We start from the raw sequence: 57671 nt of genomic DNA on the forward strand, positions 1-57671 counted from the left end.
CTTTCTATCAAACAATCTGTGTGAGCACGTGCAAGTCGGTCTTCGGTAAGGAGGTGATCCAACCGCAGGTTCCCCTACGGTTACCTTGTTACGACTTCACCCCAGTCATGAATCATACCGTGGTAAACGCCCCCGTTTCCGTTAAGCTATCTACTTCTGGTACAACCCACTCCCATGGTGTGACGGGCGGTGTGTACAAGGCCCGGGAACGTATTCACCGCAACATTCTGATTTGCGATTACTAGCGATTCCGACTTCATGGAGTCGAGTTGCAGACTCCAATCCGGACTTAGATGCACTTTCTGAGATTCGCTCCCCCTCGCAGGCTCGCTTCCCTCTGTATGCACCATTGTAGCACGTGTGTAGCCCTACTCGTAAGGGCCATGATGACTTGACGTCATCCCCACCTTCCTCCAGTTTATCACTGGCAGTCTCCTTTGAGTTCCCGACCATGTCGCTGGCAACAAAGGATAAGGGTTGCGCTCGTTGCGGGACTTAACCCAACATTTCACAACACGAGCTGACGACAGCCATGCAGCACCTGTCTCAAAGCTCCCGAAGGCACTCCCGTATCTCTACAGGATTCTTTGGATGTCAAGAGTAGGTAAGGTTCTTCGCGTTGCATCGAATTAAACCACATGCTCCACCGCTTGTGCGGGCCCCCGTCAATTCATTTGAGTTTTAACCTTGCGGCCGTACTCCCCAGGCGGTCGATTTATCACGTTAGCTTCGGGCACCAAGCTTATTGCCCAATCCCCAAATCGACATCGTTTACAGCGTGGACTACCAGGGTATCTAATCCTGTTTGCTCCCCACGCTTTCGCATATGAGCGTCAGTACATTCCCAAGGGGCTGCCTTCGCCTTCGGTATTCCTCCACATCTCTACGCATTTCACCGCTACACGTGGAATTCTACCCCTCCCTAAAGTACTCTAGCTGTCCAGTCTGAAATGCAATTCCCAGGTTAAGCCCGGGGCTTTCACACCTCACTTAAACAACCGCCTGCATGCCCTTTACGCCCAGTTATTCCGATTAACGCTCGCACCCTCCGTATTACCGCGGCTGCTGGCACGGAGTTAGCCGGTGCTTCTTCTGTGATTAACGTCAATCAAGTATTCTATTAAAATACTTGCCTTCCTCATCACCGAAAGAACTTTACAACCCGAAGGCCTTCTTCATTCACGCGGCATGGCTGCATCAGGGTTCCCCCCATTGTGCAATATTCCCCACTGCTGCCTCCCGTAGGAGTCTGGACCGTGTCTCAGTTCCAGTGTGGCTGGTCATCCTCTCAGACCAGCTAGAGATCGTCGGCTTGGTAGGCCTTTACCCCACCAACTACCTAATCCCACTTGGGCTCATCTCATGGCAGGTGGCCAAATAGTCCCACCCTTTAGTCCGTAGACATTACGCGGTATTAGCTACAGTTTCCCGTAGTTATCCCCCTCCATAAGCCAAATTCCCAAGCATTACTCACCCGTCCGCCACTCGTCACCCAGGGAGCAAGCTCCCCTGTGCTACCGTTCGACTTGCATGTGTTAAGCCTGCCGCCAGCGTTCAATCTGAGCCATGATCAAACTCTTCAATTTAAAAAGTTTAATCGCTCAAAATACTGACTTTAATCGCTAATTAAATTAACTTTGTTCAGCACCTTAAGACTTCATATTTTTTTCAAAACCAAATCTTACAAGTGCCCACACAGATTGTCTGATAAATTGTTAAAGAGCAAAAAATAACGACGCACAGTGTTTTCTTATCGTTTCACAACAGTGCGTCGTTGTGTGCTGCGTATTATAGGGATTTCAGAAACCTTTGCAAGCGCTTTTTTCAAAAATTTAAAATTTTTTTTGCTTTTGCATATTAATCAACCAATTTAGATTGTTTTGTGCACAGATTACCAGTAAAGTAATTCATTATTTACTTTATAATAGGTATAAGAAATGAAATATAGAAATATTATTGGCTTAGGTGTAGCTGGGAATTTTGCTGGCCATTTAGAGCAAGCAGGAGAAGCTGCGGACTTTGTTGCTGTAAAAACTGATGAAAAAATCCAACCTAAAGCAATCTTCCCTTTTTATGTGCCTTCTGAAAAAGCAGGTTTCTTATCCATTTATCCTTTAAGTTCAGATACGCTGTCCCACCCTGGTAGTGACTCAGATAATCTTCAAATTGAACCTGAATTGGCGATTCTATTTGATATCGTCTATGAAAATAATAAAGTGGTTAATTTAATACCCTGTGCATTTGGTGCTTATAATGACTGTTCTATTCGTCGTCCAAATGCAAATAAGATTTGTGAAAAGAAAAACTGGGGGGCAAATACTAAAGGTCTATCAAACACTTTATTCCCATTAACAAGTTTTAAAACAGGATGCGAAGTAGATCAATATCATATTGCCTGTTTTCACGAACGTAATGGTGAAACTAATGTATATGGCGTGGATAGCCCTGTGACTGGCTATAGTTATTTTCACGAAAAATTACTTAATTGGATGATAGATCGTATGAATATTCAGCCAGATCAGGGACCAATGAATAATATTGCTGAATTAATCGCTTTGGCTAACTATCCTAAACAAGCGATTATCAGCATAGGCGCAACTCGTTATACTAAATTTGGTGAAACATATTATTTACAAAAAGATGATACCAGCATTGTTGTGGTGTATAACGCTAATAGTTATACGGCACAACAAATTGAAGATATGGCTAAAACTCAAACTTTCCCGAGTGATGTTTCTGCATTGATCCAAAAAGTTATCTAATCTTCAATAAAAAGTGCGGTAAAATTTTTTAAAATTCCGCCGCACTTTTAATTCTCTATAATATAGTAGCTAACTACCTTTTCTCAACGACACTTCACCGCCATTAAATTTCATGATTTCGCCAGATTCTGTTTTAATAACAATGTAACCTCTCTCATCAATGCCTTGATTGACTCCAACAATAATCTGTTTATCCGTAATAACATTAACGAGTTCATTAATAGCAAAATCCATTTCACTCCATTTTTTACGAAAAGTTTCGTCAATTCCATCCCGTTCAAACTGGTCTAAATACTGATATAGTTTATTAACAACCTGAATAACTAATTGATTGCGATCTAAGTGCGGTAGAGATTCGCATAATTCTGCCCAAGGTTGATCAATCAGATGCTCTTGTTTAGGCAAAGACAAATTAATACCGATTCCAACAATTACATTTAATAAGCCATTTTTTCGATTAGCAATTTCAATTAGAATTCCCGCCAATTTACGCCCCGATAAATAAAGATCATTGGGCCATTTTAAATTTATTGCATTTGCCCCCGCACTTTTTAATGCATCCGCAATCGCCATACCAATCACAAGGCTTAACCCATCTAAAGATTTTCTAGGATCAAAGGTCCAATAAAAACTCATAATTAACTGACCGGCAAAAGGTGATAGCCATTGACGACCTCTTCGACCTCGCCCAGCGGTCTGGTGTTCAGATAAACATAAATCGCCTTTTTTTAATTCATCCAAATGTTCAATAATATATTGATTAGTCGAATCAATAATCGGTTTAATAATCACATTGCTTGGTTTTAATGCCTCAGATAAACGGTGTTGATCTAATAAATCTAATTGAGGAATTAATTGAACATCATTTAATGAACTATGAAAATGGAGACCTTGAAATTGTAATGTTTCAAGTTGATCGAGTAAGTCTATTTTTGAAAGGTTTAAAAGTGCGGTAAGTTCTTCAAAAGAATGTGGCTGCCCATCCGCTAAAACTTCTAATAAGGTAGACATAAATTCCCTCAGTAAAAATTTAATTTATCTTTGTATCATACTTTTAACAGAAACTGAATTTTTTTTAAATTTTATTTTCAAATGATTTTGAACCCTGTATAATACGTCCGCAATATTTTTTAACTTAACCTTATAACAAAGAGAGATATTGCAATGTTACGAATCAAACAAGAAGCCCTCACTTTTGATGACGTTCTTCTCGTCCCTGCACACTCAACTGTGCTTCCAAATACCGCGGACCTTTCTACTCAATTAACCAAAACCATTCGTTTAAACATTCCTATGTTATCAGCGGCAATGGATACAGTTACTGAAGCAAAACTAGCTATTTCTTTAGCACAAGAAGGTGGCATCGGTTTTATCCATAAAAATATGTCTATTGAACGCCAAGCAGACCGAGTGCGTAAAGTGAAAAAATTTGAAAGTGGTATTGTTTCTAGCCCTGTTACTGTTCGTCCGACTGCAACATTAGGCGAATTGGCAGAAATGGTGAAAGAAAATAAATTTGCAGGTTATCCTGTTACCACTGAAAATGGTGATTTAGTAGGAATCGTAACTGGCCGTGATACACGTTTTGTGAGCGACAAAGATACATTAGTTGCTGATGTTATGACACCTAAAGAACGCCTTGTTACCGTTAAAGAAGGTGCTGCTCGTGAAGAAATTTTTGAATTAATGCACCAACACCGTATTGAAAAAGTATTAGTTGTTGATGATGCATTCAAATTAAAAGGTATGATTACCCTAAAAGACTTCCAAAAAGCGGAACAAAAACCTAATGCTTGTAAAGATGAATTCGGTCGCTTACGTGTGGGCGCTGCTGTTGGCGCGGGCCCTGGTAATGAAGAGCGTATTGAGGCATTAGTTGCTGCGGGCGTAGACGTACTTTTAATTGACAGCTCACACGGTCACTCCGAAGGTGTGTTACAACGTGTGCGTGAAACTCGTGCTAAATATCCTAATTTACCAATTGTAGCGGGAAACATCGCTACTGCTGAAGGGGCAATTGCTCTTGCTGACGCTGGTGCAAGTGCGGTGAAAGTAGGTATTGGCCCTGGTTCAATCTGTACTACTCGTATCGTGACAGGCGTGGGCGTGCCACAAATTACGGCTATTGCAGAAGCTGCTGAAGCATTAAAAGATCGTGGTATTCCTGTGATTGCTGATGGCGGTATTCGCTACTCAGGCGATATTTCTAAAGCGATTGCGGCAGGTGCAAGCTGTGTAATGGTGGGCTCAATGTTCGCCGGCACGGAAGAAGCTCCGGGTGAAATCGAACTTTACCAAGGCAGAGCATTCAAATCTTACCGTGGAATGGGATCTTTAGGGGCAATGAGCAAAGGCTCGTCAGACCGTTATTTCCAGTCGGACAACGCCGCTGACAAATTAGTACCAGAAGGCATTGAAGGCCGCATTGCTTACAAAGGTTTCTTAAAAGAAATTATCCACCAACAAATGGGTGGCTTGCGTTCTTGTATGGGCTTAACAGGCTGTGCCACCATCGAAGAACTTCGCACCAAAGCCCAATTTGTGCGAATCAGCGGTGCAGGCATCAAAGAAAGCCATGTTCACGATGTAACCATTACTAAAGAAGCACCAAACTACCGTATGGGCTAAGCTATAATACAAACGGTTAGATTTTATAAAATTTTGAATAAATTTAAGCACTTGTATATTTAGTTAGGAGAATAAATCAAATGAAAAAATTAATTTTACTTTCAGTGGTATTTATGATTTCAGCTTGTGCAAATGATTGGTCATCCAGTGGCGTGCCTGATATGTATGAAGGCCAGTCCCAAGAAAGCGTACTGAAAGCCTTACAAAAAAATAATTGGGTCATCAAAAAACAAATGACAGATGAACGTGGCGATCTATATTTAATTGCTGAAGGAAAGCCAACTAAGCAGTTTCAAAATATTTTTGGTGCTAGTTGCCGACAAGGCAAATTTGCAATCTATAAAAAAGAAGGATTACAAGTTCTTGATACCTCTGGATGTGAAAATTCAGAGAAATGATTTACTTAAAGAGAAAACCAATGAACAACATTCACAATCATAAAATTTTAATTTTAGACTTTGGCTCACAATATACGCAGCTGATAGCACGCCGTGTGCGTGAAATTGGGGTTTATTGCGAGCTTTGGGCGTGGGATGTCACGGAAGAGCAAATCCGTGAATTTAACCCAACGGGGATTATTCTTTCGGGTGGTCCAGAAAGCACCACTGAAGACAATAGCCCACGAGCCCCTGAATATGTGTTTAACGCTGGCGTACCTGTGCTTGGCGTGTGCTACGGTATGCAAACCATGGCAATGCAGTTGGGCGGTTTAACTGAAACGTCCGATCATCGTGAGTTTGGTTATGCATCGGTTCAACTACAAAGTGCGGACAAATTATTTGAAAAATTAAATGATGATGTGACCGCTTGCGATCCAAAATTAGATGTTTGGATGAGCCATGGTGATAAAGTGACTCGCTTACCTACTGGCTTCCAAGTTACAGGTGTTACGCCAACTTGTCCGATTGCAGCAATGTCAGATGAAAGCCGCCATTTCTATGGTGTGCAGTTCCACCCAGAAGTGACTCATACCAAAAGTGGCTTAGCATTGTTAACTAATTTCGTAGTGAATATCTGTGGCTGTGAGCGTAACTGGACACCTGAAAACATTATTGAAGATGCAGTAGCTCGCATTAAAGAACAAGTAGGCAATGATGAAGTGATTTTAGGCTTGTCAGGCGGCGTAGATTCCTCCGTAACTGCACTGTTATTACACCGTGCTATCGGCAAAAACTTGCACTGCGTGTTCGTGGATAACGGCTTACTCCGCTTAAACGAAGGCGATCAAGTAATGGAAATGTTTGGCGACAAATTCGGCTTGAACATCATTCGTGTGAATGCAGAAGAGCGTTTCTTAGACGCTTTAAAAGGCATTGATGAGCCTGAAGCAAAACGCAAAACTATCGGCAAAGTGTTTGTTGATGTATTTGATGACGAAAGCAAAAAACTCACCAGCGTGAAATGGCTGGCTCAAGGCACAATTTACCCTGATGTGATTGAATCTGCCGCAAGTAAAACGGGCAAAGCCCACGTAATCAAATCACACCACAACGTTGGTGGCTTACCAGATTATATGAAACTCGGCTTAGTTGAGCCATTACGTGAATTGTTCAAAGACGAAGTTCGCAAAATCGGCTTGGCGTTAGGCTTGCCAGCAGAAATGCTAAACCGCCACCCATTCCCAGGCCCAGGCTTAGGTGTGCGTGTGCTAGGCGAAATCAAAAAAGAATACTGTGATTTATTACGTAAAGCAGATGCGATTTTCATCGAGGAACTCTACAATTCAGGCTGGTACTACAAAGTGAGCCAAGCCTTTACTGTATTCCTACCAGTAAAATCCGTCGGCGTAATGGGCGATGGTCGTAAATATGACTGGGTTGTCAGCCTACGTGCAGTAGAAACCATCGACTTTATGACCGCACATTGGGCACACTTGCCGTATGATTTATTAGGCAAAATCTCCAACCGAATCATCAACGAAGTCAGCGGCATTTCCCGCGTAGTGTATGATGTCAGCGGAAAACCACCAGCAACGATTGAGTGGGAATAAACTTTATTAAAATAAGCCCTTTTTAGGGCTTATTTTTGTTATATTGAAAATAATTTTTCTCGAATATTTAAATAAAACCTATATCAAGTAATTTACTTTTTAATAATAAGTCAAAAAATTACGTTTAATAATACAAGTGTTATATTTCGCAGTACTATAATCACATCATAAGGTAAGATCATTAAACCCTCGTTGTAGCTCCCTTTTTCATTTCGCAGTGCTATAATAATATCAGGGCTGCTAATAAATCCATACTTGTTGTAGCTCCCTTTTTCATTTCGCAGTGCTATAATCGATGGCACTACATTAGCATACAGTTCCATGTTGTAGCTCCCTTTTTCATTTCGCAGTGCTATAATAGGTCTGGAAAACATAAACGGGCTACATTGGTTGTAGCTCCCTTTTTCATTTCGCAGTGCTATAATAGGGATGTTAAAAAGCCTTGAGATACAGCGTTTCAAGGCTTTTTTCTTACATAAAAAATAACACTAAAACAGCAAAAGTTGGTTGGAATTAACCTTTTTTTCTTGCAGTTTTTTCTCACCAACTAGAATTTCCATATTGGCAAATTGCTTTTCTGTGATGGAGATACAGCGAATTGCTCCTTCTTCAGGCAAATGTTCGACTAATCGTTTATGATGTTTTTCCATTGAATCACGACCTCGCACAAGACGTGTGTAAATGGAAAGTTGCAACATTTGGTAGCCATCTTTCAGTAAAAATTGACGAAACTGGTTGGCGGCACGCATTTTTGCCTTGGTTGTGACAGGCAAATCAAATAACACAATCATACGCATAAAAACATTCTCACTCATATTGATGCTCCGCAAGTGGTAAAATTCCAGGTAATTTTAGCAAATCACTATTTCTACTTATCAGAGCAGCTTGTAAAGAACTTACCGTTCGATCTATTGCCGTTAAAGCATTAACTTTTTCTTGTTTAAACAGTAGCTGATAATTCAGCACCTTAATTAAACACTGTTTTAACGTAGGTGATAAATGAAAGGAGAGTTTATCTTCATTGGCGAGCTTAACCACAAGCAAGTCTACCAATGGACGAAATGGTTCGATAAAATCGTCGGATAAATTAAAGGCATTGAGTTCACTGCGATGAAATAAGCCAATTTGCGGTAACCAGCCATACAGTACTAACGCCCTAGCCACAGCCGAACGCATAACCGTATAGCCATAATTTAAGGCACTGTTTACTGCATTTTCATCTTCCGTACGTTTAAATCCTTTACCAAATAAAGTTTGAAAATAAATGACCGCACTTTGAGCCTCTAAATTCTCCTTATCGCCAGATTTCACTTGTTCAGCCATTTTCAATAAGCGGTCAGATTCTATCTGAAATTTGCAAATTTTCAGCACACTGGCTTGATTACGGATTTTCTGCTGTACAATCGCCTGCCATAGTTGTTTTTTCTGTGGCAAACTCGCATCTAGCTGTAATTTTAGCGTTTTTAATTGCCGATGATATTGATTAAACGGCAACCATTGCCCACAAGGCAAAAATTGCTCATCACAAGTTAAAAGCGTAATGCCATACAATCCAAAAGCAGACAATAACGGAATGGTAATCACGGTTTCCCGACTTTCCACCACCACAATCGCAATATCTTCCAACGGCACAGTAAACTCATTGCCCTCTTGCTGAATTAACATTTGATTTTGTTGCAAAGATAATTTTCCACCTTTGCTAATTAAAATACTACGCCAAGTCATAGATTATTCCTTAAATACAAAAATCCCCACACTCGTAAAAGTGTGGGGATTGAATTAACGTACATTTTGTCGTTTAGTTGGACGACAAGGGCGGATATTTTTACCAAGTTCATCGACTTGGTATTTACGAATAAATTTTTGCCCTTGAATACTTAAACGAATAGAAGTTTCATCTTTTTTTCCATATATGTTCGGAATTTTAGCGTTATCATGAAATTTTAAAATCCATCTTCTTTCATCATCTGGACGAATAAAATAAACAAAAACGCTTTTATTTTCATCTTCAGGGTGAGAAATCTCTAATACATCATTCTTAAACAAGCTAAATTGGAATATATAAGAATCGTCCAATAAATCTCCTGTTGTTGTCTCTCTTGGCAAAATATCTTCTGCAACCTGCCAAGCATAGATATTAACAAAATAGTATTTTTTCCCTTTTAAAAATAGATCCGTGCGAACAATATCTCCATTATCGGCAATAGTTTTATTACCTAAATCTACAAATTTATTTTGGGTTTTACAGATTCGAATTGACTTAACTTCTGTACCACCTTTCTTAAAAAATTTTTCTTTAGGCTTATCTCCATATTTCTTAAAATGTTCAACCAGTGATTGATAAAGTTCTGGCTCACGCTCTTTATTCATCATATTATCAAGATTCTTAAGCGTTAGATCAGTTAAAAACTCTTTTTTAATACTCTTTCCTGTAGTATCAAGCTTTCTTGCTGAACGTAATTTCACTTCATGCCCTTGTCCCGTCATTTTGCGAGTAGGCATTCTCGACACAAACAATGGTTGCACAAATTCGTGATTATATTGCGGGTAATCAGGCAAACGATTTTCAAGTTCTAATTTAGGATTCTCACTAAAAATACGAATCTCCACATTTTCTTTGAAAAACTTCCAAGGTGTAGGAAAATGCAGAGGAATAATTTCACCTGTTTCACGATCAATACGTTCACCACTAAATACATTACCCTCTTCATATTTCACAAAGCGAGTAATTTTTTGCTGCATTGCCACCGTTGAACAAGCAATCACCACTGCATCTAAGGCATGATGGCGATCGTTATCATCTCGCACTTTCTGTAACCCCCAACGTCCACGCAATAACGCCGTAATTTGCCCATTTGAAGCAAACACTTTGCGTTTACCTTTACCCGTCAACAACATATTATCAGCAATAAAATTACACAAAAAACGAGCCACATAACGAGTGTCGTTTAAATTCCGTTCAATAAAGCTTTTTTCATCTAATTTATGACTTAAAATATGTTGTTTTTTCCAATGAGAGAAACAGCAAGTTTGTACTCGAGCCACAAAATCTTGCCAACGTTTACTATTATTTTTGCCATCTAACCATTCATAAGGTGTTAAATTACCTTTGTTCTGGTTTTCATTGGCAAGCACTAATACTTTGTTGTTAAAGCTGTCATCCCACGTACGAGAAAAAGGCAGGGCGTGATCCACTTCCACATAGCCTTTTTCCAACAAGCGATTAGGATCAAATGATTTGCCTGAATATAAACATTTCGATTGTTGCAACTCATACAGACGCATTTTCAAAATGTCTTTACCTTTTGGCTCGCCGACAAAATTCGGGAAATATTCTTTGAATTTTTTCACCGCACTTTCACGCTGTTTGCGGTTTTCTTCCTGCTGTTTTTCCAGTTTTTTACGATCTTGATAGGATTTGCCCACTTCACGCCCTGTTTCAATATGAATACGAGCAGGCGAGCCGTATAAACGCACCACCGCATTGATCACTTTGCGGGCTTGGGTCAGTGTGCGTAACACTACAGGATTGCGGATTTCATTAGCTGGAATGGCAGGCAACAAACGGCAAGATTCTGCTGATTTTTTACCATAATGATCGCCATAAACTGTTGAAACCGCTTCATCATAACGTTGCCCCTGTAACATCAATGGCAAAATTTGCTGCAAGGCTTTGAGTGAAAGCTGAATAAATTTATCGAAATTCAGATTTTCCAATAACACGTTCAATACCTTTTCAGACAATTTACCGCCTAAATAATGGCTAATATCATCATCGGTTTTATATAGCGAAAATGCCATACCGATTTCATCAAGCAACGCAGAATCATTTTTAAGCCTATTCCATTCGTCTTTTAAATCTGCCCCATCCAATGCCTTACGAATTTGGTGGTAGGCTTTCATTTCCATTAACGTGGTTTTATTTTCCACCGTTTTTTTATCTTCGCCTTGATAACGCACACCTTTAAAAATTGCTTCATCAGACAATTTCAACAGTGTTCTAACTTGAGCATAAGTGAGTTTCGCTTTTTTATAAGGCTGATCGAGCAAAGCAAAACGCTCGCTATCAGTTAAAGCTCGCTCCGCTCCTTGTTCTAAAATGCGTAAATTGTTCAGTTTCGTCAGCCACACAAAACGCTCGGCAGAGTAGCTATTTTTCGCTGCTTTACATTCGGTTGGCTCAAAAGTACATTTCCCCAACATTTTTAAAATGGCTTCACCTGTCAATGCTGGCTTTTGCCACATTAAAAGTGCGGTCAAATTTTCCAATAATTTTGAAGAAGTGTATTGATTGCCCAATTCGGTTTGACGTTGAAATAGCAATTCCATTTCCGCCAATAAATCCAAACGGCTAAAGGTGTGCGTATAATCCCCACGTTGATTGCGAATATGCCCATCTTCCGCTTGGAACTTATGCACTGCAATTTCCGCTGGCGTGCGATATTCAGCAGATTGTAAAATTTGATGATTGGTCGATACACCTGACAGCAACGCCCCCAGTTCCTTATTTTCACGTTTGCTTTCATTTTTGCGTTGCGACAAATAGCCACGACGTTTCAATAAATGTAACAATACTGCTGCCCATTCTTGGCGTTCTAATTTATGATCTAAGCCTTTTACACGAAATTGCCAAACATCGTTTGGTAAAATCTCATCAACTGAAAGCAGAATATTTTCAGCTTTAAGCAAGCGTTTCGCCTTTTTAATCCGCACTGCACGGCGTTTCACTGAACGGCGAGAAGAACGAGCCAAACGACGAGCTAACGCCAAACTTTCACCTGTTTTTGCTACTTCAGCTCGCTCAAAAGTACGCACGCCCACATCAATTAAGCGAAGCGGATTTCCCTGCTCATCAATCTCCACTACAGCCCAACCCACAGATGCTATTCCTAAATCTAGACCTAAAATATAGTTTAATGGTTTAAACATATTCGTTATTCTCACACTCATTAGAATTGAATATTATAGACTCTACTTTTACCATAATATCAATAGAAAATATATTGACTTTCAGCTAGTGCCTAGATATTATTTTCCCGTTGTAATAGCACTGCGAAATGAAAAACGTTGTTACAATAAGAGAAAAATTTCTCGCAACGCTCTGCCCCTTGGACTTCGGTTCAAGGGGCATCGTTTATAAAAAAAGCGAACATATTTGTTCGCTTTTGTTTAGTTTTTATTTTTAGCAATCTTGTTTACCATATTGCTCTTGTCTAAGCATTGCTCTCACTGATGCATCAAAGTTTGCTAATACTTGGTCTGCATCTGCTGAATCTTTGCCTTTAGCGTCTAAGTAGAATTTGATTTTTGGTTCTGTTCCAGATGGACGTACAATTAAGCGACTTCCATTTTCTAACATAAATACCAAAATATTATTTTGGCGTTCAGTTTTTAAATGATCGAGTGCTTGTGTAACTTTAAACCCGCCAATTTCAGTTGGTGAATTGTTACGAAGTGCGGTCATTAATTTAGAAATTTCACTAAGATCACTAACACGAATTGAAATTTGTCCGCTCACATAAGCACCAAAGGTTTGGTTAAAATCTTCCATATAATCTAGAATAGTTTTACCTTGATGTTTTAAGTAACGAACTAAATCTAAGAACATAACGGCAGCTGAAATACCATCTTTATCACGGACTTTATCCGGATCCACTAAGTAACCTATTGCTTCTTCAAAGCCAAATAGTAACCCTTTTACTTTACCAATATATTTAAAGCCTGTTAGGGTTTCTTCAGAGTCTAAATTATATTTTTTAGCAATTTCTGCTAGTGCTGGTGAGGAAACTAATGAACAAGCTAGCACGCCCTTTTTATTTTGGGCATGATATTGTTGAGCTAAATACCAACCAAATAAGCAACCTAATACATTACCATGTAAACTTTTCCAATTGCCTTGAGCATCAGGGATAGCGACTGCCAAACGATCCGCATCTGGGTCATTAGCAATAATGAATTCTGCATTTTTCTCTTTTGCCACTTTAATCGCTAAATCCAATGCACCTTTTTCTTCTGGGTTTGGAAAATTCACAGTTGGGAATGTGCCATCAGGATAAATTTGTTCTGGCACTAATTGTGGCTGAGGTAAACCTGCTTTTTCAAGCGTTTTACTTAAAACTTCATAGCCTACGCCATGCATAGCCGTATAAACATAATTAATTTCAGATGATGGCTGTTTTGCTAAGGCGGCTGTTTTTTCAATATATGCATTCACTACTTCATCATCTAAAACAACAATATTTTGACTACGAGGTAAATCAGCAATACTTCCTTCCGCTACTTTATTAATTAATGCTGCAATCTCTTTATCTGCTGGAGAAACAATTTGTCCACCACCATTTTCTTTACCTAAATAAACTTTATACCCATTATCATCTGGAGGATTATGGCTTGCAGTAACCATAACACCTGCTGAAGTGTTTAAATGATTAATCGCATAAGCTAACACTGGTGTTGGTAATTTACGAGGTAATAAATAGGCTTTTACTCCTGCACCAGCCATAATTTCAGCCGTGTCACGAGCAAAAACATCCGAATTTTTACGTCCATCATAACCAATCACAATAGATGGTTGTTTATCGTAGCCTTTAATGTATTCAGCCAAACCGCCAGCAGCTTGTACAACTAAAACACGGTTCATCCCCATAGAACCTGCTTGTAAGCGTCCACGTAAACCCGCAGTACCGAATTCCAAACGTCCATCAAAACGGCTTTCTAGTTCAATTAAAGCTTGTTCATCACCTAGTTTTGTTTTTTCAATTAATTGAGATAATTCTGCACGAGTTTCACTATCGGGATCTTGTGCTAACCACTTCTCAGCAATATTTAAAATAGTTTTCATCGTTCTTCCTTTCGTTTTTGAACAAATATGAGTAAAAATGTTATTAGCCTATCGGAAAATAAAGAAAATTCAAATGTTTTATTATACTTTTCTTTTCTATTTGTGATCTATTTCGCAAGCAAACGGTTGCTGGTATTTATATGAAAAATAAAAGAAAATTTTGCGGAATAAGACCGCACTTTTATTTCATCTCATAATGAGTAAAATAATCCTAATTGAAGTCTAAAATTTTACCCTATTAGCTAGAGAATAAATATCATGCAAAATTTAATAAAAAAAGCAATCAATAGATTTTTACGTCAATCCATTAATCAAAAAGATCGTCAACATCTGACAAACCATGATATGACTGTAATTTCCAGTAATTGCAATGGTGCTTTTATCTTGCATGATTTAGGCGAAAAATTTAATTCACCTTTTGTGAATTTATATTTAGAGCCTGCTGATTTTATTAAATATTTGCAAAATATTGATCATTATATGCAAGCTAAATTAAATTTTGTGGCTTCCGATAAGCATTATCCTGTAGGGAAATTAGAAGATCTAACGATCCATTTTATGCACTACCATTCTGAAGATGAGGCAAGTCGTAAATGGGCAGAACGAACTAAACGGATGAATTTAGATAATCTTTTTATTTTAATGACAGATCGTGACGGTTGTACTTATGAGCACTTACAAGCCTTTGATGCACTGCCGTTCCCAAATAAAATAATATTTACTCACAAAAAATATCCAGAGTTTGCATCTTCACTTTATATTCCTGGTTTTGAGCATCAATCACAAGTAGGAGATTTGTTTGAATTTTCAGGTTGGAATGGTAAAAAATTTTATGACCAGCTAAATTATGTCAACTGGTTTAATACCGGCAAATATCAAAAATAACAATATTCTTAGCCATTTTCTTTGCTATAAAAGGCAATGAAATTTTATAAAATTATTTAATTTAATAGTGCGCTATAAAAAACCAAAATTTTCGGCTTTGCCACCGCACTTTACCAATCTTAAATTACTCTACAATTTTTTGATCCATATCTATATTTAATTGCCCAATTTTATTGAGATAGGAGTATCATAAAACAGTTGATTTTATATTGAGAGTTAAGCTATGCCAAAATTACCTAAAATTGTTGTATTAACTGGCGCGGGTATTTCAGCTGAATCAGGAATCCGCACCTTTCGTTCTGAAGATGGGTTATGGGAAGAACATCATATTGAAGATGTTGCAACACCTGAAGGTTATGCCAGAAATCCTCAGTTAGTGCGTGAATTTTATAATGGTTTACGTCATAAATTATTTGATCCTAAAATTCAACCTAATGCGGCACATCTTGCACTTGCAAAATTAGAAGAAAAATTCGGCAATAATCTGCTAATTGTTACACAAAATATTGATAATTTGCATGAACGTGCAGGCTCAAAAAACGTTATTCATATGCATGGTAGTTTATTGGAGCTTCGTTGTGAGCATTCAGGCAAAGTGTATGCGTGGGAAAAAGACTGGACTGCGCAAGATAAATGCACTTGTTGCCATACTCCTCAACCTTTGCGTCCTAATATTGTATGGTTCAATGAAATGCCTCTGGCAATGGATCGTATTAATGAAGAAATTCGCGATTGTTTATATTTTATTTCTATTGGAACCTCTGGAAATGTATATCCTGCCGCAGGTTTTGTACAAGAAGCTAATTTCAATGGTGCTAAAACCATTGAATTGAATCTAGAACCTAGTAAAGGTCGAGCAGCTTTCAGAATTGGTCATTACGGACCTGCAACTGAAGTTGTACCTAAATTCGTCGAAGAAATGCTTTTTTTATATTGCTAATTTGTTCATAGTCAAAGTGGATAAACCTCATAAAAAATCACAGATTTTTATACCAAAAGAGCGTAAAATAAGTCTCACATTTGCACCACTATAAAAATACTGGTAAAGTGCAATTATTATTTTGTGTTAAGGATATTGAGAACAAAAATGAGTCAACAAAACCAAACTGAATATTTAGATTTTGAACTACCGATTGCTGAACTTGAGGCAAAAATCGAATCATTACGTTCTGTGACAGATAAAGATAATAAAATCGATCTTAATGATGAAATCAAACGATTACAGAAAAAAAGTAAAGAATTAACAAAGAAAACTTTTGCTGATTTAGATGCATGGCAAGTTTCTCGTATGGCTCGCCATCCTAATCGCCCTTATACCTTAGACTATATTTCTCGTATTTTCACAGAATTTGAAGAATTGGCTGGTGATCGTGCTTTTTCTGATGATAAAGCTATTGTTGGCGGGCTAGCTCGTTTAGATGGACGCCCAGTAATGGTTATTGGTCACCAAAAAGGTCGTACAGTAAAAGACAAAGTGTTACGTAATTTTGGCATGCCCGCACCTGAGGGCTATCGTAAAGCATTACGTTTAATGCAAATGGCAGAACGTTTCCGCTTACCAATTATTACCTTTATTGATACTCCTGGAGCTTACCCTGGAGTAGGTGCTGAAGAACGTGGACAATCTGAAGCGATCGCTCGAAACTTACGTGAAATGTCAACGTTAACTGTACCAGTTATTTGTACTGTTATCGGTGAAGGTGGTTCTGGCGGTGCCTTAGCCATCGGTGTTGGTGATAAAGTTAATATGTTGCAATATAGTACTTACTCTGTGATTTCTCCTGAGGGCTGTGCTTCAATCCTTTGGAAAAGTGCAGAAAAAGCTTCAACCGCAGCAGAAGTCATGGGGCTAACTGCAAGTCGTCTAAAAGAATTAAATCTAATTGATAATATTGTTCAAGAGCCTTTAGGTGGTGCACATCGTCATTATGATGAAATGGCTAAAGCCTTAAAAGAGCGTATTTTAAATGATTTAGAAGAATTAGATACACTTGATAAAGAAAGTTTATTAGAACGTCGTTTTGAACGTTTAATGAATTATGGTTATGTATAAGCCAGCTATTTAAGATAACACAAAAAGAAAACGGTAAGATATTGTCTTACCGTTTTTTATTACGCGCTGATAATTATAAAATTGAGAGCAAAGTGCGGTAAAATTTACAAAAATTTTCTATTCCACTACCGCACTTTTTAAATTAATCCACCATAAAACAAGCAATACGAGTGCCATCTGGATAGGTTTTTAATACAGGCTGTTCTTGTCGGCATTTGTCTGTTGCTAAACGACAACGAGCATGAAAAGCACAACCTTTTGGCGGATTCAATGGGCTCGGTAGTTCCCCTTCCAATTTAATACGCTCTGTGCGTAACTCAGGCGATAATCTTGGTGTAGCGGAAAGCAAAGCTTGAGTATAAGGATGGCGTGGATTTTGGAAAATAGACTCCACTGTTCCTTGTTCTACACAACGCCCTAAATACATCACCATGACTTCATCAGCAATATGCTCTACTACAGAAAGATCGTGGGAAATAAACACATAAGATAATCCCATTTCATGTTGTAGATCCATCATTAAGTTTAATACTTGAGCACGTACTGAAACATCTAATGCAGAAACAGGTTCATCTGCAACGACGATATCAGGTTGTAGCATTAGTCCTCGAGCAATAGCAATACGTTGACGCTGACCACCAGAGAACATATGTGGATAACGATCATAAAATTCTGGGCGAAGCCCTACTTTAGCCATAATTTCTAGCACTCGTTTTTTCCGTTCTGTAGCGGAAAGATCAGTATTAATGACTAAAGGTTCTTCTAAAATTGTCCCAATTTTCTTGCGAGGATTCAGTGAACCATAAGGATTTTGGAAAACAATTTGAATTTTTTGACGACGTAATTTCTGTGTGGCTTTATCATTAACTAAAAAATTTTGCCCGTTATAAAATAATTCTCCTGCTGTTGGCGTTTCAATCATCGTTAAAAGGCGACCTAATGTCGATTTACCACAACCAGACTCTCCTACCACAGCTAAAGTTCTGCCACGCTCTAGACGGAAAGAAACACCATCTAAAGCCTTGACCATTTGAGGTTTAGCAAATAGCCCTTTCTTCACAGGATAATATTTTTTAAGTTTGACAGCATCAAGCAATGGTGCTGTTTGATTCGGTTGCTCAGTCATTACTTGGTTCTCCTTGTGCATTTAATGGTGTATGGCATTTCACACGACCTGAATCTAACTGTCTTAATTCAGGTTCTACTTGACGACAATGCTCTGTCGCATAAGGGCAACGTGGATTTAACAAGCAACCTTGCGGTCGATCATATTTGCCAGGAACTACACCAGGCAAAGAATCTAAATGAGATTTACCTTCTGCAAACTCGGGTAAGGATCTTAATAAAGCTTGAGTATAAGGATGCTTAGGTGCCTTGAAAATTTCATCTGCAATTCCTTCCTCAACAACTTGACCTGCATACATCACAATAATACGATGAGCAGCCTCGGCGACTAAGGCTAAATCATGGGTTATCAGCACTAATGCCATATTTTCTTGTTTTTGTAGACTTAATAATAAATCTACAATTTGTGCCTGAATGGTAACATCTAATGCAGTTGTCGGCTCATCAGCAATTAATAGTTTCGGTTTACACGCGATAGCCATAGCAATCATTACCCGTTGTGACATCCCCCCAGACAACTGATGTGGATAAACCTCTAATCGTGATTCAGGGGCAGGAATGCCAACTTGTTTGAGTAATTCAATTGTGCGTTCACGGCGTTGTTTTTTACTTCCACCTTGATGTGCTTTTAGTGCCTCCATAATCTGATAACCAACGGTATAGCAAGGATTTAAACTGGTCATTGGATCTTGGAAAATCATTGAGACTTCAGCTCCCACTAATTTCCTTTTTTGTTTTTCCGTTAAGCTTAATAAATCTACGCCATCAAATGAAAGAGACTCTGCTGAAACACGTCCCGGATAATCAATTAACCCCATAATAGCTAAAGAACTAACAGATTTACCCGATCCAGATTCACCTACGATTCCTAATATCTCACCATTATCAATGGAATAACTAATACCATCTACCGCTTTAAATGGTATGTTGTGATCGCCAAAATGGACAGAAAGTTGGTTTACATTTAATAATGACATCATCCTCTCCTTACTGTTTTAATTTTGGATCGAGTGCATCACGTAAGCCATCACCCATTAAATTGAATGCTAATACGAGAAGCAAAATAGCAATGCCAGGAATCGTCACTAACCAGTTAGCTGATTGCATAAAGCTACGAGCTTCTGCCAACATTGTACCTAGCTCTGGAGTAGGCGGTTGAGCGCCAATGCCTAAAAAACCGAGTGCTGCTAATTCTAGGATAGCATTGGAAATTCCCATGGTCATTTGCACAATCAGTGGAGCCAAGCAATTAGGCAAAATAACGATAAACATTAATCGTAATACGCCCGCACCAGCGACTCGAGATGCCATTACATAATCACGATTTTTTTCATTCAATACAGAAGCACGAGTTAATCTTACATAACTGGGCACAGAAACTATTGCGATGGCAATTGCTGCATTAAATAATGAAGGCTCAAGTATGGTGACTAATGCAATAGTTAATAATAAACTTGGAATTGCCATCATAATATCAACCATACGCATAATCACGATATCAACCATGCCACCGTAGTAACCTGCTAAAACGCCAAGCAAAATGCCAAGTACACAAGATAATACGACAATGATCAAGCCAATAAATACCGACAATCTTGCACCATAAATAATACGAGAAAGAATATCACGACCAATATCATCTGTTCCTAATAAAAATGCACTAGAGCCTTTTTCTAACCAAGCAGGTGGTAACAATAAGGCATCTCGATGTTGAGCAATTGGATCATAAGGAGAGACATATTGCGCGAATACACACACAAAGAAAACCACAGCAATAAAAGCCAATCCAATGACAGCACCTTTATTCTGTTTAAAATAATACCAAAATTCCTGTAACGGCGTTTTAGGTATAGGTGAAATTATTTCAGTTGCCATTAAAAGATCCCACAAATTCTATGAATTATGGCGGATACGCGGATTCACCACGCCATAAAGCACATCAACAAATAAATTTACAACAATAATAATCGTAGCAATAATTAAAACTGAACCTTGTAATACAGGGTAATCACGAGCATTAATAGCATCAATGATCCACTTGCCAATACCCGGCCAAGAGAAAATATTCTCGGTTAATACTGCCCCTGATAAAAGCTGTCCAACAATTAAACCAACGACAGTCACAACAGGGATCAATGCATTACGTAAAGCATGGATAATAACGACTCTTGTGGTGCTTAAACCTTTTGCTTTCGCTGTACGAATATAGTCTTCCCCTAATACTTCCAACATAGATGAACGTGTCATACGTGTTACTACTGCAAGAGGGATAGTACCTAAAACAATAGCAGGCAAGATAAGCGATTTAATTGCCGCTACAAAAGCACCAGGTTCTCCCGAATTCCAAGTATCAATCAACATAAATCCTGTATCAAAATCGATCCAAAATTCATCGGATAAACGACCTCCTGCAGGTAGTCCAAAGAAATCAGACACATAAAGAATTAGAATTAATCCCCACCAGAAAATAGGCATTGAGTAACCTGTTAAAGAAAGTGCGGTGACTGAGTGAGATATCCAACTATCCTTCTTTACCGCAGCAATGACACCAAGAAATATTCCTACAATCAGTGACCACAACAAAGCAAAAAAAGCTAATTCAACTGTTGCTGGAAATAAGGTAAAAAATTCTTTTAATACGGGTTCATTATTTCTAAATGACTGACCAAAATCGCCCTGTGCAATACCTTTAACATAATTAAAATACTGCTCTGCCAATGGTTTATCTAAGCCCATTTGTGACATCATTTGTGCATGAACAGCAGGGTCAACGCCACGTTCTCCCATACGAATTTCCACAGGATCGCCTGGAATTAAATGGACTAAAGCAAACGTAATTAAAGTAATGGCTAAAAATGTAGGAATAACCATTAGAATACGTTTGAGAACAAATTGAAACATAAAAACTTCTCGTTAGGTTTTGTTATCATTAGGATATGAAAGTGCGGTCAAAATTTGAAAATTTCTATTTGATAAAAAGAATATCAAAGCAATTCTCATCAACAAATTTTGCGATTTTATACCGCACTTTTAATAGCGTTATTCAGCTAAATCAACACCATAGAAGTTATGTAATGCAAAAGGACTCATTACATAACCTTTTACTTCTTTACGAATTGGTTCATAGTTCACTGAATGCGCAATGGTGATCCAAGGTGCTTGTTCTTTGAATAAAACTTGAGCTTGTTTATAAAGATCTGTACGCTGTGCTTTATCTGAAACTTGCGCAGCTTTAGTAATTAAAGCATCAAAGTCTTTATTACAGAATTTCGCATAGTTAGATCCCTGTGCTACGGATGCACAATTTAATAAAACACCGAAGAAATTATCAGGATCGCCATTATCACCGTTCCATCCCATGAAGCCTGTTGGATGTTCACCATCACGCATACGTTTCAGATATTCACCCCACTCATAACTGACGATTTTACTCTTCACGCCGACTTTTTCCCAGTCAGCCTGGATCATTTCAGCTGCACGACGTGCATTAGGGTTGTATGGACGAGAAACTGGCATTGCCCAAATTTCAGTTTCAAAGCCAGCTTCTAAACCAGCTTCTTTTAATAAAGCTTTGGCTTTTTCTGGTGAATATTCATAATCTTTAACCTCATCGTTATAGCTCCACATGGTAGAAGGGATTGGATTTTTAGCTACCGTTCCAGCTCCTTGATATACCGATTTAACAATGGCATCTTTATTTACCGCATAGTTCAAAGCTTGACGAACTTTGATGTTATCAAATGGTTTTTTCTGAACGTTAAAGTTTAAGTAACCAATATTTAAACCTGGTTGTTCTAGCATGGTTAAATTAGCATCCGCTTTCATTTTTTCAATATCTGCTGGATTTGGATATGCCATAACCTGACATTCATTTTTTGCCAACTTAGCTGCACGTACCGTAGCATCTGGTGTAATTGAAAAAACTAAACGATCTACTGGTGTTTTGCCTTCCCAATAATTTTCAAAGGCTTTATAACGAATCGTAGAATCTTTTTGATAAGAGACAAATTCAAAAGGCCCTGTACCTATAGGTTGAGCATCAACTTTTTCTGGTGTTTTCGCTTTTAGCATCGCATCTGCATATTCTGCTGAAAGAATTGAAGCAAAATCCATAGCCAAGTTAGCAACAAAAGGCGAATTAGGAACGTTTAAAATAAATTTAACCGTATAGTCATCCACTTTTTCCACTTTATTGATGATATTCGCCATATCCATACCTGCAAAATATTCATATTGACCACCAGATACTTTGTTATATGGATTATTTTTATCCATTTGACGAGAGAAAGAAAAAACAACATCATCAGCATTGAAATCACGTGTTGGTTTAAAATCTTTGTTACTGTGAAACTTCACACCTTTACGCAAATGGAAGGTGTATTCTTTGCCATCTTCTGAAATATCCCAACTTTCAGCTAGCGAAGGAACCACATTAGTTTTACCTTTCTCAAAAGCTGTTAGACGGTTATAAATGGCTTGACCAGATGCATCAATACTGGTGCCATCTGTGACCAATTGTGGATTAAAGTATGAAGGTGAAGCTTCAGAACAATACACTAAGGTTTTAGAGCCAGCTGAAGCTCCCATTGACACTGCTAATGCAAGTGCAGATAGAGTAAGTTTTGTTAATGTTTGCATAATAATTTTCTCATAATTAAAGGAAGTTAAACGATTGCTTAATGCAAGATAATATTACAAAAAGGCGAATTAATAATCTATAGGATCGTTCTTTTATTTAACAAAAGAAAGGAGCATTGAAATATTATTCAATTTATTTATCTCAAATTAAGATAAATTAACGTTTGAATATCCCACAACATTAAATAGATTGTCGCTTAAAAGCAACTACGCCATCAATAATTAATAACACAATGGCAATCGTTAAGCAGAACATTAACATATAAGAGTTAGATTGCAAAGACTCTCCGATGATGAAAGAGACAATTAGCATAGATAAAGGTTCTAAATAGCCTAATAAACCTAATAAATTGATAGGAATAAGTTGGCTACACAGAATGTAAAGAATTAATGCAACACCACCAACGAGACCTAATAAAAATAACCAAAGATAAAAATTGGCATTTTGTGCATAAGAATAACTTAGATCTACTTGTGCAACAAAATAAATACCAGAAGGAATAAGAATCAACATTTCTAATAAGAAAACTGATAAGGTTGCCAGTTTGAATGTTTTTCTTAAGCCAAAATAAACTGGGTAACCAATGCAAACTAACGCACTTTCCCAAGAAAATACGCCAGTTAAAATAACTTTGCTCACAACACCAATAGCTGCGAATAAGATTGCTACTTTTTTCCAGCGAGAAAGGCGCTCTTTATAAAAAACTTTACCAAATAACACCATGACTAATGGCATTAACAAATAACCAATAGATACATCTATCGCTTTACCATTATTCGGTGCCCACAAATAAAGCCACATTTGTATCCCCATTGATGTTGCCGTGATAAGCACGATGATAATTAACTGGGGTTCCGTGACTAGCCGTTTAAGCAGTAAAACAAATTCTTTTTGTTGGTTAAGCAAAATTAGTGCCAATATAACAAAGGGGGTCGTAACAAACAAACGCAATCCATATAAACCTTCACCTGATACAGGTTGAATTAAGGTGGCAAGGAAATATACTCCACCAAATAATAGCGAAGAAATAATGGAATAAATAATGCCTCTAATCATATTAAATCTTTTCTAATTTGGCTAAATGCGCAATCAACCATTTGATGCCTTGACCTTGGAATGCAATTTGCAAGCGAGTATTATTGTCTGCCCCTTCAACATTAATCACCGTCCCTATTCCAAATTTAGCATGTTTGACTTTTTGACCCGTTTTCCAATAATCTTGGCTCTCAGCAGAAATTTTCACAGAACCGACCGCACTTTGGTTATAAGCACGAGTCACTGTACCTCGTAAACGCACAGCTTGGATACATTCTTCAGGCAATTCATTAATAAAACGAGAAGGAATATGTCTTTCTTCTTTTCCGTATAAACGACGGCTTTCTGCATAACAAATTGTCAATTTTTGTTTTGCACGAGTAATTCCGACATAGGCTAAACGACGTTCTTCTTCTAGACGACCTGGTTCTTCTAAAGACATAAAACTTGGGAAGATACCTTCTTCCACACCAACCATAAATACACGAGGGAATTCTAATCCTTTGGCTGAGTGTAATGTCATCATTTGCACACTGGATTGATGAGGCGAAGCCTGTTCATCGCCAGCTTCTAAAGAAGCATGAGTTAAGAATGCAGTCAAATCTGTCATTTCTTGTGCATCATCAGGTTTAATAAATTCACGGGTAGCCGAAACTAACTCTTCCAAGTTTTCAATACGAACTTCACCTTTTTCTCCTTTCTCCTGTTTATACATTTCATATAAACCTGAGTGCTTAATCACAAAGTCCGTTTGCTCAAACAATGGCATTTCTGCGGTTTCTTCAGCTAATGAATTAATCAACTCACAAAAACGCTGTAATGCGGTAGCAGCACGACCAGCTAACTGATTTTCATGAATTGCAATTTGTATAGCTTGCCATAAGGTAATTTCACGTTCACGAGTTAAGTTACGTAAAATATCTAAAGTTCGATCTCCAATACCTCTAGTTGGCGTATTAATTACACGTTCAAAAGCTGCATCATCTTGGCGATTTGCAATTAAGCGTAAATAAGCTAACGCATCTTTGATTTCTTGACGTTCGAAGAATCGCATTCCTCCGTAAATACGATATGGAATTTGTGCCCGAATCAGTGCTTCTTCAATCACACGTGATTGACTATTGCTACGATATAAAATCGCTATATCATTTAAGCAACCACCATCTTCTAACCAAATCTTAATTTGAGAAGAGACAAAAAGTGCTTCATCTAATTCATTAAATGCGGCATAAATTCCCACAGGATCGCCTTGTTCACCATCCGTCCATAAATCTTTACCTAGGCGGTTATTATTGTTTGAAATTAATTGGTTGGCAGCCTGTAGAATATTGCCTGTAGAACGATAATTTTGCTCTAAACGAATGGTTTGAGCTTGATGGAAATCATCAAGGAATTTTTGAATATTTTCGATTTGTGCACCACGCCAACCATAAATAGACTGATCATCATCCCCAACAATCATTACATTGCCTGTTTCACCAGCTAATAATTTGATCCAAGCATATTGAATTTTATTCGTATCTTGAAACTCATCCACCAATATTTGCCCAAAGCGTTGCTGGTAACGTTGCAGAATCACAGGTTTCTTGAGAAATAACTCATAAGCACGTAATAAAATTTCAGCAAAATCCACCAACCCGGCACGATCACAAGTATCTTGATAAATACGATAAATTTTAATCCATTCTCGTTCTTGGCGATCATTATGATCATCAATTAGGTTTGGTCTTAAACCCTCATCCTTTTTATTATTGATATACCAACAGGCCTGTTTTGCTGGAAACATTTTCTCATCATAATTATGCAATTTAAGTAAACGCTTCATTAGGCGAAGTTGATCCTCGCTATCCATAATTTGGAAATCTTGTGGCAAATTGGCATCCACATAATGAGCACGTAATAATCGGTGAGCAATGCTATGAAAAGTGCCGACCCACATACCTGATAAAGAATGAGAAGAATGGGGAGTTAATGTTGATTCAATACGATGACGCATTTCTGCAGCGGCTTTATTTGTAAAAGTCACCGCCATAATACTACTTTCAGAAACGCTTTCGACAGCAATTAACCAAGCAATACGATGAGTTAAAACTCGAGTTTTTCCGCTTCCTGCACCTGCCAACACTAAATAGTTACCTAGCGGTGCCGCTACAGCTTCACGTTGCTTATCATTTAAACCATCAAGTAATTCTGAAATATCCATTATTGCTCACTACATTTTGCTGTTTATTTTTACAGGGGATTATAAGGGTTATATATGCTTTGTCAATGTAATGAGCCAACCCTATTTACAATTAAGAGAAAAGGTTTTATATTGTTGCTCCGTTAGTCGGGGTGCTGAAAAAATCGGCTGAGAAATACCCGTGAACCTGATACAGTTAACACTGGCGTAGGAAACTAATTATCCACATTTTTCTCTTTCGTTTATGTGTTGACTTGTTTTCTTTTAATTAAGGAGCAATTCAATGACAACTCATTCAATTTTATCTATTCATAAAATTTTTCTAAAACCTACCGCACTTTTTATCGGTGCTATAAGCCTATTACCTCAATTTGCCCAGGCAGAAGGTAAATTAAATATTTATTGCAGTGTGCAAAATACCGCTTGCGAAAAAATCAGCCAAGCATTCGCTAAAAAATACCACGTAGAAACCCAATTTATTCGTAATAGTACAGGAACCACATTAGGTAAAATTAAAGCAGAAAAAGACAATCCTCAGGCAGATGTATGGTACGGTGGCACTTTAGAACCTCATTTACAAGCAGCTGATTTAGGCTTACTTGAAAAATACCGCTCACCTAATCAAAAACAAATTTTGCCACAATTTAAACAATTAATGGAACAACGAGGTGAATTTTCTTCGATTATTTACTTAATGGAATTAGGCATTGGTATTAATACTCAAAAACTTGAAAAACTCAATATTAAAAAACCACAATGCTTTAAAGATCTATTAAAACCAGAATTTAAAAATGAAATTCAATACCCTGATCCTAGAGTCTCTGGTACAGGATATTCATTTCTCACTACCTTAATCGCACTTTGGGGTGAAGATAAAGCCTTTGAATACCTGAAAGCACTCAATAAAAATGTGTCACAATTTTCAAAAAGTGGTTTAGCGACAAACACCTTAGCATCAGGAGAAGTAGCTGTAGATATTAGTTTTATGCATAGCTATATTCGTGAGCAGGAAAAAGGTGCGCCAGTAACAGGCGTTTTACCTTGTGAAGGCATTGGTTATACTTTAGGTGCCAATAGCATTATTAAAAATGCCCGCAATCTTGAAAATGCAAAATTATTTACCGACTGGGTTCTCACGGCCGAAGCACAAGAAATCCCTTGGCGTGAAGCTAATTCTTATCAGCTACCAGCCAATATTCATGCACAACATCATCCTAAGGCAAGCGATCCATTAAAATTGCAATTTATTGATATTGACTTTTTACATTTTGGTTCAGATCAAGAAAGTAAAAAGCTAATTGAACGTTGGACGAAAATGAGTCTATCAGAACAGTAACTAAGGCTATAGGGCGGATTAACGAGATCTGCCCTTTACATAGCTCAATATATCAATCGCTCTTTTCCTGTATAAACTGTAGCTCGTCCTTCCCTAGCAAATCCAATTAATGTGAGATTACTCTCTTCAGCCATTCTCACAGCTAAATCAGTTCCTGCTGAAATTGCAATGAGCATTTCAATGCCACAAGTTGCTGCTTTTTGTACCATTTCATAACTTGCTCGACTTGTCACTAACACAAATCCCAGAGGTTGATTATTCTTCGCATGCCAGCCTAATAATTTATCCAAAGCCACATGACGTCCAACATCTTCACGAATAGCCAATAACTCGCCTTCTAAAGAGAAGAAACCCGCGGCATGAGTAGAGCCTGTTTGCTTACCCAATACTTGGGCATCATGCAAAATTGTTAAACATTGATCTAGTTTATTTAAATCAAAGCTAAAAGTGCGGTCTAATTTAGGTAATTTTTTAGTCACTTGTTCTAATTGCTCACTGCCACAAATCCCACAACCTGTACGTCCAGCCATTGTACGGCGTAAATCTTTCAGACGAACGAAACAACGAGTTGCCAATTCAATTTGAACCTCCACCCCATTACAAGTTTCTTCCACATCAATACCATAAATATCTGAAGTTTTATCAATAATCCCTTCAGCTAATGAAAATCCTAATGCGAAATCTTCCAAATCTTGAGGAGTAGTCATCATTACTGTATGAGAAATACCGTTATAAACCAATGCCACAGGCATTTCAATCGCTAAAAACTCCTCTTTCTGTACAAATTCTGAGCTTTTTTCACTATTCTTTTCTAAATGATATTTATCAGAATGTTTTGTAAATGTTAAATTTTTGAAAAAATTTATTGTTCTTTTTGTGATCTGAATCAACTTTTTTCCTCCAATTAACCTTATTAGTTATAGATTTAAATAGAAAATAAATGTATTCTACACTAGATTTAAAGCTTTACCCATTGTTTATATTTTTTGGGAAGCGATGTAATCAAATTCATTCTCATTAACATTAGGAATGAATAATTGTAGAAACTCAATTCTTACTTTTTATTAACATTTACTTATACAAGTAAAATCGTTAAAGCAAGTTTTTATCGTGTTACTACGTTTATCCATTTTTGTTGTTAGATGAATGAGTTTACTACAAACTATTATTGTTTTGAGGATTATCTATGCAGGTCACAAGAAGAAAGTTCTTTAAGATCTGTGCAGGTGGTATGGCGGGGACATCTGCTGCAATGTTAGGTTTTGCACCTACTTCAGCTTTAGCAGCACCTCGTGAATACAAATTGTTACGTGCTTATGAAGCACGTCAAACCTGTACATACTGTGCGGTAAGTTGTGGGATGTTAATGTATAGCACTGGGAAACCATCTACAACATTAAATGGCTACACTGGCTCTAATGTCCGTTCTAAATTATTCCATATCGAAGGCGATCCTGATCATCCAGTCAGCCGTGGTGCATTATGTCCAAAAGGTGCGGGCGCATTAGACTATATTAATAGTAAAAGCCGTGCACTATATCCTGAGTATCGTGCCCCAGGTTCAGACAAATGGCAACGCATTTCATGGAAAGAAGCAATTACACGTATTGCTCGCTTGATGAAAGATGACAGAGATGCAAACTACATTGAAAAAAACTCAGAAGGTCAAACTGTTAATCGTTGGACCTCAACAGGTATCTTAACTGCTTCAGCGATGAGCAATGAAGCAGCGCTTATTACTAAAAAATGGGTTACCTCGCTGGGAATGGTCCCCGTGGGCAACCAAGCGAGTGTTTGACACGGACCAACGGTAGCAAGTCTTGCTCCATCATTTGGTCGCGGTGCCATGACTAATAACTGGGTTGATATTAAAAATGCTAATCTTATTATCGTCCAAGGCGGTAATGCGGCTGAAGCACACCCTGTGGGTTTCCGTTGGGTAATCGAAGCGAAGAAAAATGGTGCAAAATTAATCGTTATTGATCCTCGATTTAATCGTACTGCAGCAGTAGCCGATCACTATGTACCAATTCGTTCAGGTTCAGATATTACCTTCTTAATGGGGGTGATTCACTACTTACTTGAAAACGATAAAATCCAGCATGAATATGTCAAACACTACACTAATGCCTCATTTTTAATTAATGAAGGTTTTAAATTCGAAGATGGCTTATTCTCTGGTTTTAATCAAGAAAAACATAATTATGATAAATCTACTTGGTCTTACCAATTAGATGAAAATGGTAATGCAAAACGTGATATGACCTTACAAAATCCACGTTGTGCTATTAACCTATTAAAAGAACACGTATCTCGTTATACCCCAGAAGTGGTTGAGCAAATCACAGGGATAAAACAAAAAGATTTCTTATATGTATGTGAAGAAATTGCTAAAACATCTGTTCCAGATAAAACAATGACTCACTTATATGCATTAGGCTTTACCGAACACTCAACGGGTACTCAAAACATCCGTTCTATGGCAATGATCCAGTTGCTTTTAGGTAATATTGGTATGCCTGGTGGTGGGATTAATGCTTTACGTGGTCACTCAAACGTACAAGGTACAACTGACTTTGGTTTATTACCAACTTCATTACCTGGTTATATGCGTTTACCAACAGATAAAGATGCCACTTTCGAACAATTTATCAATGCAATTACCCCAAAAGATATTGTTCCAAACCAAGTGAATTATTATCGTAATACATCAAAATTCTTCGTTAGTACAATGAAAGCATTCTTTGGTGATAAAGCGACCAAAGAAAATAGTTGGGGCTATGACTATGTGCCGAAAACGGATCGTTTATATGATCCAATGACACAAATTCAAATGATGTTAGATGGTAAAATGCATGGTTGGATTTGTCAGGGCTTTAACGCATTAAATTCATTGCCAAACAAAAATAAAACTGTTGAAGCAATGAGTAAATTGAAATACTTCATTGTATTAGATCCATTACAAACAGAAACTTCAGAGTTCTGGAAAAATTTTGGTGAAGCGAATAATGTCAATTCAGCAGATATTCAAACTGAAGTATTCCGTTTACCAACAACTTGTTTCGCTGAAGAAGACGGAACTATTGTAAATTCTGGTCGTTGGGTACAATGGCATGAAAAAGCCTGTGATCAACCAGGTGAATCATTACCTGATGTTGATATTTTTTCAATGATTCGTGAAGAAATGCATAATTTGTATAAAAAAGAAGGTGGTCGTGGTATAGAACAATTTGAAGCGATTACTTGGAATTATGCCGTACCACATTCTCCTCAAGCAGAAGAACTAGCCAAAGAAATTAATGGTTATGCGTTAGAAGACTTATATGATACTAACGGTAACTTGATGTATAAAAAAGGCCAATTACTTTCTAGTTTTGCTCACTTGCGTGATGATGGTACCACCTCAACAGGTAACTGGATTTATGTAGGTCAATGGACTGAAAAGGGTAACCAAACAGCTAATCGTGATAACTCTGATCCTTCTGGATTAGGAGTAACTTTAGGCTGGGCATTTGCATGGCCTGCAAACCGCCGTGTTTTATATAACCGAGCATCATTGGATATCAATGGCAATCCTTGGGATAAACACCGTCAATTAATAAAATGGAACGGTAAGAACTGGAACTTACATGATATTGCGGACTATGGTGCAGCACCTCCAAATGCAGATGTTGGTCCATTTATTATGTCTGCTGAAGGCGTTGGACGTATATTCTCATTAGATAAAGTTGGTGATGGTCCTTTCCCTGAACATTATGAACCAGTGGAAAGCCCAATTGATACTAACCCATTACATCCAAATGTGGTAGCAAATCCAACAGTGCGAATTTATGACTACGACCGTGGATTTATCGGCACTAACGATAAATTCCCATATGTATGTTCAACATACCGTATTACAGAACACTTCCATAGCTGGACTGCTCAATCTGCGTTAAATATTATCGCTCAACCACAACAATTTGTGGAAATTGGTGAAGCATTAGCTCAAGAAAAAGGCATCCAAAAAGGTGATATGGTTAAAGTAAGTTCTACACGAGGTTATTTAAAAGCCGTTGCCGTAGTAACAAAACGTATCAAAGCATTACAAGTTGATGGTAAAACCGTTCATCAAATCGGTGTACCAATTCACTGGAATATGAAAGCACTTAATGGTAAAGGTAATCCTGGTTTCTCACCAAATAACATCACACCATCATGGGGTGATGCCAATACCCAAGCGCCTGAGTATAAAACATTCCTAGTGAATATTGAGAAAGTGGGGGCATAGCATGAGCTCTGTATTAACTCAAGATATTATTAAAGTCTCTGCGACATCTAGCATTACTCCACCTCCTCAGGCTCGTAGCCATAAAGAGGAAGTTGCTAAACTAATTGACGTAACCACCTGTATCGGTTGTAAAGCCTGTCAAGTCGGTTGCTCTGAGTGGAATGACATTCGTTCTGATGTCAATGCGCAATGTGTAGGTATTTATGACAACCCTGTTGATCTAAATGCTCAAGCATGGACAGTGATGCGTTTTAATGAAGTGGAAGAAAATGATCGCCTTGAATGGTTAATCCGTAAAGATGGCTGTATGCATTGTGCAGAACCTGGTTGTTTAAAATCTTGTCCTGTACCAGGTGCAATCATCCAATATGCAAACGGGATTGTTGACTTCCAATCAGATAAATGTATTGGCTGTGGTTATTGTATTGCTGGTTGTCCATTCAATATTCCTCGCATGAATAATAAAGATAACCGCGTTTATAAATGTACACTTTGTGTTGACCGCGTTTCTGTAGGTCAAGAACCAGCTTGTGTAAAAACCTGTCCAACAGGTGCTATTCGCTTTGGTAGTAAAGAAGAGATGCTTCACTATGGTGAACAACGTGTGGCAGAACTTAAAACACGTGGTTATGAAAATGCAGGTATTTACAATCCAGAGGGTGTTGGTGGTACTCATGTAATGTATGTATTACATCACGCCGATAAACCTGAATTATATTCTGGTTTACCAAAAGATCCAAAAATTGACCTAAGCGTTACACTCTGGAAAGACATCTTAAAACCAGTTGCAGCAGTCGCAATGGGTGGTTTAGCATTAGCTGAAATTGCTCACTATGTTGGTGTTGGTCCAAATGTCGAAGAAGATGTTGAAGATCATAGCCATCTGTTTGAAGAAGCAGATGCTGAACAAGAACGTAAACATTCACATCATGAATAAGGTGGCAGATAATGAGTAAAATTGAATTTACAAATGATACTAAAATTAAACGCCATGGTTATCTTGCGCGTGTAAGCCACTGGTTCTTAGTGATTTCGTTCTTCATGACAATGTTTACTGGGGTTGCTTTCTTCTTCCCAGATTTCTCATGGTTACATGAAATTTTAGGGACGCCACAATTAGCTCGTGCAATTCACCCATTTACGGGTATCATAATGTTTATCGCATTTATTATCCTTGCATTTATTTATGCAAGCCATAATATTCCTGAATGGAACGATATTCGTTGGTTAAAGGGAATTGTTGAGGTTTTAAAAGGCAATGAACATGATGTTGCATACAATGGCAAATATAATCTTGGACAAAAAATGCTTTTTTGGACATTAAATTTGGCCATGATTACCTTATTAGCAACAGGTATTATTATGTGGAGAAGATACTTCTCAGGGTATTTCTCAATTACCACATTACGTATTGCTATATTACTCCATTCTGCAAGTGCATTTGCTTTATTCACGGGTATTCTCGTGCATATGTACATGGCATTCTGGGTAAAAGGTTCGATTCGCAGCATGGTTGAAGGCTGGGTAACTGTTCGTTGGGCGAAAAAACATCACCCTAAATGGTTTAACCACGAAATTAAACCACATATTGAAGATTATATTATTGAAGACAAAAAACCAGTGAAAGAATATCACTAATTGTCCTGATAGCTAAAAAGTGCGGTTCAAAATTTTAAAAATTTAGACCGCACTTTTATTTACTTAAGCACGTTTTAAAAGCGTTTTTAACTAAATAATAACCGAATTCTAGAGAACATTATGAGTATCAAAATTTTATCTGAGTCAGAAATTAAGGAAGGTGCTAAATCCTACCAAGCACCTGCACTATTATTCTCAAATCCTAAAAATTTATACCAACGCAGAGCTAAACGATTAAGAGAGTTAGCAACAGAACATCCTTTAGCAGACTATTTATTATTTGCAGCCGAAGTAGTTGAAAGCCAATTAAATGTATTAACACAACATCCTATTGCTCAAGACCCGCAACTACAAAATATTCAAGATACCATTCCATTGAATGCGAAGAGCTTTGCCAAATCAGGTGAATGGCTTGAATTATTCAAAGCATTACTGGTTGAAATCAAACCTAAAGCTAGTGATTTAGTATTAGCAACTATTGAAAATTTAGAAAAAACCAGTGATAAAGAACTAACCGAATTAGCCGATCGCCTGCTAAATGAAGAATTTAATTTAGTCAGTTCAGATCAAGCCGTATTCATTTGGGCAGCATTATCTCTTTATTGGCTACAACTTGTTCAACAAATTCCACATCATAGTCATTTAGAAAGTAATGAAAACTTACACTATTGCCCTGTATGTGGCTCGGCCCCTGTGTCTAGTGTGGTTCATTTTGGCTCATCACAAGGTTTACGATATTTACATTGTTCACTATGCGAAAGTGAATGGAACGTAGTGCGTGCTCAGTGTACCAACTGTAATCAATTTGGCAAGCTCTCAATGTGGTCATTTAATCAAGAATTAGCAGCAGTAACAGCTGAAAGTTGTGAGGACTGCGGTAGCTATCTGAAAATATTATTCCAAGATAAAGATGCAAATGTAGAAGCTGTTGCCGATGACTTAGCCTCTATCTATCTAGATGTCGAATTAGAACAAAAAGACTTGGCTCGCAGTGGATTAAATCCATTTATGTTCCCTGCCCAAGAAGTGTAATTATATAATAATGCTCTGCTTAACTATTTAATTATTAAATAAAAAAACAGAGCATTAATTTAATTATAAACGTTCAAATAATGCTGAAAAACCTTGTCCTCCACCAGCACAGAAGGTAATTAAGCCTGTACCTAAATTACGACGTTCTAGTTCGTAAACTAATTTGGTAGTAAGAATCCCCCCCGTGCCTGCAAGTGGATGTCCTAATGCTAAAGCACCACCATTTACATTCAATTTTGAGGTATCCATATTTAATTCACGAATACAAGCAAGTGATTGTGCGGCAAAAGCTTCATTCATTTCGATAAGATCGATATCATTTAATGACATTCCAACCTGTTTGAGTAGCTTTTGGGTAGCTGGAACAGGCCCAATACCCATAATAGAGGGATCAACACCAATTGCAGCAAAACTACTCACTTTTGCCCAAATTTTTAAGCCGAGGGCTTCAGCTTTTTTACGTTCCATAATCACAACTGCACCAGAACCATCACTCATTGGTGAACTGTTACCCGCAGTCACAATACCATCTTTAATAAAGGCTGGCGGTAGTTTAGCAAGAGATTCTAAATTACAATCAGCTCTTAGTGGTTCATCTTTTGTGAACAGTATTTCGCTTTTTTTCATCTTAACGGGAACAGGAATAATTTGATCGTCAAAGTAACCATTGTCCCACGCAAATGCTGCTTTTTTGTGGCTTTCTACCGCAAATTGGTCACATTCTTCACGGGTTAGTCCATATTTTTTTGCAAGATTTTCCGCAGTGATGCCCATTGGTACATCAATGTCTTTTGGTGCTGACATCGGAACTGTCCAAGATGGTGGGCGAACTTGATAAGCTTCCGTTGGTCGTTCCATAACATAGCAACGTGTTGAATCACTTTCTACTCCCCCTGCTACCATTATATCCCCATATCCAGCTTGAATTAATGCTGCTGCATAGGCAATTGCATTAAGTCCTGCTGCACACTGACGATTCAGAGTAATTCCTGGAACAGTGATAGGCAATCCAGCCGCTAAACCAATAACACGAGCAATATTTACACAATCAGTATTGAGTAAATTACCAAAAATAATCTCATCAATTTCATTTGGGTTAATACCAGCTCGTTTTACAGCTTCTTTAACAGTTAATGTACCGAGTTCCCATGCTTTTACGGAGGCTAATGCTCCTCGACAGCGTCCAACTGGAGTTCTCACTGCCGATACAATCACGGCTTCACGCATATTGTTACCTTCTTTTATATTTTCTTATTTATTAATCTTTAAAAATTAATTTTGCTTCTGTACGTTTGATAACTTCTTCCTTGCTTACGCCATTAAAAAGTTCTCGAACAACTAAACCTTCAGGACGAACATCAAATACTCCCAGTTCGGTCACAATAGTATCAACTACTTTGTAACCAGTAAGAGGCCATGTACATTTATCTAGGATCTTAGCCGCACTATTCTTAGCATTGTGTTCCATCGCAACAATAACACTTCTAGCTCCAGATACTAAATCCATAGCACCTCCCATTCCCATAATACGTCCACCAGGAATACTCCAGTTAGCAATACTACCTTCTGCATCAACTTGCAATGCACCTAGCACTACAGCAGTTAATTTGCCACTCCGCACCAGTGCAAAAGCTCCCGCACTGTCAGAGACTGATGCTCCTGGATTCAACGTAACTATTTGTCCTCCTGCATTTACATAATTTGGTTCTTCTTCACCTGGTTTTGGACTCCCTCCATAGCCAAGTAATCCATTTTCTGCATGGAGTTGCACACCTTCTTCAATATATTCACGTACTAAACCAGGAATACCTATACCTAGATTAACTACATCTCCTGCTTTAAAAAAGCTAGCGACTTTTTTTGCAATCATTACTTTTGAATCAGACATAGATTACTCCTCATTACTTAAAATCATATCGACAAATACCCCTGGCGTGATAACTGATTCAGGATCTATTTCACCAACATCGACAATTTCATCTGCTTCAACAATGACAAGATCTGCAGCCATTGCTACCAGAGGATTAAAGTTACGGGCAGCACCTTTATATACCAAATTACCGAATTTATCGGCTTTGTGAGCTCGAACAATAGCGATTTCACCTCTAAAAGGTTTTTCAAAGATATATTGTTGACCATCAACCTCTAAGACCTCACGACCTTCCTGTGCAATAGTACCTAAACCAGTTTTGGTTAAAACACCTCCTAAACCTGCGCCGCCTGCACGGATTTTTTCAGCTAAAGTACCTTGAGGAAAGAGATTAAGTTTGACAAGACCTTGGTTAATTAGCTCTGTTACATAAGGGTTCATCCCAATATGTGAATGATTAGCCACAGAGACGAGATGAGCATCATATAGTTTTCCTAATCCAATACCTGGATCACCTGCATCATTAGAGATAAGTTCAATATTCTTGCAACCTTTTTCTACAATAATATCGACTAAACGATCTGGGCAGCCTTTGCAAGCAAAAATCCCAGACATTAGTTTCATACCATCGTGGAATTTTTCAGCAATTTCTGCTTTAGTATAAACTTTACTTTTTAGCATAATTGAATTCCTGTTATGTGTTTTAAATAGAGTTAGGGGTTATAGTGGAATAGATACGCCTAAGTGAAGAAAACGCATTTTCGGATCGTTTTTAGAATGCACAGAAGCTAAAAAACGAGCATTCACAGAGAATGAACCGAAATTATATCCCACCATTGGTCCGAACATTAAATGTTCGATTTTGTTACCTGTGGAGTGAAGACCTTCTACCACAACACCAGATTTTTTGTCATTCGTCAGTTGTTTTGTCCAGTTACCAATCACACCAACAGTCCATTTATCAATATTCTTGGCTGCAGTAAGATCTAAATAGTAAGTGTTACCTGAACGGTAATCGGTCACTTTATTTTTGGTGTTGAAATCAAAAGTGTTGTTGATAGTAAATGCCCAACTATCTTTAAAGTAAGTAAGAGCTAAGTTAGGTTGAATCGTGTAATAGCGGTTAGCTAAATTTTTAGGTGTGTTGCTACATACACCATTTTGGCATTCGGTAGCATGTTTGCCGTTTTTAAATACAAATGCTGTACCTGCCCCCAAATGTAAACCATTGCCTAAATTCCAAGAAAGCATTGCTGGCATAATGGTTGTGCTCATTGTGCCATTGGCTTTATAAGTACTAGTACCTGCTGGCGTAGTAAGTTCAGTGTGGGCAAATTTATAAGGCTGAGCAATACCCATTGCATAGTTAGCACCTAATAATTTATAAGGCGTTGACCAAACTAATGTTGCCACCATAGATACATTACTAGCTTTGATTTTAACTGGTTCAGAGTGCAGTTTACCCCATTCATAATCTACATCATAGCCAAAGTAAATGCCTTCTGGTGGTAATGCACCTGCTGGATTTCCAGTGGTTGCTCCAGGTTGTAATGGAGAGACGCCCTCTTGAGCAAAGGCTGAGATTGTTGCTAATAATAATGTTGCTGCTGATAAACTGCAGCCCAATTTTTGTAATAATGCATTAGATTTCATAGATAATTCTCTCATATAACCTAAAGGGAACATTCATACTCAATGTTCCCTTTCATAACTAGAGTTGTTTTAAACCTAAAATTGCTCGAGCTTCATTCGGAGTCGCAACTTCTTTATCGGCTTCATGAATGATACGAATAGCACGTTCTACTAACATTTGATTAGTCGCATGCACACCTTTTTTATAATAGACATTATCTTCTAATCCTACACGAACATTGCCTCCTAACGCTAAAGTTGTCATCAAAATTGGCAAATGTGCTTTCCCAATACCAAAAGCTCCCCAGGTAGATCCCTCTGGTAATAGACTTTTTAAATAAACTAAATCTTCAACAGTGGCCATTGCTCCACCAAGAACACCAAGTACTAATTGGAAGTGTAAAGGCGCCGCTAAATGACCTTTTTCTTTATAAAATTTTGTACAGGCATGAATCATACCGCTATCAAAAATTTCAATTTCAGGTTTAATACCTAATTCAAGCATTGTTGAACCTAATTTTGATAAAAATTGTGGCGAATTAACAAATACACCACCAGGCATCCAGTTAAATGATCCGGCATCAAATGATGCAATTTCTGGTTGAACATAAGCTAAATGTTCCATGCGTTGCTCATCTGTTGCTCTATGATCTCCAGCAGTAGTCACATTAATGACAACATCACATTTATCTTTAATTCGATCAATCGTCTCTTTAAATTTATGTTTGTCCATAGTGCCTAGACCTTGTTCATCACGCATATGTAAATGTACAACAGAAGCTCCAGCTTTCCAGCATTTATAAGCATCTTCAGCAATTTCTGCTGGTGTAATTGGAATATATGGGGCAATTTCTTTTGGAGTAACAGCACCCGTTAGAGCTGCGGTAAGAATAACTTTATCAGACATATAAGTACCTCATTGAGAATAACATTTAAGAGAAGGCTAAGAGATTAAACTCTATGTATAAAATTTAACATTCGGTGAAAAAGCACAGAAATTCTTTTTAAAGTAGCGGTTATACCAATATTGCATAGCCAACAAGTGACCTATGTCAGTAATTTTTTTACTTCTTGTAGATAGAACACCGCTTTTTCTTCGCTTACGTCCGCCCTAATGGTTTCAATTAAATCACGAGTGAAGGCAAGTGAGTTTTGCACTAACATTTCGGTATCGCTAGGTAGTGGTGAAACTGCAACGTTGGTTTGGCTATTGAATAAAAAAAAGGAAAATTGCAGTATGAAGGTTTCAATATCCATTTCGACTGCTTTAATTTTGCTGTTTTTAGGTGGCGTTAATTGGGCGAGCTTTTCATCAGACCACAGAGGAACAAAAGGTTTACCCGCATCATCTTTGTAAAGCACGAGTTCGCCTTCATTATCTAAAAACCAAATATGGTCAAGACTTACCATTCTTTTTAACAGAAAGTCATATTTTTCATTGGTATTTTCATGTTTTAATTTTTTTGTTAGTTCTTTAAAATCCATAGGTTATCTCCTGTAAAAATTGCCTACATCTCAAATGGACGTAGGCAAAATAAAGGATTCAAATAGTACTTACAATTAACGAAATACCTTGACCACCACCAATACATAAGGTCGCAAGCCCATTTTTAGCATTTTGTTTTTGCATTTCATAAAGTAAAGTTACCAAAATACGAGCTCCTGATGCACCGATAGGGTGCCCTAATGCGATTGCACCACCATTGATATTCGTTTTTGCGGGATCTAGCCCAAGTTCTTTCACTACTGTTAAGGCTTGAGCCGCAAATGCTTCATTTGCTTCTACTACATCAAGATCAGAAATATTTAATCCTGCTTTATCTAAAGCAACACGAGTCGCAGGAACAGGTCCATACCCCATACGTTGTGGATCAACCCCTGCGCTTGCCCAAGAGCGAATTACCGCCAGAGGTTTTAAGCCAAGCTCTACAGCTTTCTCCTTGCTCATTAATACTAAAGCTGCTGCACCGTCATTAATGCCTGATGCATTACCTGCAGTCACTACACCATCTTTTTTAAATGCAGGTTTGAGTTTGGCTAGACCGTCGATAGTTGAACCATGGCGAGGATGTTCATCTTCTGATACAACAACACTACCTTTACGAGTTTTCACTTCTACTGGCACAATTTCATCAGTAAATTTACCGTTTTGTTGAGCTTTTTCAGCACGAAGTTGACTAGTGAGTGAGAATTGATCAAGTTCTTCACGGCTTAAATTAAATTGTTCAGCAAGGTTTTCTGCGGTAATCCCCATATGTACACCAGAAAAAGCATCGGTTAATCCATCATTTGTCATGGTATCAATGAGTTCAGCATTACCCATTCTTGCTCCCCAACGGGCTGAAGGTTGCACATAAGCTGCATTACTCATGCTTTCTGTACCACCCACAACGACAACATCAGAATCACCACAAATAATAGATTGTGCCCCTAAAATAACCGCTTTAAGCCCTGAGCCGCAGACTTTACCTACAGTAAAAGACGAAGCCTCTTGCGGAATACCTGAATGGATAGATACTTGTCGAGCAACATTTTGCCCAAGTCCTGCTGAAAGTACATTACCTAGAATGACTTCTTGCACAGCATTCGGCTCAATACCTGCTCGTTTAATTGCCTCTGTGACAGCAACACGACCAAGTTCTACTGCACTTACATCTTTAAATACACCACCAAAACTGCCAATAGGTGTTCTGGTTGCAGAAACAATTACAACCTCTTTCATTTTATTTCCTCACTGATTTTGTTTTGCTTGATAAGGGGTTAGATTAGTAAACCAAATAATGACTAAAGTAAGAGCCCCAATTAAAATTAATAACATATATGCACCTGCGTATCCGCCAAGATAGGTTAAGCCTAAGGCTAAAATAGAAAATGCACAGCAACGGATAATGGATTGGATTGGGTGAATAACACCTAATGCTTTGATATATGCTGCCCGAGGGAATTTTGTTGCGATAAATGATGTTGAATAGTTAGTTGCACCTGGAAGAGCTAGACCAATCATTCCCATTGAAACTAATAATAAGGTTTGAGAATTTGCGATATTTAATGCAAGAGCCATCATCCACCATAAGGTATAAATTAATAATGCACGTTTAATACCTAATTTATGATTAATCCAACCCCAGCCATAAGCACCAAAAAGACCACCTACTAGAGCAGAAATACTCATATAAGAAATAGCAACTTCAGGCGATAGTCCAATTTCAATTAAACGAGGCACAATTTGGCTAATAACACCAACAAGCATTATGTAAATTGCCCCTGTAGAAATTCCCATAAACCAAACATCTTTCATTTTTAATAATTTACTTGCGGTCAGGCCTAGATCCTCTTGAGTAGTCTCTTGTGTTGCTAAAGTTTTTAGTATTTCGGCTGTAGGTTGTTCATTATCAGGTAATAGACCAACGTCTTCAGGTTTACCTGCAACAAAAAGGGTAATGACAACAAGAATGACTAACATTATGGCTGACATAATCCAAAAGCCGTGTTGAACACCAACAATAGAGAAAGAAAGGGCTAAAATAGGAACGAATAAAGAACTTGAGAAGGTTTGACCAAATGAAGTGAATCCGAGAGCAAGACTTTGTTTTTTCACAAACCAGCTTGCAACCAAAGCTGTTCCGCCAATATAGGTAAACCCTGTGCCAAAGAATGATACAGCGGCATAAGCTAAAGTAAATTTAGCGATTGAATCACAGTAACCTAATAAGCCATAGCTAATAATTGACATTATTAAGCAGAACATTTGATTAAATTTAATGCCTTTTTTATTGCATAACCAAGCAAAAATCGGTGCAGCAGGAATAGCTGCCCAAGATGCAGGCGTAACAAAGAAAAGCATTTCGTTATAGTCTAAATGATAAAATTTAGATAATTCAGGTAGGGTCACATTTAAACCGTGAGTTAGAATACCTGCTCCAACCCAATAAACGCAGGCTTGCACAATAATGACTAGCCATCCACGTGAACCAAAATTAAATTTACCTGTTGAAGAATAAACTGAAGTCGCCATATCATATATCCTTGATATAAGTAGGTTAAAGGCATAAAAAAAGGGAATCACATTCATGATAATGTGTCCCCTCTTAATATTAAAAAGCTAATAGTTAAAGACTCAATTATTTAATTTCGTCTTCTTCATAGCCACCATTTAAGCGAGGACGAACAACTTTGCCTTTTTTCTCTGCTGCCATTACTAATGCTGCTTCTTCTTTAGCTTGATCCCAGAAACTTGCTTCATGCGGGCTATGTTCTGTTGCTGTCACAAACATTTCTGTCGCAAATGAGGTACGCAATTCTTTTGAAATATCTTCTTTCCAAGGTTGACGTAAAATTTGAGTGGTAATACGACGAGTAACACGTGTACCAGTTTGCATAATTAAATCTGCAATTTCCCAAGCACGTTTATATGCAGCTTCAGTATCTTTACAGATTTCATTAATCATACCTAATGCTAAAGCTTTACGAGCTGTAATAATTTCACCAGTTAATTCAGCATATGCATAACGTTTACGGCCCATTAATTCACGCCATACAATTTGAACACCGTCACCTGGTACCATATTGGTACGGAAGTGCATTTCAGTTGTCCAAGCATCTTCGGTTGCAAGGGTAATATCGCTGAATAATACTAAGTCAGAGTGGAATGTTGCACCAGTCCAAACACCAATGGTTGGTACTTCAACATCAAAGATTTGACCTTCAATATCATTAGTACCATCATAATATTGGTAGTTATACATATGCCAAGCACGTTCAGGATCTGATGCAAATTCAATTGCAGGCTCCCATTCACCTTTATCATTTGTACGACCAATACCTTTAAATGTATCTGGACCAATACCACCTAAGATAATAACTTCGTTATCAGGGTCTCGGCCTGCCCAGTCAAAGAAATAATGTAAACCTTGATGTAACTCTGCACTCCATTGAACTGGACCACCATTAGTATGCATGCGAGCTTCTAAAATACCGCGTTCACGTTTCATTTTGATACAGCCAGCAAGAATTTTTGAATATTCTTCAAATGGCATATGAGGAATAGTTTTGAGTTGTTTGTGGGATAGTTCTTTGCGCTTTCCTGAATCATTTTCATAGTTGCCTTTAATCGCCATAATAGACTCCTTAATAACATAAGTTAATGTAATTTTTCAGTTACAGTAGTGCTTACTGAACGGCCTTAAAGGTAACAATCTTCTAGAACATCTAGAAATTCTTTTTTTATTGATAGTTATTCAGTTTTTGTATAACAAAAATGTGAGGGAGATCAAAAAAACAATTAAAATTTTTCGCATTAATCCTATTCAAGAGATAGAATTTTAGCCTCAAAAATATGAGATATTATAAGGATATGGGCGGATGAAATTACATTTATTAAAAGAATTTATCATATTAGCTGAGAGCTTAAATTTTACAAAAGCAGCAGAAAAGCTAAATACAACCCAGCCTGTATTAAGCCGTCATATTAAAGAAATGGAAGAATATTTTGGAGATAAACTATTTACTAGAGATACACATAATGTAAAACTAACAGCCACTGGGATTCTTGTTTTTAGCGAAGTGAAAAAGATTATTAAACAATTTGATAACTCTATATCAACAATTCATGCCTTTACAGGAAAAACTAAACAAAAATTATCTATAGCTTATCTAGGAGAAGCTTTTAATCATATTTTAAGAGAGACTATTGAAAAATTTAGAGAAAGCAATGCAACTATCAACCTCGCATATCAAGATTGTGAACTTGATGAAGTATTGAATCATCTCAAAAATAATGAATATGATATTGGTTTAATTATCAGACCTAATATTATTGATAAATTTGAAGATTTCGATATTCTCCCATTATTTACTGATAATATTTATGCCATAGTTAATAAATCCCATCCTTTAGCAAATCATCAAAAAATCTCACTTAAAGAACTTGCTAATTATCCAATGATTAGGGAGGATCCGAAATATGTCTCATATTCTGAAATATGCAGTAGTAATTTCTTTCTTAACAAAAATCTTAATTTAACAATTCATAAAGAATATAAGAATTTTAGAACGTGTTTATTTAATTTAGAATTAGACAATAAATCTTTTTTTATTTTTCCTGAGCATCGACTTCATCTACTCACAGAAAATACGGTTGGTATAGAAATTGAAGATGATTGTTACTATGTTATGGAAGCAATCTGGAATAAAGATAATCGAAATCCTAATTTAAGGAAATTCATCAAAGAATTAAAAAATAATGTTGAATAGTATGAGTATGATATAAATTAATATAGTTGAAAAATTTAAAATATCTACCGCACTTTCATCTACAAAGTCTTCTTTTCAAGCCTCAATATTTTAGGAATAAATTGAAGAAATTTAATTAATTGTTTAAAAAATAGAAAAATATTTAAATTCCTGTTAGAATTTCGCATTCCTTGTTTAATTGGTCATTAAATATGCTTAAAAACTTACTTTCTGTTTTGTGTTTTTTGCCAGTGATTGCAATGGCACAATCTTATGTTGTATATGATTTCACTCATGATAAGATTCTCGAAACACATTCACCAGATAATATTCAGCCTATTGCTTCGGTCACCAAACTCATGACAGCTAATGTTTTCCTAGAAAATAATAGAAATCCTAACTGCGCTACTACGATTTCCGAAGAAGATTATGACTATATTAAAGGAACAGGTTCGAAATTACCTAAAAATACACCGATTTCTTGTAACGAATTATTAAAAGCCATGCTAGTGCATTCTGACAATTATGCGGCTCATGCTCTTTCCCGCAGTGCAGGAATGAGCCGTATGCAATTCATTCAAAAAATGAATGAAAAAGCTAAAGCACTTGGTATGACATCCACTCATTTCACCGACAGTTCAGGGCTATCCAGCACAAACGTCTCCAGTGCCATGGATCTTGTTAAATTAGCAAGATATTCCTTAAATAACTCTAAGATCCAAGATTTATCAAATACTCGAGCTGCCTATATTCGAGCTGGCAGAAATAATGTTTTTATGAAAAACACGAATAAATTGGTGCGTGATGAGATTTTTGATGCCGCATTAAGTAAAACAGGCTATATACGTGAATCAGGCTATAACTTAGTATTTGTTAATAAACACCAGTGCCACCATTCAACCATTGGAGTAATTAGCTTAAATAATACCAGCTCAGCATTTCGTTCTACCTTTACAAAAAGTAAATTAGAACAATATGGCTGCTTGGCACTAAACAATAAAGATTTCAATCCTACTGATGATTTTGATGAAGGTTATGATGAAGAAGGATTAGCACAGCTAATCAATAAAATCAATTAATCATATCCAAATAATATAAAAGTGCGGTGAAAATTACAAAAATTTCACCGCACTTTTTTGATTTTTGAAAACAAAAAAACGCCAACTTTTCAGCTAGCGCTTTCTTTTAATTTGATGGCGGAGGAAGTGAGATTCGAACTCACGGAGGGCGTAAACCCTCGCCGGTTTTCAAGACCGGTGCCTTCAACCACTCGACCATTCCTCCGTGATTTAAGCGGAGTGAAATATAATATAGTTATCTCGTTAAGTAAACTACTATTTACAATTTCATTGTTTAATAGACTATTATTTACACAGCCCGCTTATTTGGCTATCATTATGGTTAAAAAAATTTTGACATTATTATTACTTATTAGTAACGTATTCATTGATGATTATCCATTCTTTATAAGGAAGATTCTTATGGCAGATTCTCGCATTGTTTTTGATACTCGCGAACAATCAACTTCATTATTAAGTACACATAAAGTATTGCGTAATACTTATTTCTTATTAGGTTTAACTCTCGCATTTTCTGCAATAGTAGCCTATTTTTCAATGTCACTTGGTTTACCTCATCCAGGTATCATTGTGACATTAGTGGGTTTCTATGGTTTATTATTCCTCACTAATGCAACAGCAAATAGTGGCTGGGGGATTTTATCTACTTTTGCATTTACTGGATTTTTAGGTTACACCTTAGGTCCAATTCTTAATCGTTACATAGGCGCTGGATTAAGTGAAACTGTAGCACTTGCATTAGCAGGTACTGCCGCAGTATTTTTCGCCTGCTCTGCTTATGTGTTAACAACACGTAAAGATATGTCATTCCTTTCAGGCATGATTTTTGCATTATTTATCGTGTTATTATTAGGAATGGTAGCAAGTTTCTTTTTCCAAACGCCAGCATTACAGTTAGCCCTAAGTGCATTATTTGTCATTTTCTCAAGTGCAGCGATTCTATTTGAAACTAGCAATATCATTCATGGCGGTGAAACTAACTATATTCGAGCAACTACCAGTTTATTCGTTTCAATTTATAATCTATTCTTAAGCCTATTACAATTATTAGGCTTCGCCAGTGATGATTAATTATCTATCAAATAAATAGCCAAACGCTCCTACTTTGTTAGGAGCGTTTTTTGTATAATAAGCGATAAAAGTTGATATAGGTAAATTATGATTAAAGTAAATAATATTACAATTGAAACCGATCCTGCGGGTTATCTACTAGATTTAACTCAATGGAATGAAAATGTTGCTATGGCTATCGCAGAAAAAGAAAATTTAACCCTAACTGATGCTCATTGGGAAGTTATTTATTTTGTCCGTCAATTCTATCAAGAATATAAAACCTCACCAGCTATCCGCATGCTGGTAAAAGCAATGGCACAGAAATTAGGTGAAGAAAAAGGTAACAGTCGATATTTACAACGTTTATTTCCTGATGGACCTGCAAAACAAGCAACAAAATTAGCAGGATTACCTAAACCTGCTAAATGTCTATAAATAAATTTTGATAATACGAATGATTATCACTTGATGATTTAAGCATTTACGTTTAGTATATATTCGCTATTAATCAACATAACAACAAGGAGACGTTTATGCGTAAATTTTTAGTAGCCATCATGGCTGCTGCAATTGGTACAGTATCAATTTCAGCTTCCGCTAAAATGAAAGTGGTCACCACTTTTACAATTATTCAAGATATTGCTCAAAATGTTGCAGGCGATGCGGCTGATGTACAATCCATTACCAAACCTGGAGCTGAAATCCACGATTATCAACCTACCCCAAAAGACGTTGCGCAAGCTCAATCCGCAGATTTAATTTTATGGAATGGGTTAAACTTAGAACGTTGGTTTGAAAAATTCTTCCAAAATATGAAAGATAAACCAGCAGTTGTCGTGACTGAAGGTATTACGCCAATGTCAATTTATGAAGGTCCTTATAAAGATATGCCAAACCCTCATGCTTGGATGTCAACCAGTAACGCCTTAATCTATATTGAAAACATCAAAAATGCGTTTATTAAATACGATCCAGCAAACAGCGAAATTTATCAAAAAAATGCCGCAGTTTATGCAGACAAGATCAAAGCACTTGATAAACCATTACGTGAAAAAATTAATCAAATTCCTGAAGATAAACGTTGGTTAGTTACAAGTGAAGGAGCATTTAGTTATCTGATTAAAGATTATGGCTTTAAAGAAGCTTATTTATGGCCAATTAATGCAGAACAACAAGGTACTCCAAAACAAGTTCGCCATGTTATTGATGTGGTTCGTAAAAATCATATTCCAGTAGTATTTAGTGAAAGTACTATTTCACCAAAACCTGCTCAACAAGTGGCAAAAGAAACAGGTGCAAAATACGGTGGCGTACTTTATGTAGATGCACTTTCTGCAAAAAATGGTCCAGTTCCAACTTATATTGATTTATTACAAACAACTGTTTCAACTATTGTAAAAGGATTTGAAAAATAATGAACTCAACTTGCCCTGCCTCAATCTATGTCGAAGGCGTTACTGTTCGATATAACAACGGACATACGGCTATTCATGATGTGTCTTTTCATTTAGAAGGTGGCACAACTTGTGCACTAGTCGGTGTGAATGGCAGTGGTAAGTCAACATTATTTAAAAGTCTGATGGGCTTAATACAACCACAGCAAGGCGATATTCGCCTCTGTGGTTTTACTATCGAAAAAGCCCTCAAACAAAATCTCATTTCTTATGTCCCACAAAGTGAAGATGTAGACTGGCAATTTCCTGTTTCTGTATATGATGTTGTCATGCAAGGTCGTTATGGCTATATGAATTTCTTACGTATTCCTAGCCAACAAGACAAGCAAAAAGTCCAAGAAGCAATGGCTCGTGTCAATATTGAACATTTGCTACACAGACAAATTGGTGAACTATCTGGCGGTCAAAAAAAACGAGTATTTCTAGCTAGAGCATTAGCACAACAAAGCCAAGTGATTTTATTAGACGAGCCTTTTACTGGCGTAGATGTTAAAACTGAAAATGCCATCGTTGAATTGCTAAGCCAATTGCGTCAAGAAGGTCACTTAATTCTTGTGTCTACCCATAATTTAGGCAGTGTGCCTGATTATTGTGATCAAGTAGTTATGATTAATCGTACGATAATTGCTTCAGGTAAAACCGAAACCACCTTTACTCAACAAAATCTTGAAGCTGTCTTTGGTGGAGTACTTCGCCATATTAAATTATTAGGACGAGATCTACATGATGATGAAGATGAACGTACCGTCACCGTATTAACGGATCATGACGAACGCCCAGCGGTGTTCTATGGACAAACAAAAAATGATCCACCCGCACCAATTGTAAAAGACTATTTATCAAAAGGCTAATCTCATCATGTTAGAACTCTTACTAGAACCTTTTAGCTATAATTATATGTTGAAGGCAATTGTGATCAGTGCGGCAGTCGGAGGCGTTAGTGCTTTTCTTTCTTGCTATTTAATGTTAAAAGGCTGGTCATTAATTGGTGATGCATTGTCGCATTCTGTTGTACCTGGCGTCGCCATCGCCTATGCTCTATCACTTCCCTATGCTATAGGTGCATTCTTTTCAGGCATTCTCGCCGCACTTTCTATTTTATGGGTGAAATCTATGACAACATTAAAAGAAGATGCTGTTATTGGTTTTATTTTCACCACATTTTTTGCTATTGGCTTACTCATTATTTCCCTGAATCCAACTTCAGTGAATGTGCAAGAAATTATCTTGGGTAATATCCTTGGTATTGCTGATGAAGATGTCATACAAGTGGCACTAATCATTAGTATCTGTTTGATTTTTTTATTTTTATTTTGGAAAGATCTATTACTTGTGTTCTTTGATGAAACTCAAGCGGTAGCCGTCGGATTATCTCCAACAAAATATAAAATTCTCTTTTTTACCTTACTAAGTGCTTGTATTGTCGCTGCACTACAAACTGTTGGAGCCATTCTCGTTATTGCGATGGTTATTACTCCTGGTGCTACAGCTTATTTACTGACGGATCGTTTTAGTAAAATGCTCATTATTGCGATGATATTAGGAACACTAACCAGCTCAATAGGTGCCTATATCAGTTATTTCTTAGATGGTGCAACAGGAGGCTTAATTGTTTGCCTGCAAACACTGATATTTTTATGTGCTTTTTTCTTCTCACCTAAATATGGCTTAATCAGTCAAAAACGAGTTACTGCCTTAAAAAGCGCGGTAGATATTGAAAAAATTTCAAGGGAAGCAAAATGAATACATTAATCGCATGGTTTACTGTTCCGCTAAGTTTTCCCTTTATGCAAAATGCTCTTTTTACAGCAATCATTGTGGCAACAATCTGTGCCCTTCTATCTTGTTACTTAGTGCTAAAGGGTTGGTCATTAATGGGCGATGCCATTTCTCATGCCGTTTTACCTGGCATTGTGATTGCCTATATGTTGGGTTTACCTCTTATGATCGGTGCTTTTTTTTCTGGTCTTTGCTGTTCTTTAGGCGTTGGTTATCTCAAAGAAAATAGTCGTATCAAAGAAGATACAGTAATGGGAATCGTTTTTTCAGGTATGTTTGCTTTGGGTTTAGTGTTATTTACCAAGGTTGAAACAGACCAACATTTATTACATATTTTATTCGGGAATTTATTAGGAGTTAGTCATTCAGAATTGATTCAAACAGCAATCATTTCTTGTATTGTGTTTTTTATTGTTCTCCTTAAAAGACGTGATTTATTGCTATATTGCTTTGATCCTAGCCAAGCAAGAATTGTAGGGCTCTCTCCTAAACTATTATATTATGGTTTACTAATTCTCTTGTCTTTAACTATTATTACAGCAATGCAAGTGGTCGGTGTTATTTTAGTAGTAGCAATGCTAATCTCTCCAGGTATTACCGCATACTTACTAACCAAACGATTTGACTACATGCTATTGTTTGCTATCATAAGCTCTATTATTTCAAGCTTTATGGGAACCTTAGTAAGCTATCACATTAATGCCGATATTGGTCCTTGTATTATTATTGTACAAGTTGTGTTCTTCAGTTTGGCATTAGCTTACAATAAATTAAAAGTGCGGTAATTTTTTGAAATTTATACCGCACTTTTAAACCATCATCTTTAGTGATCTACATAAAAATCAGTAAAATCCAGCTCACCAAGGTAAGCCTGTTCAATCACTTTATCAACTTTAGCATGAGCAGGGCCTTGTGCTATCCAAGTACGGAAAACAGATAATTGTTGTTCATTACCATAAATAATTGCTTCAACGGATCCATCATGTAAATTCCGTACCATTCCTTTCAAACCAATTTCTTTCGCCTTTCTCCAAGTGAAGTAACGAAAGCCAACCCCTTGCACAATACCATAAATCAGAAATTGTCTTTTTTGCATTGAAAAATCTCCCTTACTCCTTGATTTAATTTATATAAATAGATTTTTTTCATATTACCTATTTCCATTTTAATGAAATTAGCATAGGATAGAAAAAGCACTTGAAATAGACTTACTCTTCCATTGGGAGTTATTCTATTCGCAACGTGAAAAAGAACAAAATCTATTAATATACTCATTCTTAACAGAAAGGAGCTCATATGAAACTTCGTCTTACTGCATTAGCAATGACCGCTTTATTAACTTCTACAGCAACTATTGCTGGTGTTGTAACCACCTCATCAAATATTGAATTTGTTGCAATTGATGGTCAAAAAGCAAATAAATCACTTTTAAAACAAGCAAAATCATTTGAAATTAATGATACCAAAAAACATCAAGTGGTTGTGCGTGTATCTGAAATTCTTCGTGGTGCAGAATCAGGTTTATTTGAATCAGATCCTATTGTTGTGACATTCGATGGAAGAAGCGAAGATATTCAACTTAGTGCTCCATCATTAAAAAATAAACGTGATATTGAAAACTTTAAAGCATCACCAAAAATTAATGTAAAAACTAGCGCTGGTGCCGACGTTGCTAATCAACAAGAATATTTAATGCAAGAAGGTTTTTTACCTAGCGTAAACTTGATAGATAATCTATCGAGCTATAATACTTCAGGCGCTAAAGCAGCAGTTCCAGCCTTAGCAAGTACAACAATGACTACTACAATGGGAACAAGTGCTGGAAAAGTAGCAAAATCAAAAGTTGTTGTACAAGGTGAAAATGCTGCGGAACAAATGTTGCAATATTGGTTCCAACAAGCTGATAAAGAAACTCAAACCCGCTTCTTAAATTGGGCTAAAAAACAATAAGGAAGCTTTTAATTTATGCTTACTATTCTAAAAGTGCGGTATCTTTACCGCACTTTTTTCATATAGCAATATAATATTAACATTTTATAGAAGGAAAAAACGATGAATAACATTTTTCGTAACGTTACCGTCCGTAAACATATTGCTTTAGTCGCTCATGATCACTGCAAAAAGGATTTAATCAGTTGGTGTAGCCAGCATGTAGCACAATTAACTCCTCATGAATTATATGCTACTGGCACGACTGGGCATTTGATCGCTGATGCAACTGGATTATCGGTAAATAGCTTATTAAGTGGTCCAATGGGAGGCGATCAACAACTAGGTGCATTGATCGCTGAAAATAAAATAGATATGATGATTTTCTTCTGGGATCCAATGGATGCTGTACCTCATGATCCTGATGTAAAAGCGTTACTACGTATTGCTACTGTGTGGAACATTCCTCATGCGATGAATATTGCTACAGCAGATTTCTTAATTAATTCTAGCCTCTTTAATCAAGATATTAAAATTTGCATTCCTGATTACCAAGGATATTTGCAAGAACGTTTGAAATAGAGGTTAAAAACAATGGCATTCATTCTCAATATTCTTAATTTTGTACTCGGCGGTTTTGCAACAACTATTGGCTGGTTAATTGCGACTCTCATAAGTGCAATATTAATTATCACACTCCCCTATTCACGTAGTTGTTGGGAAATTACTAAAATGTCCCTTATGCCATTTGGTAATGATATTATCCATGTAAAATATCTTGAACCTAAAAGTTCATTAGCAAATTCTTTAGGTTCTGTTTTAAATTTACTTTGGTTTATTCTTTTTGGCTGGTGGTTGTGCTTATTGCATATTCTGACTGGTATTGCACAATGTATTACGATCATTGGGATTCCAACTGGGTTAGCCCATTTTAAACTCGCAGGCATTTCTTTATTTCCTGTAGGTCAACGTGTTGTGCCTAAAGAGATGGCTCAATTAGCCCGTCAGCATAGAGCAGAAAAAGAATTTGAAAATCAACGTAATGCATAGAAAAAAGCCTCAACAGAGTTTGAGGCTTATCTTTTGCTAGGCTTATTTTAGCTTTCTTCTAGTTCATCTGCCATGGCAGCTAAAATTTCTCTCGTCAATAATGCTAAGGAACGATAGAACGGTAGCGATGCGTGGCTTTCTACTTTTGTTAAGAATTTGCTGGCACAAGGCAATAAAAAGCTTTCAAACAGAGTTCGTTGTGCATTAATAGAATCTATATTATCCTCAATCCAAGAGGCTGTGAGTAAAAGTAAAGCAAAATGATCCGCAGATTCTACAGCTGGCATGCCACGTTCTTGTCGAAAACTCATAAATTCATTTACATCAATGCCATAAGAAGAAAGTTTACTATCAACTTTCGGCATATCCGTTAAAAATAAGCGATAATATTCTTCAGCTAAAACCTCTTTTGCAATAGGCATTTGTATGCTTTCAAGTGCTTGTAAAACTTCATCATCCACATCTAATGCCCAAACTTGTTCTAAGCCTTTTTGTTGTAACCAATGAAATACCGCTTCTAGAACTGGCTCCTCGGGAGAACGATAGAATAGATTTCCAAATAAACGACTAATAAGAGAAAAGTTATTAATTTGTAACTCAGACATCAATTTTAGCTCCTAAAAGTGCGGTCAATTTTTCAAAAATTTTTGCCTCAACTTCATCTAACATCTTATGACGAGCTTGAGCATCAATAATATGAATATCCCCTAAAAAGCTATGCTCAATATCATTAATTCCAACATAATTAAATAAACCATTGACCAAAGTATCATCTAATGATTTTGCAAAGCCAATTTTTTGATAACGTTCAACACTATTACCCAGAGTAATAAATTGCTGCATTTGCTTACCTGTGAGTAGTCCTACTGTGCCATTTTCATTACTTTGATAAGCAAACCCGGCTGTTAATACCCGCTCTAAATAACCTTTTAAGATAGCAGGATATCCCATCCACCATAATGGATAAACTAGAGTAATTAAATCTGCCTCTGAAATCAGTTTTTGTTCATATTTAATTTCAGATGCAATGATCCCTTGAAATGTGCCTGATAATTCTTCCCATGAAATCACTGGATTAAATTTCATGCTATAAAGATCTCTGACAACTGTTTCTACATTGGCTTTTTTACTCGCCTGTAAAACACGTTCTAAAATGGCTTTATTAAAACTATTTTTTGTATTTGGATGAGCAAAAATAACTAAATGCTTCATTAAATTTTCCTTAATTTACGTACTTTTAGTGTAATTCCTTGTACGCTAACGACTTCAATACGATCACCAACTTGCAACTCAGCGCCTTGAATTCGCCAAGTGGTATCACCAAAATAACCACGCCCAACACCAGTATCTGCAAATTCTTGCACAATACCTGTTGCTCCTAACATTGCATGTTGACGTTGATTTAAAACAGTTTGAGCTTCATCATTAGCATCTTTTCGATGTTGGTATTTCCACCAAACAAGGCTTAACATAAATGCCAAGATAGCATAAAAAATGCCTAATATCGTCAAACTTAGACTGGGTACTAACGCCATTATTGCCCCAGTAATAATAGCCGCAATCCCCCACCATAACAGAAAAATACCAGGAAGTGCTATTTCACCAATTAATAATATGAATCCTAAAATCAACCAATGCCATATCGACCAAGTTGTTAACCAATCCATTTCGACTCCTTCAACAAGAGAAATTAAGCAGGAAAAACCCTGCCTAATTATTCATATTACGACTTTTTATCGCCTTTTAATAATTCCGCAATCCCCGCCACAGAACCAATTAAGTTACCTGCTTCAAGTGGCATCAACACCACTTTACTATTACTTGAACCACCAATCTCTTTCAGAGCTTCTGTATATTTTTGAGCAATAAAGTAATTAATCGCTTTGGTATCTCCGCCAACAATAGCCTCAGATACCATTTGTGTTGCTTTTGCCTCTGCTTCAGCAGCACGTTCCCGTGCTTCAGCTTGCAAGAAAGCTTCTTGACGTTCACCTTCAGCTTTGAGAATCTTAGATTGTTTCTCACCTTCAGCTCGTAAGATTTGAGCTTGGCGAATCCCTTCAGCTTCTAAAATTTCTGCTCGTTTATTTCTTTCAGCTTTCATTTGTGCATTCATCGCTTCGCTTAGTTCACGAGGTGGGCGAACATCACGAATTTCAATACGTGTCACTTTTACCCCCCAAGGATTGGTTGCTTCATCGACAATAGAAAGTAAACGACCATTGATATTATCACGTTGTGAAAGCATTTCATCTAATTCCATTGAGCCTAATACAGTACGTATATTAGTCATGACTAAATTGACAATGGCTTGCTCTAAATGATTCACTTCATAAGCCGCACTACGGGCATCAACAACCTGCACGAAACATACTGCATCAATAGATACATTAGCATTATCTTTTGAAATCACTTCTTGTGATGGAATATCGATAACTTGTTCCATCATATTAATTTTACGTCCGACACGATCTACGAAAGGTATAATAAAGTTTAAACCTGGACTCAAGGTTTTAATATAACGACCAAAACGTTCAATGGTCCAATTGAAACCTTGTGGTACAGTTTTAAGTGCTGAAGAAACAACAAGTACTACAAGCACAATAAAAACAATCACCGCAATTGGAAGTCCCTCAAGAATATCCATACTATTTTCTCCTTATAAATACTAAAGACTGACTAATTTACAAAAATATAACAAATTACACCGCACTTTGTACATAAGAATAACCATTATTCTCAGAAACAAATTAACATAGATGCTTAATTCCATTTAGCCTATTTAAAAAATAAATCATGAATCAATATGAGTGACTTAATAAAACTGCTTAACCTTTCTATTTATTTAATTTATTGATCACATAATTTATGCATATTTAAATGAAATAAAGCGCTTTCTCTATTGCTAAAGAAAGCGCTTTCATAATTTTAATCAATTAACGCAAAAATTAACTATTTTTACGCTCTTGTTCCATACAAACTGCAGCTGTAAATAATACATCAGTTGAAGAGTTAAGTGCTGTTTCAGTAGAATCCTGTAAAATACTAATCACAAAACCAACACCAATCATTTGTGCCGCAACATCATCAGTAATACCAAATAAACTACAAGCTAACGGAACCAATAATAATGAGCCACCAGCAACACCTGATGCACCACAAGCACATAATGAAGCTACCACACTGAGTAAAATAGCACTTGTGAACGAAACTTCAATTCCTAGGGTATGAACCGCTGCTAGGGTTAAAATCGTAATGGTAATTGCCGCACCCGCCATATTAATATTCGCACCCAATGGAATAGACACAGAATAAGTTTCTTCATCAAGATTTAAACGTTTTGCTAAACTAATATTTACTGGAATATTGGCTGCAGAACTACGAGTAAAGAAAGCAGTTAAGCCACTCTCACGAGTACACATCCAAACCAATGGGTATGGATTTTTACGAATTTTCCAATACACCAGAATTGGATTAATAACAAATGCAGAAAATAGCATTGTGCCAATTAACACTATTAATAATTGGCTATAACCTGCTAATGCTTCTAAACCTTTTGCTGCTAATGTTTCAGCTACTAAACCAAATACACCAAATGGGGCAAAGGCAATAATCACATGAACGATTTTAGAAACACCTTCGGCAAAATCAGAAAGGACATTTTTAGTCGCATCTGAAGCATGACGGAATGCTAAACCTAAACCAATTGACCAAGCTAATACACCAATAAAGTTTGCTTTAAAAATCGCATTTAGAGGGTTATCCACTACATTTAGCACAAGCGTTAATAAAACTTGAGAAACCCCTTGCGGTGCAGTACTAGTATCTTCTGCTTTAGCAAGTGCGACTTCTGTCGGGAATAGAAATGCGGCAATTACTGCGGCAACTGCTGCTAAGAAAGTTGCAATCAGATAAAGCACAATAATCTCTTTCATATTACTTTTTGAGCCTACTTTGCGACTTGCAAGTGCAGCCATCACTAATACGAAAATGAGAATTGGGGCAACGCCACGTAGTGCTTTAACAAATATTTGTCCTAGCACACCGACCTTCTCAGCAATATTAAACCCTAACATTGCTTCTAAAGAAGGTGCAATCAACGCCACAATAATACCGAGTATTAAACCAATGAAAATTCTTTTTACCAAATTTCCTTGGAAAAAAAATGCAAATAAACGTGAAATATTCATAAATTGATAACTTAGGTTATGCAAGCAGAACTTGCGAATGAACTACGAATAGATCAAATAAGATCTTCCTGTATCACTATTCTTCCAAACAATAAGACAACGTTTAATCAATAAAAAAGAATAGTTTTTAGAGATTATCGCAATTTTTATATAAAGGAAATACTAAATTTAGAATTTATTCTATTATATAAAAAAATATTTGACTCACTGTTTAATTATACAGTATATTATACATGTATAAAAAAACAGGGTTCTATCCTAAGGAAAACGATGATGAATTATGTAACTTTCGCAAACGACAATGCACAGCCTGCAAACAGCAATGTATTCTCTTATCATCCAATGCCACTATACGAAGATTTGCAACAATCATCTACTTTTAGCAAAAGATTAGATCTCAACTTATATTGTATTAAACGTCCACAACAAACTTGTTTTATTCGTGTACAAAATCCAGATATGCTTGCTTGGGGTATCGAAGAAGGTGATATGTTAGTGGTTGAAAAAAATGACAGCTTATCAATTGGCGATCTAGTCGTTATTGAAGTAAATCATAAATTAGAAATATTTGAATTTATTGCTCATGATAATGGTAAATTTGTTTTCTTTAGCTTAAGTTCAAAAGTTGAAAATATTAGAACTGATAATTGGACAATGCTTTCCATTGTTGGCACAGTAACTAACTCGATTCATCAAATGAAACCAAAGAAAAATAGTATACGTTTTGCTGCATAACTAATTTTGTATAAAATATTCAAAAATTAACCGCAGTTTATACTGTGATGATATTTCTCCATCAATAATATTACTCAAAGCTATATAACATAAGACGAGTAAACATAAACTTAGAAAACAACTAAGTGTGCGAATACAAACAGGCTTTTATAGAAAATAGAGAATAAAAACTATAAAAAAAGAGCGATAAAAATATCGCTCTTTTTTATCAAATTTTAAAATTATAAAACTCGGCGTGATTGAGTATAAGTTC

The 57671-nt window shown here is 36.9% G+C and carries 53 protein-coding genes, 1 tRNA gene, 1 rRNA gene and 1 riboswitch (1 of these 56 running past the window's edge); of the genes, 24 read left to right on the forward strand and 31 right to left on the reverse strand.

The window, feature by feature from the left end; genetic code table 11:
• Positions 1-46: 46 nt before the first annotated feature.
• Positions 47-1586: ribosomal RNA gene (locus BN1226_RS04790) — 16S ribosomal RNA — on the reverse strand.
• 351 nt (positions 1587-1937) lie between these two features.
• On the opposite strand from BN1226_RS04790, the gene BN1226_RS04795 reads away from it, so the two are divergent.
• Entirely contained in the window at positions 1938-2762 is an 825-nt protein-coding gene (locus BN1226_RS04795; protein WP_044470235.1) for a DUF5718 family protein, read from the forward strand.
• Between the two features lie 69 nt (positions 2763-2831).
• Here BN1226_RS04795 and birA read toward each other — a convergent pair whose 3' ends face one another.
• On the reverse strand, positions 2832-3773 hold the full coding sequence (gene birA / locus BN1226_RS04800) for a bifunctional biotin--[acetyl-CoA-carboxylase] ligase/biotin operon repressor BirA (protein WP_044470236.1): 942 nt from the start codon (positions 3771-3773) through the stop codon (positions 2832-2834).
• A 153-nt stretch (positions 3774-3926) separates the two neighbouring features.
• On the opposite strand from birA, the gene guaB reads away from it, so the two are divergent.
• The 3 genes from guaB (at position 3927) to guaA (ending at position 7380) form a co-directional block, all read left to right on the forward strand.
• Positions 3927-5390 carry an IMP dehydrogenase gene (gene guaB / locus BN1226_RS04805; RefSeq protein WP_044470237.1) on the forward strand — a complete coding sequence of 488 codons (1464 nt, stop codon included), beginning with the start codon at positions 3927-3929 and terminating at the stop codon, positions 5388-5390.
• Positions 5391-5470: 80 nt separating this feature from the next.
• Positions 5471-5788 carry a hypothetical protein gene (locus BN1226_RS04810; RefSeq protein WP_044470238.1) on the forward strand — a complete coding sequence of 106 codons (318 nt, stop codon included), beginning with the start codon at positions 5471-5473 and terminating at the stop codon, positions 5786-5788.
• A gap of 20 nt (positions 5789-5808) precedes the next feature.
• Entirely contained in the window at positions 5809-7380 is a 1572-nt protein-coding gene (gene guaA / locus BN1226_RS04815) for a glutamine-hydrolyzing GMP synthase (RefSeq protein ID WP_044470239.1), read from the forward strand.
• A gap of 488 nt (positions 7381-7868) precedes the next feature.
• Here guaA and cas2 read toward each other — a convergent pair whose 3' ends face one another.
• From cas2 to BN1226_RS04835, 4 genes are all read right to left on the reverse strand, one after another.
• Positions 7869-8195: a CRISPR-associated endonuclease Cas2 gene (cas2, locus tag BN1226_RS04820; protein WP_005760270.1), complete on the reverse strand. Its 327-nt coding sequence runs from the start codon at positions 8193-8195 to the stop codon at positions 7869-7871.
• Positions 8188-9105 (reverse strand): type II CRISPR-associated endonuclease Cas1, encoded by a 918-nt coding sequence (gene cas1 / locus BN1226_RS04825; protein ID WP_044470240.1) that lies wholly within the window; start codon positions 9103-9105, stop codon positions 8188-8190. Before cas1 ends, cas2 begins: the two co-directional genes overlap by 8 nt.
• Positions 9106-9159: 54 nt before the next feature.
• On the reverse strand, positions 9160-12309 hold the full coding sequence (gene cas9 / locus BN1226_RS04830) for a type II CRISPR RNA-guided endonuclease Cas9 (RefSeq protein ID WP_044470241.1): 3150 nt from the start codon (positions 12307-12309) through the stop codon (positions 9160-9162).
• A gap of 253 nt (positions 12310-12562) precedes the next feature.
• Positions 12563-14221: a phospho-sugar mutase gene (locus BN1226_RS04835; RefSeq protein WP_044470242.1), complete on the reverse strand. Its 1659-nt coding sequence runs from the start codon at positions 14219-14221 to the stop codon at positions 12563-12565.
• A 258-nt stretch (positions 14222-14479) separates the two neighbouring features.
• Here BN1226_RS04835 and BN1226_RS04840 point away from each other — a divergent pair, with 258 nt between their 5' ends.
• From BN1226_RS04840 to accA, 3 genes are all read left to right on the forward strand, one after another.
• Positions 14480-15106 carry a DUF1919 domain-containing protein gene (locus tag BN1226_RS04840; RefSeq protein ID WP_044470243.1) on the forward strand — a complete coding sequence of 209 codons (627 nt, stop codon included), beginning with the start codon at positions 14480-14482 and terminating at the stop codon, positions 15104-15106.
• 223 nt (positions 15107-15329) lie between these two features.
• On the forward strand, positions 15330-16046 hold the full coding sequence (cobB, locus tag BN1226_RS04845) for a Sir2 family NAD+-dependent deacetylase (RefSeq protein ID WP_044470244.1): 717 nt from the start codon (positions 15330-15332) through the stop codon (positions 16044-16046).
• A 147-nt stretch (positions 16047-16193) separates the two neighbouring features.
• Positions 16194-17159: an acetyl-CoA carboxylase carboxyl transferase subunit alpha gene (gene accA / locus BN1226_RS04850; protein WP_044470245.1), complete on the forward strand. Its 966-nt coding sequence runs from the start codon at positions 16194-16196 to the stop codon at positions 17157-17159.
• Positions 17160-17301: 142 nt separating this feature from the next.
• Here the strand turns inward: accA and BN1226_RS04855 are convergent, their stop codons facing one another.
• The 7 genes from BN1226_RS04855 to uvrD all read right to left on the reverse strand — a co-directional run bounded on the left by BN1226_RS04855 (position 17302) and on the right by uvrD (position 26161).
• Positions 17302-18285 (reverse strand): peptide ABC transporter ATP-binding protein, encoded by a 984-nt coding sequence (locus tag BN1226_RS04855; RefSeq protein WP_044470246.1) that lies wholly within the window; start codon positions 18283-18285, stop codon positions 17302-17304.
• Positions 18278-19261, reverse strand: coding sequence for a dipeptide ABC transporter ATP-binding protein (gene dppD / locus BN1226_RS04860; protein WP_044470247.1), 984 nt, complete (start codon positions 19259-19261; stop codon positions 18278-18280). Before dppD ends, BN1226_RS04855 begins: the two co-directional genes overlap by 8 nt.
• A 10-nt stretch (positions 19262-19271) precedes the next feature.
• Positions 19272-20159, reverse strand: coding sequence for an ABC transporter permease subunit (locus tag BN1226_RS04865; RefSeq protein WP_044470248.1), 888 nt, complete (start codon positions 20157-20159; stop codon positions 19272-19274).
• 18 nt (positions 20160-20177) lie between these two features.
• Positions 20178-21185: an ABC transporter permease subunit gene (locus tag BN1226_RS04870; protein WP_005760347.1), complete on the reverse strand. Its 1008-nt coding sequence runs from the start codon at positions 21183-21185 to the stop codon at positions 20178-20180.
• A gap of 138 nt (positions 21186-21323) precedes the next feature.
• Complete coding sequence (locus BN1226_RS04875; RefSeq protein WP_044470249.1) at positions 21324-22922, reverse strand: ABC transporter substrate-binding protein; 1599 nt, start codon at positions 22920-22922, stop codon at positions 21324-21326.
• A gap of 181 nt (positions 22923-23103) precedes the next feature.
• On the reverse strand, positions 23104-23979 hold the full coding sequence (gene rarD / locus BN1226_RS04880) for an EamA family transporter RarD (protein ID WP_044470250.1): 876 nt from the start codon (positions 23977-23979) through the stop codon (positions 23104-23106).
• A gap of 1 nt (position 23980) precedes the next feature.
• On the reverse strand, positions 23981-26161 hold the full coding sequence (gene uvrD / locus BN1226_RS04885; protein WP_044470251.1) for a DNA helicase II: 2181 nt from the start codon (positions 26159-26161) through the stop codon (positions 23981-23983).
• A 117-nt stretch (positions 26162-26278) separates the two neighbouring features.
• A riboswitch (TPP riboswitch) is annotated at positions 26279-26371 on the forward strand.
• 52 nt (positions 26372-26423) lie between these two features.
• Between uvrD and BN1226_RS04890 the strand changes: the two genes are divergently transcribed.
• Positions 26424-27476 (forward strand): ABC transporter substrate-binding protein, encoded by a 1053-nt coding sequence (locus BN1226_RS04890; protein ID WP_044470252.1) that lies wholly within the window; start codon positions 26424-26426, stop codon positions 27474-27476.
• A gap of 44 nt (positions 27477-27520) precedes the next feature.
• Here the strand turns inward: BN1226_RS04890 and fdhD are convergent, their stop codons facing one another.
• Positions 27521-28366, reverse strand: coding sequence for a formate dehydrogenase accessory sulfurtransferase FdhD (fdhD, locus tag BN1226_RS04895; protein ID WP_156149894.1), 846 nt, complete (start codon positions 28364-28366; stop codon positions 27521-27523).
• 296 nt (positions 28367-28662) lie between these two features.
• Here fdhD and fdnG point away from each other — a divergent pair, with 296 nt between their 5' ends.
• The 4 genes from fdnG (at position 28663) to fdhE (ending at position 34416) form a co-directional block, all read left to right on the forward strand.
• Entirely contained in the window at positions 28663-31746 is a 3084-nt protein-coding gene (gene fdnG, locus BN1226_RS04905) for a formate dehydrogenase-N subunit alpha (RefSeq protein WP_156149895.1), read from the forward strand.
• 1 nt (position 31747) lies between these two features.
• A complete protein-coding gene (fdxH, locus tag BN1226_RS04910) occupies positions 31748-32683 on the forward strand; it encodes a formate dehydrogenase subunit beta (protein ID WP_044470254.1) in 936 nt (311 codons plus the stop codon).
• A gap of 11 nt (positions 32684-32694) precedes the next feature.
• A complete protein-coding gene (locus BN1226_RS04915) occupies positions 32695-33384 on the forward strand; it encodes a formate dehydrogenase subunit gamma (RefSeq protein WP_005760300.1) in 690 nt (229 codons plus the stop codon).
• A gap of 120 nt (positions 33385-33504) precedes the next feature.
• Positions 33505-34416, forward strand: a complete 912-nt coding sequence (fdhE, locus tag BN1226_RS04920; protein ID WP_044470255.1) for a formate dehydrogenase accessory protein FdhE — start codon at positions 33505-33507, stop codon at positions 34414-34416.
• A 63-nt stretch (positions 34417-34479) separates the two neighbouring features.
• Here the strand turns inward: fdhE and BN1226_RS04925 are convergent, their stop codons facing one another.
• The 9 genes from BN1226_RS04925 to BN1226_RS04965 all read right to left on the reverse strand — a co-directional run bounded on the left by BN1226_RS04925 (position 34480) and on the right by BN1226_RS04965 (position 43035).
• A complete protein-coding gene (locus tag BN1226_RS04925) occupies positions 34480-35643 on the reverse strand; it encodes a thiolase family protein (RefSeq protein WP_044470256.1) in 1164 nt (387 codons plus the stop codon).
• 31 nt (positions 35644-35674) lie between these two features.
• Complete coding sequence (locus tag BN1226_RS04930) at positions 35675-36304, reverse strand: 3-oxoacid CoA-transferase subunit B (RefSeq protein WP_044470257.1); 630 nt, start codon at positions 36302-36304, stop codon at positions 35675-35677.
• Between the two features lie 3 nt (positions 36305-36307).
• Positions 36308-36967 carry a CoA transferase subunit A gene (locus BN1226_RS04935; RefSeq protein ID WP_044470258.1) on the reverse strand — a complete coding sequence of 220 codons (660 nt, stop codon included), beginning with the start codon at positions 36965-36967 and terminating at the stop codon, positions 36308-36310.
• Between the two features lie 39 nt (positions 36968-37006).
• The gene (locus BN1226_RS04940) at positions 37007-37939 is read right to left on the reverse strand and encodes a SphA family protein (RefSeq protein ID WP_162183151.1); all 933 of its coding nucleotides are present in this window, start codon (positions 37937-37939) and stop codon (positions 37007-37009) included.
• 58 nt (positions 37940-37997) lie between these two features.
• Positions 37998-38825 (reverse strand): beta-keto acid cleavage family enzyme, encoded by an 828-nt coding sequence (locus BN1226_RS04945; protein ID WP_044470260.1) that lies wholly within the window; start codon positions 38823-38825, stop codon positions 37998-38000.
• 140 nt (positions 38826-38965) lie between these two features.
• Positions 38966-39403 (reverse strand): DUF2750 domain-containing protein, encoded by a 438-nt coding sequence (locus BN1226_RS04950; protein ID WP_044470261.1) that lies wholly within the window; start codon positions 39401-39403, stop codon positions 38966-38968.
• A 58-nt stretch (positions 39404-39461) separates the two neighbouring features.
• Positions 39462-40640 carry an acetyl-CoA C-acetyltransferase gene (locus BN1226_RS04955; protein WP_044470262.1) on the reverse strand — a complete coding sequence of 393 codons (1179 nt, stop codon included), beginning with the start codon at positions 40638-40640 and terminating at the stop codon, positions 39462-39464.
• A 9-nt stretch (positions 40641-40649) separates the two neighbouring features.
• Positions 40650-41933: an MFS transporter gene (locus tag BN1226_RS04960; RefSeq protein ID WP_044470263.1), complete on the reverse strand. Its 1284-nt coding sequence runs from the start codon at positions 41931-41933 to the stop codon at positions 40650-40652.
• Positions 41934-42039: 106 nt separating this feature from the next.
• Positions 42040-43035 carry an enoyl-CoA hydratase/isomerase family protein gene (locus BN1226_RS04965; RefSeq protein WP_044470264.1) on the reverse strand — a complete coding sequence of 332 codons (996 nt, stop codon included), beginning with the start codon at positions 43033-43035 and terminating at the stop codon, positions 42040-42042.
• A 244-nt stretch (positions 43036-43279) separates the two neighbouring features.
• Between BN1226_RS04965 and BN1226_RS04970 the strand changes: the two genes are divergently transcribed.
• Positions 43280-44170, forward strand: a complete 891-nt coding sequence (locus tag BN1226_RS04970; protein WP_044470265.1) for a LysR family transcriptional regulator — start codon at positions 43280-43282, stop codon at positions 44168-44170.
• 191 nt (positions 44171-44361) lie between these two features.
• A complete protein-coding gene (locus tag BN1226_RS04975) occupies positions 44362-45228 on the forward strand; it encodes a D-alanyl-D-alanine carboxypeptidase family protein (RefSeq protein WP_044470266.1) in 867 nt (288 codons plus the stop codon).
• A 115-nt stretch (positions 45229-45343) separates the two neighbouring features.
• On the opposite strand, the gene BN1226_RS04980 is transcribed toward BN1226_RS04975, so the two are convergent.
• Positions 45344-45433, reverse strand: a tRNA-Ser gene (locus tag BN1226_RS04980).
• Between the two features lie 197 nt (positions 45434-45630).
• Between BN1226_RS04980 and BN1226_RS04985 the strand changes: the two genes are divergently transcribed.
• From BN1226_RS04985 to BN1226_RS05010, 6 genes are all read left to right on the forward strand, one after another.
• A complete protein-coding gene (locus BN1226_RS04985; protein WP_005761055.1) occupies positions 45631-46299 on the forward strand; it encodes a Bax inhibitor-1 family protein in 669 nt (222 codons plus the stop codon).
• An 87-nt stretch (positions 46300-46386) separates the two neighbouring features.
• Positions 46387-46716, forward strand: coding sequence for a TusE/DsrC/DsvC family sulfur relay protein (locus tag BN1226_RS04990; protein WP_044470267.1), 330 nt, complete (start codon positions 46387-46389; stop codon positions 46714-46716).
• 98 nt (positions 46717-46814) lie between these two features.
• Entirely contained in the window at positions 46815-47696 is an 882-nt protein-coding gene (locus BN1226_RS04995; protein ID WP_044470268.1) for a metal ABC transporter substrate-binding protein, read from the forward strand.
• Positions 47696-48586 (forward strand): ATP-binding cassette domain-containing protein, encoded by an 891-nt coding sequence (locus BN1226_RS05000; protein WP_044470269.1) that lies wholly within the window; start codon positions 47696-47698, stop codon positions 48584-48586. Before BN1226_RS04995 ends, BN1226_RS05000 begins: the two co-directional genes overlap by 1 nt.
• Positions 48587-48593: 7 nt before the next feature.
• On the forward strand, positions 48594-49478 hold the full coding sequence (locus tag BN1226_RS05005; protein ID WP_044470270.1) for a metal ABC transporter permease: 885 nt from the start codon (positions 48594-48596) through the stop codon (positions 49476-49478).
• Positions 49475-50299 carry a metal ABC transporter permease gene (locus BN1226_RS05010; RefSeq protein ID WP_044470271.1) on the forward strand — a complete coding sequence of 275 codons (825 nt, stop codon included), beginning with the start codon at positions 49475-49477 and terminating at the stop codon, positions 50297-50299. Before BN1226_RS05005 ends, BN1226_RS05010 begins: the two co-directional genes overlap by 4 nt.
• A gap of 38 nt (positions 50300-50337) precedes the next feature.
• Here BN1226_RS05010 and BN1226_RS05015 read toward each other — a convergent pair whose 3' ends face one another.
• Positions 50338-50610, reverse strand: coding sequence for an acylphosphatase (locus BN1226_RS05015; RefSeq protein ID WP_044470272.1), 273 nt, complete (start codon positions 50608-50610; stop codon positions 50338-50340).
• A gap of 200 nt (positions 50611-50810) precedes the next feature.
• Between BN1226_RS05015 and BN1226_RS05025 the strand changes: the two genes are divergently transcribed.
• The 3 genes from BN1226_RS05025 to BN1226_RS05035 all read left to right on the forward strand — a co-directional run bounded on the left by BN1226_RS05025 (position 50811) and on the right by BN1226_RS05035 (position 52493).
• Complete coding sequence (locus BN1226_RS05025) at positions 50811-51464, forward strand: curli polymerization inhibitor CsgI-related protein (RefSeq protein WP_044470274.1); 654 nt, start codon at positions 50811-50813, stop codon at positions 51462-51464.
• A 102-nt stretch (positions 51465-51566) separates the two neighbouring features.
• On the forward strand, positions 51567-52025 hold the full coding sequence (locus BN1226_RS05030) for a methylglyoxal synthase (RefSeq protein WP_044470275.1): 459 nt from the start codon (positions 51567-51569) through the stop codon (positions 52023-52025).
• Positions 52026-52037: 12 nt separating this feature from the next.
• Entirely contained in the window at positions 52038-52493 is a 456-nt protein-coding gene (locus BN1226_RS05035; protein WP_005761069.1) for a YccF domain-containing protein, read from the forward strand.
• Positions 52494-52540: 47 nt separating this feature from the next.
• Here the strand turns inward: BN1226_RS05035 and BN1226_RS05040 are convergent, their stop codons facing one another.
• The 5 genes from BN1226_RS05040 to sstT form a co-directional block, all read right to left on the reverse strand.
• Positions 52541-53098, reverse strand: coding sequence for a TorD/DmsD family molecular chaperone (locus tag BN1226_RS05040; protein WP_044470276.1), 558 nt, complete (start codon positions 53096-53098; stop codon positions 52541-52543).
• Positions 53091-53705: an NAD(P)H-dependent oxidoreductase gene (locus tag BN1226_RS05045; RefSeq protein ID WP_044470277.1), complete on the reverse strand. Its 615-nt coding sequence runs from the start codon at positions 53703-53705 to the stop codon at positions 53091-53093. The genes BN1226_RS05040 and BN1226_RS05045 overlap by 8 nt, the downstream gene beginning before the upstream one ends.
• Positions 53705-54160, reverse strand: a complete 456-nt coding sequence (locus BN1226_RS05050; protein WP_044470278.1) for an NfeD family protein — start codon at positions 54158-54160, stop codon at positions 53705-53707. Before BN1226_RS05050 ends, BN1226_RS05045 begins: the two co-directional genes overlap by 1 nt.
• Positions 54161-54216: 56 nt before the next feature.
• Complete coding sequence (locus BN1226_RS05055; protein ID WP_044470279.1) at positions 54217-55140, reverse strand: SPFH domain-containing protein; 924 nt, start codon at positions 55138-55140, stop codon at positions 54217-54219.
• A 301-nt stretch (positions 55141-55441) separates the two neighbouring features.
• Positions 55442-56683 carry a serine/threonine transporter SstT gene (sstT, locus tag BN1226_RS05060; protein WP_044470280.1) on the reverse strand — a complete coding sequence of 414 codons (1242 nt, stop codon included), beginning with the start codon at positions 56681-56683 and terminating at the stop codon, positions 55442-55444.
• A gap of 270 nt (positions 56684-56953) precedes the next feature.
• Between sstT and BN1226_RS05065 the strand changes: the two genes are divergently transcribed.
• Positions 56954-57418 carry a LexA family protein gene (locus tag BN1226_RS05065; RefSeq protein ID WP_005760995.1) on the forward strand — a complete coding sequence of 155 codons (465 nt, stop codon included), beginning with the start codon at positions 56954-56956 and terminating at the stop codon, positions 57416-57418.
• Between the two features lie 221 nt (positions 57419-57639).
• On the opposite strand, the gene BN1226_RS05070 is transcribed toward BN1226_RS05065, so the two are convergent.
• Positions 57640-57671 carry the 3' end of an NlpC/P60 family protein gene (locus BN1226_RS05070; RefSeq protein ID WP_040596436.1) on the reverse strand. Its footprint extends 523 nt past the window's final position, so 32 of the gene's 555 nt are visible here — the last part of the coding sequence; its start codon lies off the right edge, out of view; the stop codon is at positions 57640-57642.

Origin of the sequence: Mannheimia massilioguelmaensis, assembly GCF_000940515.1 — a bacterium.
In the GTDB taxonomy this organism is placed as follows: domain Bacteria; phylum Pseudomonadota; class Gammaproteobacteria; order Enterobacterales; family Pasteurellaceae; genus Basfia; species Basfia bettyae.

What these genes read in the sequence shown, in the direction of transcription:
- guaB (WP_044470237.1), top strand. Translation starts at nt 3,927, where the DNA reads ATGTTACGAATCAAACAAGAAGCCCTCACTTTTGATGACGTTCTTCTC.
- BN1226_RS04985 (WP_005761055.1), top strand. Translation starts at nt 45,631, where the DNA reads ATGGCAGATTCTCGCATTGTTTTTGATACTCGCGAACAATCAACTTCA.
- BN1226_RS04840 (WP_044470243.1), top strand. Translation starts at nt 14,480, where the DNA reads ATGCAAAATTTAATAAAAAAAGCAATCAATAGATTTTTACGTCAATCC.
- BN1226_RS04940 (WP_162183151.1), bottom strand. Translation starts at nt 37,939, where the DNA reads ATGAAATCTAATGCATTATTACAAAAATTGGGCTGCAGTTTATCAGCA.
- BN1226_RS04995 (WP_044470268.1), top strand. Translation starts at nt 46,815, where the DNA reads ATGCGTAAATTTTTAGTAGCCATCATGGCTGCTGCAATTGGTACAGTA.
- BN1226_RS04975 (WP_044470266.1), top strand. Translation starts at nt 44,362, where the DNA reads ATGCTTAAAAACTTACTTTCTGTTTTGTGTTTTTTGCCAGTGATTGCA.
- BN1226_RS04855 (WP_044470246.1), bottom strand. Translation starts at nt 18,285, where the DNA reads ATGACTGAGCAACCGAATCAAACAGCACCATTGCTTGATGCTGTCAAA.
- accA (WP_044470245.1), top strand. Translation starts at nt 16,194, where the DNA reads ATGAGTCAACAAAACCAAACTGAATATTTAGATTTTGAACTACCGATT.
- sstT (WP_044470280.1), bottom strand. Translation starts at nt 56,683, where the DNA reads ATGAATATTTCACGTTTATTTGCATTTTTTTTCCAAGGAAATTTGGTA.
- BN1226_RS05055 (WP_044470279.1), bottom strand. Translation starts at nt 55,140, where the DNA reads ATGGATATTCTTGAGGGACTTCCAATTGCGGTGATTGTTTTTATTGTG.
- BN1226_RS04970 (WP_044470265.1), top strand. Translation starts at nt 43,280, where the DNA reads ATGAAATTACATTTATTAAAAGAATTTATCATATTAGCTGAGAGCTTA.
- BN1226_RS04935 (WP_044470258.1), bottom strand. Translation starts at nt 36,967, where the DNA reads ATGCTAAAAAGTAAAGTTTATACTAAAGCAGAAATTGCTGAAAAATTC.
- BN1226_RS04870 (WP_005760347.1), bottom strand. Translation starts at nt 21,185, where the DNA reads ATGTTTCAATTTGTTCTCAAACGTATTCTAATGGTTATTCCTACATTT.
- BN1226_RS04950 (WP_044470261.1), bottom strand. Translation starts at nt 39,403, where the DNA reads ATGGATTTTAAAGAACTAACAAAAAAATTAAAACATGAAAATACCAAT.
- BN1226_RS05005 (WP_044470270.1), top strand. Translation starts at nt 48,594, where the DNA reads ATGTTAGAACTCTTACTAGAACCTTTTAGCTATAATTATATGTTGAAG.
- dppD (WP_044470247.1), bottom strand. Translation starts at nt 19,261, where the DNA reads ATGTCATTATTAAATGTAAACCAACTTTCTGTCCATTTTGGCGATCAC.
- cas2 (WP_005760270.1), bottom strand. Translation starts at nt 8,195, where the DNA reads ATGAGTGAGAATGTTTTTATGCGTATGATTGTGTTATTTGATTTGCCT.
- BN1226_RS05045 (WP_044470277.1), bottom strand. Translation starts at nt 53,705, where the DNA reads ATGAAGCATTTAGTTATTTTTGCTCATCCAAATACAAAAAATAGTTTT.
- cas1 (WP_044470240.1), bottom strand. Translation starts at nt 9,105, where the DNA reads ATGACTTGGCGTAGTATTTTAATTAGCAAAGGTGGAAAATTATCTTTG.
- guaA (WP_044470239.1), top strand. Translation starts at nt 5,809, where the DNA reads ATGAACAACATTCACAATCATAAAATTTTAATTTTAGACTTTGGCTCA.
- birA (WP_044470236.1), bottom strand. Translation starts at nt 3,773, where the DNA reads ATGTCTACCTTATTAGAAGTTTTAGCGGATGGGCAGCCACATTCTTTT.
- BN1226_RS04795 (WP_044470235.1), top strand. Translation starts at nt 1,938, where the DNA reads ATGAAATATAGAAATATTATTGGCTTAGGTGTAGCTGGGAATTTTGCT.
- BN1226_RS04875 (WP_044470249.1), bottom strand. Translation starts at nt 22,922, where the DNA reads ATGCAAACATTAACAAAACTTACTCTATCTGCACTTGCATTAGCAGTG.
- fdhE (WP_044470255.1), top strand. Translation starts at nt 33,505, where the DNA reads ATGAGTATCAAAATTTTATCTGAGTCAGAAATTAAGGAAGGTGCTAAA.
- BN1226_RS04945 (WP_044470260.1), bottom strand. Translation starts at nt 38,825, where the DNA reads ATGTCTGATAAAGTTATTCTTACCGCAGCTCTAACGGGTGCTGTTACT.
- BN1226_RS04960 (WP_044470263.1), bottom strand. Translation starts at nt 41,933, where the DNA reads ATGGCGACTTCAGTTTATTCTTCAACAGGTAAATTTAATTTTGGTTCA.
- cobB (WP_044470244.1), top strand. Translation starts at nt 15,330, where the DNA reads ATGCCAAAATTACCTAAAATTGTTGTATTAACTGGCGCGGGTATTTCA.
- BN1226_RS04965 (WP_044470264.1), bottom strand. Translation starts at nt 43,035, where the DNA reads ATGGCGATTAAAGGCAACTATGAAAATGATTCAGGAAAGCGCAAAGAA.
- BN1226_RS04810 (WP_044470238.1), top strand. Translation starts at nt 5,471, where the DNA reads ATGAAAAAATTAATTTTACTTTCAGTGGTATTTATGATTTCAGCTTGT.
- rarD (WP_044470250.1), bottom strand. Translation starts at nt 23,979, where the DNA reads ATGATTAGAGGCATTATTTATTCCATTATTTCTTCGCTATTATTTGGT.
- BN1226_RS05040 (WP_044470276.1), bottom strand. Translation starts at nt 53,098, where the DNA reads ATGTCTGAGTTACAAATTAATAACTTTTCTCTTATTAGTCGTTTATTT.
- BN1226_RS04865 (WP_044470248.1), bottom strand. Translation starts at nt 20,159, where the DNA reads ATGGCAACTGAAATAATTTCACCTATACCTAAAACGCCGTTACAGGAA.
- uvrD (WP_044470251.1), bottom strand. Translation starts at nt 26,161, where the DNA reads ATGGATATTTCAGAATTACTTGATGGTTTAAATGATAAGCAACGTGAA.
- fdxH (WP_044470254.1), top strand. Translation starts at nt 31,748, where the DNA reads ATGAGCTCTGTATTAACTCAAGATATTATTAAAGTCTCTGCGACATCT.
- BN1226_RS04930 (WP_044470257.1), bottom strand. Translation starts at nt 36,304, where the DNA reads ATGTCTGATTCAAAAGTAATGATTGCAAAAAAAGTCGCTAGCTTTTTT.
- BN1226_RS05035 (WP_005761069.1), top strand. Translation starts at nt 52,038, where the DNA reads ATGGCATTCATTCTCAATATTCTTAATTTTGTACTCGGCGGTTTTGCA.
- BN1226_RS04925 (WP_044470256.1), bottom strand. Translation starts at nt 35,643, where the DNA reads ATGCGTGAAGCCGTGATTGTATCGGCAGTGAGAACTCCAGTTGGACGC.
- cas9 (WP_044470241.1), bottom strand. Translation starts at nt 12,309, where the DNA reads ATGTTTAAACCATTAAACTATATTTTAGGTCTAGATTTAGGAATAGCA.
- BN1226_RS04990 (WP_044470267.1), top strand. Translation starts at nt 46,387, where the DNA reads ATGATTAAAGTAAATAATATTACAATTGAAACCGATCCTGCGGGTTAT.
- BN1226_RS04890 (WP_044470252.1), top strand. Translation starts at nt 26,424, where the DNA reads ATGACAACTCATTCAATTTTATCTATTCATAAAATTTTTCTAAAACCT.
- BN1226_RS05065 (WP_005760995.1), top strand. Translation starts at nt 56,954, where the DNA reads ATGATGAATTATGTAACTTTCGCAAACGACAATGCACAGCCTGCAAAC.
- BN1226_RS05010 (WP_044470271.1), top strand. Translation starts at nt 49,475, where the DNA reads ATGAATACATTAATCGCATGGTTTACTGTTCCGCTAAGTTTTCCCTTT.
- BN1226_RS05030 (WP_044470275.1), top strand. Translation starts at nt 51,567, where the DNA reads ATGAATAACATTTTTCGTAACGTTACCGTCCGTAAACATATTGCTTTA.
- BN1226_RS05050 (WP_044470278.1), bottom strand. Translation starts at nt 54,160, where the DNA reads ATGGATTGGTTAACAACTTGGTCGATATGGCATTGGTTGATTTTAGGA.
- BN1226_RS04835 (WP_044470242.1), bottom strand. Translation starts at nt 14,221, where the DNA reads ATGAAAACTATTTTAAATATTGCTGAGAAGTGGTTAGCACAAGATCCC.
- BN1226_RS05000 (WP_044470269.1), top strand. Translation starts at nt 47,696, where the DNA reads ATGAACTCAACTTGCCCTGCCTCAATCTATGTCGAAGGCGTTACTGTT.
- BN1226_RS04955 (WP_044470262.1), bottom strand. Translation starts at nt 40,640, where the DNA reads ATGAAAGAGGTTGTAATTGTTTCTGCAACCAGAACACCTATTGGCAGT.
- BN1226_RS04915 (WP_005760300.1), top strand. Translation starts at nt 32,695, where the DNA reads ATGAGTAAAATTGAATTTACAAATGATACTAAAATTAAACGCCATGGT.
- BN1226_RS05015 (WP_044470272.1), bottom strand. Translation starts at nt 50,610, where the DNA reads ATGCAAAAAAGACAATTTCTGATTTATGGTATTGTGCAAGGGGTTGGC.
- BN1226_RS05025 (WP_044470274.1), top strand. Translation starts at nt 50,811, where the DNA reads ATGAAACTTCGTCTTACTGCATTAGCAATGACCGCTTTATTAACTTCT.